Annotated in this window: 62 protein-coding genes (1 of these 62 cut by a window edge); 44 read left to right on the forward strand and 18 right to left on the reverse strand. The window is 67.7% G+C overall.

The genetic code is table 11. The features are described 5' to 3' along the window. Positions 1 to 115 precede the first annotated feature (115 nt). The 13 genes from V3B41_RS06580 to V3B41_RS06640 all read left to right on the forward strand — a co-directional run bounded on the left by V3B41_RS06580 (position 116) and on the right by V3B41_RS06640 (position 13,469). Complete coding sequence (locus V3B41_RS06580) at positions 116 to 655, forward strand: GNAT family N-acetyltransferase (protein ID WP_049429364.1); 540 nt, start codon at positions 116 to 118, stop codon at positions 653 to 655. Next, positions 652 to 984, forward strand: coding sequence for a non-heme iron oxygenase ferredoxin subunit (locus V3B41_RS06585; protein ID WP_049429363.1), 333 nt, complete (start codon positions 652 to 654; stop codon positions 982 to 984). The genes V3B41_RS06580 and V3B41_RS06585 overlap by 4 nt, the downstream gene beginning before the upstream one ends. A gap of 174 nt (positions 985 to 1,158) precedes the next feature. Next, complete coding sequence (locus V3B41_RS06590; RefSeq protein WP_049429362.1) at positions 1,159 to 1,563, forward strand: hypothetical protein; 405 nt, start codon at positions 1,159 to 1,161, stop codon at positions 1,561 to 1,563. Positions 1,564 to 1,710: 147 nt separating this feature from the next. Further along, positions 1,711 to 4,017, forward strand: coding sequence for a TonB-dependent receptor (locus tag V3B41_RS06595; protein WP_049429361.1), 2,307 nt, complete (start codon positions 1,711 to 1,713; stop codon positions 4,015 to 4,017). 68 nt (positions 4,018 to 4,085) lie between these two features. Further along, entirely contained in the window at positions 4,086 to 4,805 is a 720-nt protein-coding gene (locus V3B41_RS06600) for a tetratricopeptide repeat protein (protein WP_049429360.1), read from the forward strand. Positions 4,806 to 4,815: 10 nt separating this feature from the next. After that, the gene (locus V3B41_RS06605; RefSeq protein WP_197633090.1) at positions 4,816 to 5,493 is read left to right on the forward strand and encodes a Fe2+-dependent dioxygenase; all 678 of its coding nucleotides are present in this window, start codon (positions 4,816 to 4,818) and stop codon (positions 5,491 to 5,493) included. A gap of 165 nt (positions 5,494 to 5,658) precedes the next feature. After that, a complete protein-coding gene (locus V3B41_RS06610) occupies positions 5,659 to 6,057 on the forward strand; it encodes a hypothetical protein (protein WP_197633089.1) in 399 nt (132 codons plus the stop codon). A gap of 145 nt (positions 6,058 to 6,202) precedes the next feature. Further along, positions 6,203 to 8,623 (forward strand): TonB-dependent receptor, encoded by a 2,421-nt coding sequence (locus V3B41_RS06615; RefSeq protein WP_295551489.1) that lies wholly within the window; start codon positions 6,203 to 6,205, stop codon positions 8,621 to 8,623. Between the two features lie 163 nt (positions 8,624 to 8,786). Further along, the gene (locus V3B41_RS06620) at positions 8,787 to 9,425 is read left to right on the forward strand and encodes a PepSY-associated TM helix domain-containing protein (protein ID WP_049429356.1); all 639 of its coding nucleotides are present in this window, start codon (positions 8,787 to 8,789) and stop codon (positions 9,423 to 9,425) included. A gap of 26 nt (positions 9,426 to 9,451) precedes the next feature. Then, positions 9,452 to 9,970, forward strand: coding sequence for a DUF2271 domain-containing protein (locus tag V3B41_RS06625; protein ID WP_005408420.1), 519 nt, complete (start codon positions 9,452 to 9,454; stop codon positions 9,968 to 9,970). A 68-nt stretch (positions 9,971 to 10,038) separates the two neighbouring features. Then, a complete protein-coding gene (locus tag V3B41_RS06630) occupies positions 10,039 to 10,842 on the forward strand; it encodes a DUF4198 domain-containing protein (RefSeq protein ID WP_049429355.1) in 804 nt (267 codons plus the stop codon). A gap of 54 nt (positions 10,843 to 10,896) precedes the next feature. Beyond that, positions 10,897 to 11,868 carry an FAD:protein FMN transferase gene (locus V3B41_RS06635; RefSeq protein ID WP_049429354.1) on the forward strand — a complete coding sequence of 324 codons (972 nt, stop codon included), beginning with the start codon at positions 10,897 to 10,899 and terminating at the stop codon, positions 11,866 to 11,868. Then, positions 11,865 to 13,469 carry a sulfite reductase subunit alpha gene (locus tag V3B41_RS06640; protein WP_049429353.1) on the forward strand — a complete coding sequence of 535 codons (1,605 nt, stop codon included), beginning with the start codon at positions 11,865 to 11,867 and terminating at the stop codon, positions 13,467 to 13,469. The genes V3B41_RS06635 and V3B41_RS06640 overlap by 4 nt, the downstream gene beginning before the upstream one ends. A gap of 115 nt (positions 13,470 to 13,584) precedes the next feature. Here the strand turns inward: V3B41_RS06640 and V3B41_RS06645 are convergent, their stop codons facing one another. The 4 genes from V3B41_RS06645 to V3B41_RS06660 all read right to left on the reverse strand — a co-directional run bounded on the left by V3B41_RS06645 (position 13,585) and on the right by V3B41_RS06660 (position 16,732). Beyond that, positions 13,585 to 14,190, reverse strand: coding sequence for a HutD family protein (locus V3B41_RS06645; protein WP_049429352.1), 606 nt, complete (start codon positions 14,188 to 14,190; stop codon positions 13,585 to 13,587). A gap of 34 nt (positions 14,191 to 14,224) precedes the next feature. Next, the gene (locus V3B41_RS06650; RefSeq protein ID WP_004147404.1) at positions 14,225 to 14,950 is read right to left on the reverse strand and encodes a murein L,D-transpeptidase catalytic domain family protein; all 726 of its coding nucleotides are present in this window, start codon (positions 14,948 to 14,950) and stop codon (positions 14,225 to 14,227) included. Positions 14,951 to 14,967: 17 nt separating this feature from the next. After that, positions 14,968 to 16,053 carry a L,D-transpeptidase gene (locus V3B41_RS06655; RefSeq protein WP_329860549.1) on the reverse strand — a complete coding sequence of 362 codons (1,086 nt, stop codon included), beginning with the start codon at positions 16,051 to 16,053 and terminating at the stop codon, positions 14,968 to 14,970. Positions 16,054 to 16,405: 352 nt separating this feature from the next. Beyond that, positions 16,406 to 16,732 (reverse strand): helix-hairpin-helix domain-containing protein, encoded by a 327-nt coding sequence (locus V3B41_RS06660; protein ID WP_049429368.1) that lies wholly within the window; start codon positions 16,730 to 16,732, stop codon positions 16,406 to 16,408. A 200-nt stretch (positions 16,733 to 16,932) separates the two neighbouring features. On the opposite strand from V3B41_RS06660, the gene V3B41_RS06665 reads away from it, so the two are divergent. The 4 genes from V3B41_RS06665 to murU all read left to right on the forward strand — a co-directional run bounded on the left by V3B41_RS06665 (position 16,933) and on the right by murU (position 20,562). Beyond that, the gene (locus tag V3B41_RS06665; protein WP_100443776.1) at positions 16,933 to 18,426 is read left to right on the forward strand and encodes a M20 family metallopeptidase; all 1,494 of its coding nucleotides are present in this window, start codon (positions 16,933 to 16,935) and stop codon (positions 18,424 to 18,426) included. Between the two features lie 69 nt (positions 18,427 to 18,495). After that, positions 18,496 to 18,765, forward strand: coding sequence for a GlsB/YeaQ/YmgE family stress response membrane protein (locus tag V3B41_RS06670; RefSeq protein ID WP_005415577.1), 270 nt, complete (start codon positions 18,496 to 18,498; stop codon positions 18,763 to 18,765). A gap of 64 nt (positions 18,766 to 18,829) precedes the next feature. Continuing rightward, positions 18,830 to 19,855, forward strand: coding sequence for a phosphotransferase (locus V3B41_RS06675; protein WP_197633073.1), 1,026 nt, complete (start codon positions 18,830 to 18,832; stop codon positions 19,853 to 19,855). After that, a complete protein-coding gene (gene murU / locus V3B41_RS06680; RefSeq protein ID WP_049429349.1) occupies positions 19,852 to 20,562 on the forward strand; it encodes an N-acetylmuramate alpha-1-phosphate uridylyltransferase MurU in 711 nt (236 codons plus the stop codon). The genes V3B41_RS06675 and murU overlap by 4 nt, the downstream gene beginning before the upstream one ends. Before the next feature lie 501 nt (positions 20,563 to 21,063). Here the strand turns inward: murU and hda are convergent. Genes hda through V3B41_RS06695 form a run of 3 tightly spaced genes read right to left on the reverse strand, consistent with a single transcriptional unit; the run spans position 21,064 to position 24,076 of the window. Then, positions 21,064 to 21,771 (reverse strand): DnaA regulatory inactivator Hda, encoded by a 708-nt coding sequence (gene hda, locus V3B41_RS06685; RefSeq protein WP_049427455.1) that lies wholly within the window; start codon positions 21,769 to 21,771, stop codon positions 21,064 to 21,066. Next, positions 21,771 to 22,940, reverse strand: a complete 1,170-nt coding sequence (locus tag V3B41_RS06690; RefSeq protein WP_295546662.1) for an AI-2E family transporter — start codon at positions 22,938 to 22,940, stop codon at positions 21,771 to 21,773. The genes hda and V3B41_RS06690 overlap by 1 nt, the downstream gene beginning before the upstream one ends. Beyond that, positions 22,937 to 24,076 (reverse strand): DUF2066 domain-containing protein, encoded by a 1,140-nt coding sequence (locus tag V3B41_RS06695; protein WP_049427460.1) that lies wholly within the window; start codon positions 24,074 to 24,076, stop codon positions 22,937 to 22,939. Before V3B41_RS06695 ends, V3B41_RS06690 begins: the two co-directional genes overlap by 4 nt. A 99-nt stretch (positions 24,077 to 24,175) precedes the next feature. Between V3B41_RS06695 and purM the strand changes: the two genes are divergently transcribed. From purM to V3B41_RS06730, 7 genes are all read left to right on the forward strand, one after another. Next, entirely contained in the window at positions 24,176 to 25,234 is a 1,059-nt protein-coding gene (gene purM, locus V3B41_RS06700; protein ID WP_049427462.1) for a phosphoribosylformylglycinamidine cyclo-ligase, read from the forward strand. A gap of 21 nt (positions 25,235 to 25,255) precedes the next feature. Further along, positions 25,256 to 25,744 (forward strand): hypothetical protein, encoded by a 489-nt coding sequence (locus V3B41_RS06705; RefSeq protein ID WP_295546658.1) that lies wholly within the window; start codon positions 25,256 to 25,258, stop codon positions 25,742 to 25,744. After that, a complete protein-coding gene (locus V3B41_RS06710; protein ID WP_295546655.1) occupies positions 25,741 to 26,163 on the forward strand; it encodes a hypothetical protein in 423 nt (140 codons plus the stop codon). Before V3B41_RS06705 ends, V3B41_RS06710 begins: the two co-directional genes overlap by 4 nt. 40 nt (positions 26,164 to 26,203) lie before the next feature. After that, entirely contained in the window at positions 26,204 to 26,866 is a 663-nt protein-coding gene (locus V3B41_RS06715) for a DUF2238 domain-containing protein (RefSeq protein WP_285310442.1), read from the forward strand. Further along, positions 26,863 to 27,522, forward strand: a complete 660-nt coding sequence (gene purN / locus V3B41_RS06720; protein ID WP_295546651.1) for a phosphoribosylglycinamide formyltransferase — start codon at positions 26,863 to 26,865, stop codon at positions 27,520 to 27,522. The genes V3B41_RS06715 and purN overlap by 4 nt, the downstream gene beginning before the upstream one ends. A gap of 67 nt (positions 27,523 to 27,589) precedes the next feature. Continuing rightward, the gene (locus tag V3B41_RS06725; protein ID WP_049427470.1) at positions 27,590 to 28,417 is read left to right on the forward strand and encodes a DUF3108 domain-containing protein; all 828 of its coding nucleotides are present in this window, start codon (positions 27,590 to 27,592) and stop codon (positions 28,415 to 28,417) included. Positions 28,418 to 28,419: 2 nt separating this feature from the next. Beyond that, entirely contained in the window at positions 28,420 to 29,103 is a 684-nt protein-coding gene (locus V3B41_RS06730) for a DUF3108 domain-containing protein (protein ID WP_049427472.1), read from the forward strand. Positions 29,104 to 29,226: 123 nt separating this feature from the next. Here the strand turns inward: V3B41_RS06730 and V3B41_RS06735 are convergent, their stop codons facing one another. The 3 genes from V3B41_RS06735 to V3B41_RS06745 are packed head-to-tail and all read right to left on the reverse strand — an operon-like array spanning position 29,227 to position 31,064. Beyond that, the gene (locus tag V3B41_RS06735; RefSeq protein WP_049427475.1) at positions 29,227 to 29,544 is read right to left on the reverse strand and encodes a hypothetical protein; all 318 of its coding nucleotides are present in this window, start codon (positions 29,542 to 29,544) and stop codon (positions 29,227 to 29,229) included. Further along, positions 29,541 to 30,812: a UDP-N-acetylglucosamine 1-carboxyvinyltransferase gene (murA, locus tag V3B41_RS06740; protein WP_049427476.1), complete on the reverse strand. Its 1,272-nt coding sequence runs from the start codon at positions 30,810 to 30,812 to the stop codon at positions 29,541 to 29,543. Before murA ends, V3B41_RS06735 begins: the two co-directional genes overlap by 4 nt. A gap of 21 nt (positions 30,813 to 30,833) precedes the next feature. Beyond that, positions 30,834 to 31,064 (reverse strand): BolA family protein, encoded by a 231-nt coding sequence (locus V3B41_RS06745; RefSeq protein ID WP_005408396.1) that lies wholly within the window; start codon positions 31,062 to 31,064, stop codon positions 30,834 to 30,836. Positions 31,065 to 31,118: 54 nt separating this feature from the next. On the opposite strand from V3B41_RS06745, the gene V3B41_RS06750 reads away from it, so the two are divergent. The 17 genes from V3B41_RS06750 to V3B41_RS06830 all read left to right on the forward strand — a co-directional run bounded on the left by V3B41_RS06750 (position 31,119) and on the right by V3B41_RS06830 (position 45,174). Further along, positions 31,119 to 32,120: a KpsF/GutQ family sugar-phosphate isomerase gene (locus V3B41_RS06750; RefSeq protein ID WP_197633064.1), complete on the forward strand. Its 1,002-nt coding sequence runs from the start codon at positions 31,119 to 31,121 to the stop codon at positions 32,118 to 32,120. A 66-nt stretch (positions 32,121 to 32,186) separates the two neighbouring features. Then, positions 32,187 to 32,735, forward strand: a complete 549-nt coding sequence (locus tag V3B41_RS06755; RefSeq protein ID WP_049427480.1) for an HAD hydrolase family protein — start codon at positions 32,187 to 32,189, stop codon at positions 32,733 to 32,735. Then, positions 32,732 to 33,307, forward strand: coding sequence for an LPS export ABC transporter periplasmic protein LptC (lptC, locus tag V3B41_RS06760; RefSeq protein ID WP_049427482.1), 576 nt, complete (start codon positions 32,732 to 32,734; stop codon positions 33,305 to 33,307). Before V3B41_RS06755 ends, lptC begins: the two co-directional genes overlap by 4 nt. Before the next feature lie 104 nt (positions 33,308 to 33,411). After that, positions 33,412 to 33,963 carry a lipopolysaccharide transport periplasmic protein LptA gene (gene lptA, locus V3B41_RS06765; RefSeq protein WP_049427484.1) on the forward strand — a complete coding sequence of 184 codons (552 nt, stop codon included), beginning with the start codon at positions 33,412 to 33,414 and terminating at the stop codon, positions 33,961 to 33,963. Beyond that, positions 33,963 to 34,682, forward strand: coding sequence for an LPS export ABC transporter ATP-binding protein (gene lptB, locus V3B41_RS06770; protein WP_049427486.1), 720 nt, complete (start codon positions 33,963 to 33,965; stop codon positions 34,680 to 34,682). Before lptA ends, lptB begins: the two co-directional genes overlap by 1 nt. Before the next feature lie 40 nt (positions 34,683 to 34,722). Beyond that, a complete protein-coding gene (locus tag V3B41_RS06775) occupies positions 34,723 to 36,144 on the forward strand; it encodes an RNA polymerase factor sigma-54 (protein ID WP_295546642.1) in 1,422 nt (473 codons plus the stop codon). A 58-nt stretch (positions 36,145 to 36,202) separates the two neighbouring features. Further along, the gene (gene raiA, locus V3B41_RS06780; RefSeq protein WP_005415556.1) at positions 36,203 to 36,520 is read left to right on the forward strand and encodes a ribosome-associated translation inhibitor RaiA; all 318 of its coding nucleotides are present in this window, start codon (positions 36,203 to 36,205) and stop codon (positions 36,518 to 36,520) included. Positions 36,521 to 36,541: 21 nt separating this feature from the next. Then, complete coding sequence (locus V3B41_RS06785; RefSeq protein ID WP_295546639.1) at positions 36,542 to 36,994, forward strand: PTS sugar transporter subunit IIA; 453 nt, start codon at positions 36,542 to 36,544, stop codon at positions 36,992 to 36,994. Beyond that, positions 36,991 to 37,941: an HPr(Ser) kinase/phosphatase gene (gene hprK / locus V3B41_RS06790; protein ID WP_005408388.1), complete on the forward strand. Its 951-nt coding sequence runs from the start codon at positions 36,991 to 36,993 to the stop codon at positions 37,939 to 37,941. Before V3B41_RS06785 ends, hprK begins: the two co-directional genes overlap by 4 nt. A gap of 26 nt (positions 37,942 to 37,967) precedes the next feature. After that, positions 37,968 to 38,852, forward strand: a complete 885-nt coding sequence (rapZ, locus tag V3B41_RS06795) for an RNase adapter RapZ (protein ID WP_295546637.1) — start codon at positions 37,968 to 37,970, stop codon at positions 38,850 to 38,852. A gap of 433 nt (positions 38,853 to 39,285) precedes the next feature. Next, positions 39,286 to 39,678: a hypothetical protein gene (locus V3B41_RS06800; protein WP_005408386.1), complete on the forward strand. Its 393-nt coding sequence runs from the start codon at positions 39,286 to 39,288 to the stop codon at positions 39,676 to 39,678. After that, entirely contained in the window at positions 39,671 to 39,940 is a 270-nt protein-coding gene (locus V3B41_RS06805; protein ID WP_164086107.1) for an HPr family phosphocarrier protein, read from the forward strand. Before V3B41_RS06800 ends, V3B41_RS06805 begins: the two co-directional genes overlap by 8 nt. A gap of 2 nt (positions 39,941 to 39,942) precedes the next feature. Next, entirely contained in the window at positions 39,943 to 41,712 is a 1,770-nt protein-coding gene (gene ptsP / locus V3B41_RS06810; RefSeq protein WP_197633056.1) for a phosphoenolpyruvate--protein phosphotransferase, read from the forward strand. A 274-nt stretch (positions 41,713 to 41,986) separates the two neighbouring features. Next, complete coding sequence (mgtE, locus tag V3B41_RS06815; protein WP_005408383.1) at positions 41,987 to 43,348, forward strand: magnesium transporter; 1,362 nt, start codon at positions 41,987 to 41,989, stop codon at positions 43,346 to 43,348. Between the two features lie 61 nt (positions 43,349 to 43,409). Further along, positions 43,410 to 43,676, forward strand: a complete 267-nt coding sequence (locus tag V3B41_RS06820) for a hypothetical protein (protein ID WP_295546632.1) — start codon at positions 43,410 to 43,412, stop codon at positions 43,674 to 43,676. A 71-nt stretch (positions 43,677 to 43,747) separates the two neighbouring features. Beyond that, positions 43,748 to 44,545, forward strand: coding sequence for a prolyl oligopeptidase family serine peptidase (locus V3B41_RS06825; RefSeq protein WP_295546630.1), 798 nt, complete (start codon positions 43,748 to 43,750; stop codon positions 44,543 to 44,545). Positions 44,546 to 44,682: 137 nt separating this feature from the next. Continuing rightward, on the forward strand, positions 44,683 to 45,174 hold the full coding sequence (locus V3B41_RS06830; RefSeq protein ID WP_295546627.1) for a transposase: 492 nt from the start codon (positions 44,683 to 44,685) through the stop codon (positions 45,172 to 45,174). Positions 45,175 to 45,265: 91 nt separating this feature from the next. Here the strand turns inward: V3B41_RS06830 and V3B41_RS06835 are convergent, their stop codons facing one another. From V3B41_RS06835 to V3B41_RS06845, 3 genes are read right to left on the reverse strand one after another with little or no spacing between them, the layout of a single operon-like run. Continuing rightward, a complete protein-coding gene (locus V3B41_RS06835) occupies positions 45,266 to 46,216 on the reverse strand; it encodes an aspartate carbamoyltransferase catalytic subunit (RefSeq protein WP_049427626.1) in 951 nt (316 codons plus the stop codon). Positions 46,217 to 46,231: 15 nt separating this feature from the next. Further along, complete coding sequence (ruvX, locus tag V3B41_RS06840; RefSeq protein ID WP_049427627.1) at positions 46,232 to 46,726, reverse strand: Holliday junction resolvase RuvX; 495 nt, start codon at positions 46,724 to 46,726, stop codon at positions 46,232 to 46,234. Beyond that, positions 46,719 to 47,285 (reverse strand): YqgE/AlgH family protein, encoded by a 567-nt coding sequence (locus V3B41_RS06845; RefSeq protein WP_049427628.1) that lies wholly within the window; start codon positions 47,283 to 47,285, stop codon positions 46,719 to 46,721. The genes ruvX and V3B41_RS06845 overlap by 8 nt, the downstream gene beginning before the upstream one ends. An 88-nt stretch (positions 47,286 to 47,373) precedes the next feature. Between V3B41_RS06845 and V3B41_RS06850 the strand changes: the two genes are divergently transcribed. Next, on the forward strand, positions 47,374 to 47,919 hold the full coding sequence (locus tag V3B41_RS06850; protein ID WP_197633052.1) for a DNA-3-methyladenine glycosylase I: 546 nt from the start codon (positions 47,374 to 47,376) through the stop codon (positions 47,917 to 47,919). Positions 47,920 to 48,002: 83 nt separating this feature from the next. On the opposite strand, the gene V3B41_RS06855 is transcribed toward V3B41_RS06850, so the two are convergent. Together V3B41_RS06855 and V3B41_RS06860 are read right to left on the reverse strand one after the other, a co-directional pair. Next, complete coding sequence (locus V3B41_RS06855; RefSeq protein WP_049427633.1) at positions 48,003 to 48,710, reverse strand: YitT family protein; 708 nt, start codon at positions 48,708 to 48,710, stop codon at positions 48,003 to 48,005. A 110-nt stretch (positions 48,711 to 48,820) separates the two neighbouring features. After that, a complete protein-coding gene (locus V3B41_RS06860; protein WP_014646220.1) occupies positions 48,821 to 49,033 on the reverse strand; it encodes a DUF4287 domain-containing protein in 213 nt (70 codons plus the stop codon). A gap of 371 nt (positions 49,034 to 49,404) precedes the next feature. On the opposite strand from V3B41_RS06860, the gene V3B41_RS06865 reads away from it, so the two are divergent. Then, the gene (locus tag V3B41_RS06865; protein ID WP_049426722.1) at positions 49,405 to 50,304 is read left to right on the forward strand and encodes a LysR family transcriptional regulator; all 900 of its coding nucleotides are present in this window, start codon (positions 49,405 to 49,407) and stop codon (positions 50,302 to 50,304) included. A 71-nt stretch (positions 50,305 to 50,375) separates the two neighbouring features. On the opposite strand, the gene V3B41_RS06870 is transcribed toward V3B41_RS06865, so the two are convergent. The 3 genes from V3B41_RS06870 to V3B41_RS06880 form a co-directional block, all read right to left on the reverse strand. Continuing rightward, a complete protein-coding gene (locus V3B41_RS06870) occupies positions 50,376 to 51,359 on the reverse strand; it encodes an aldo/keto reductase (RefSeq protein WP_295546580.1) in 984 nt (327 codons plus the stop codon). Positions 51,360 to 51,563: 204 nt separating this feature from the next. Then, positions 51,564 to 52,706, reverse strand: coding sequence for a PilT/PilU family type 4a pilus ATPase (locus tag V3B41_RS06875; protein ID WP_080354958.1), 1,143 nt, complete (start codon positions 52,704 to 52,706; stop codon positions 51,564 to 51,566). 98 nt (positions 52,707 to 52,804) lie between these two features. Then, positions 52,805 to 53,842 (reverse strand): type IV pilus twitching motility protein PilT, encoded by a 1,038-nt coding sequence (locus V3B41_RS06880; RefSeq protein ID WP_004147099.1) that lies wholly within the window; start codon positions 53,840 to 53,842, stop codon positions 52,805 to 52,807. Positions 53,843 to 53,929: 87 nt separating this feature from the next. Between V3B41_RS06880 and V3B41_RS06885 the strand changes: the two genes are divergently transcribed. Then, on the forward strand, positions 53,930 to 54,132 hold the 5' end (the start) of the coding sequence (locus V3B41_RS06885) for a YggS family pyridoxal phosphate-dependent enzyme (protein ID WP_295546577.1). 475 nt of this gene lie beyond the right edge of the window; the window shows 203 of its 678 coding nt (coding positions 1-203); it begins with the start codon at positions 53,930 to 53,932; the stop codon falls past the right edge of the window.

Consider the following 54,132-nt stretch of genomic DNA (forward strand, 5'->3'; position numbering starts at 1 on the left):
CCCCCGCGGCCCGGGCGGCCGGCGGGCCCCCCCCCCCCCCCCCCGCCCCCCCCCCCCCCCCCCCCCACGCCGCGCCCCCATTTGCGCCCGCCCCCACCCCACCTAGAATGTGCCCATGAGCACCCTGACCTTCCGCGCCGCGACGTCGGCCGACATCCCCGCCCTGATCACCCTGGTCACCTCGGCCTACCGTGGCGACGCCAGCCGCGTCGGCTGGACCACCGAAGCCGACCTGCTGGATGGCGCCCGCATCGACGCCGAAGGCATCCAGGGCGACCTCGACCGCCCGCGCTCCACCATCCTGCTGGCCGAACGCGAGGGCCAACTGGTGGCCTGCGCCCACGTCGCCGATGTCGACGGCAAGGGCTACTTCGGCATGTTCTCGGTCGACCCGGCCCAGCAGGGCGGTGGCGTCGGCAAGCAGCTGATGGATGCCGCCGAAGCGCACGCCGCGCGCGAATGGAACGTGCCGGTGATGCAGATGACCGTCATCGACGTGCGCGACGAACTGATTGCCTTCTACGAGCGCCGCGGCTACAGCCGCACCGGCATCAAGAAGCCGTTCCCGTATGGCGACGAACGCTTCGGCATTCCCAAGCGCGACGACCTGCGCTTCGAGATCCTGGAAAAGCCGCTGGCCGGAGCCGCCGCGTGAGCGAGGCCTGGACCTTTGTCTGTGCCGGCAACGAGCTGCTGCCGGGTGAAATGAAGAGCGTGTTCGACGAAGTGACCGGCACCCCGATCGTGGTGTTCAACCTCGACGGCGAGCTGTACGCACTGGAAGACCAGTGCACGCATGAAGAGTTCGAGCTGTCCTCGGGTGAGTTCGACACCACCGAAGGCAGTGTGGAGTGCGTGCTGCACGGTGCGCGCTTCGACGTGCGCGATGGCCGCGCCCTGTGCGCCCCGGCCTATACCCCGGTGCCCAAGTTCCCGGTGAAGCGGGAGCACGACGCGGTCTGGACCCGCGACGACCGCGATTGAGGCCGCGCGCCCGCCCCAGGGCACCACCCATGGGGCGGATCTACGGAAGCGCCTTGAGGGCCTTCCCAAGGCGTTTCGGGGACACCCCGGCGGCTGGCCACATTCCGTACATGCGAATCATTATCGTTGATGTTATTCTACGTAACATCTTCGTAACGACTCCGCCCCTGCGCCATGGCTTCGCCCGCGCCCACCGCCACGCTGTGCCAGCTCGCCCGCCACGGGTGGCCGCTGCTTGTGGCCGTGCTGCTGACGCTGCTGCTGGGCTGGTCGGCGTTGCACGAGGGGCGCGGCAGCGATCCGGCCGCACACGGCTGGCAGGCCCACGCGGATGATCTGCTGCAGGCCCTGCCGCTGCCGGAAGCGCCGGCCGACGAATGCCCGCAACACGCCGCCCCTGCCCCCGAGCCACCGCTCGATGGCGAGGGCAGTACACCCTGCACCGGCCTGGCGTCACCGCGCGCCGCGCTTGTCGCACACATCCCGCTGTGGCGCTCCGACGCCCTGCGCTGGCAGCTGCACGATCCCGCACTGCGGTTGAACCCCGGCCACGCACCGCCCGCACCGCACGCCAGCTGAGGCGCCCTGCGGCCTTTGCCGTGCGCCTCATTGCGTTTCGGGCAAGCCGAGCATCGGCTCGGCTCTACAGCACCCGTCTCCTGCCTGCCGCCACGCCTGCGTGCCGGCCCGCGCCCTTTCCTGATCCAAGCCACCGCCACCCAGACCATGACCCACATCAAGACCCGCAAGTACGCCCCGCGCGTTTCCCTGCTCGCCTCGGCCACCCTGGCCGCCGGCTTCGCACCGCTGGCCGCACAGGCCGCCGACGGCGCCGCCTCCGGCACCAACAAGGCCACCGACCTGGACAAGGTGCAGGTGCGCGGCAGCTGGTTCAATCCGTCCTCGCCGAAGTTCACCGCCGAACTGCTGGACACCCCGAAGTCGGTGTCGATCGTCTCGGAGAAGCTGATTGCCGAGACCGGCGCGACCAACCTGCAGGATGCGCTGCGCATGGTGCCGGGCATCACCTTCGGTGCCGGCGAAGGCGGCAACCCGACCGGCGACCGCCCCTTCATCCGCGGCTTCGACTCCCAGAGCAACATCTTCGTCGACGGCCTGCGTGACGTCGGCTCGCAGACCCGCGAGATCTTCGACCTGGAGCAGGTGGAAGTGGTCAAGGGCCCGAGCTCGGCCTACGGCGGCCGTGATTCCGGTGGTGGCAGCCTGAACCTGGTAAGCAAGACGCCGAAGCTGAAGAACGAAACCAGCGCCAGCATGGGCATCGGCACCGACAGCTACGCGCGCGGCACCGTGGACGCCAACTATGTGCTGGGCGATGGCGTCGCCGCCCGCCTGAACCTGATGAAGCACGCGTCGGACATCGCCGGTCGTGATGCGGCCAACGTCAGCCGCTGGGGCATCGCACCGTCGATCGCGTTCGGCCTGAACGGCCCGGCGCAGCTGATCGCCAGCCACTACCACATGCAGAGCGATGACCTGCCCGATGCCGGCGGCTTCCCGTACAACAACCCGTTCACCAGCGGCCCGAACGTGGCCAAGAACGGCGACGGCCGCCCGATGGTGCCGGACCGCAACAACTACTACGGCCTGGTCGACCGTGATTTCCAGCGTACCCGCGCCGATATCAGCACCCTCGACGCCAGCTACGATTTCGGCGGCCACAAGCTGCGCAACATCGCGCGCCTGGGCAACACCAGCAACGACTACCTGTGGACCCAGCCGGACGACAGCAAGGGTAACCCGAACAACTACGGCACCCTGTGGCGCCGCACCAACAGCCGCGCCGTCGACGTCAAGAGCTTCGCCGACCAGCTGGGCCTGACCGGCGCCTTCCAGACCGGCGCGCTCAAGCACAGCTACAGCGCGGGCGTGGAGTACAGCGACGAGAAGATGACCCGCGGCAGCTATCAGATGACGCCGGGCACCGCCAATCCGCTGGAACCTCTCGCGGCCAACAGCTCGGTGTGCCGGGTGTCCGGCGCTGCCACCAACTTCAACTGCACCGACTTCAACAATCCGAACCCGAACGATCCGTGGGCGGCCGGTCAGATCGTCTACCGCAGCAACAAGGCGCTGGACGTTGAACAGCGCACCAAGACCAAGTCCGCCTACCTGTTCGACACCATCGAGCTCAATGCACAGTGGAGCTTCAACGTCGGCCTGCGCTATGACGATTACAGCACCACGCTGACCACGCCGGTGCTCAACGCAGCGCCGACCCGCCTGCGCAACGACAACGATTTCGTGAACTACCAGGCCGGCGTAGTGTTCAAGCCGGTGGCCAACGGCAGCATCTACCTGTCCTGGGGCACCTCCTCGACCCCGCCGGGCATGGACGGTGGCGATGGCTCCGACGGCCTGACCGGGCTGGTGGCCGACCTCAAGCCGCAGGACACCAGGAACCTCGAACTCGGCACCAAGTGGGACCTGCTCGACAACCGCCTGAACCTGACCGCCGCGATCTTCCACACCGTGATGAACAACGCACGCGTGACCGTCGACAACGGCACCAGCCAGAACGCCGGCAAGAAGGAGATCAACGGCTTCGAGCTGGGCTTCAACGGCCAGCTGACCGACGCCTGGAGCCTGTATGGCGGCTACACCTACCTGGATTCGGAGCTGAAGGACAACGGCTTCGTCTGCGCCGTGTCGGGCCGCACCTGCCCGAGCGGTATCTACGTACCGTCGCCGAACAACGGCAACATGTTCCCGAACACCGCCAAGCACAGCGCCAACCTGTGGACCACCTACCGCTTCCCGATCGGCCTGACCATCGGCGCCGGCGCGTTCTACTCGGACAAGCAGTACGGTGATGTCGCCAACACCAAGTGGATCGCCAGCTACACCCGCTTCGATGCGATGGCCAGCTACGCGATCCAGGACAACATCAGCCTGCAGCTGAACGTGCAGAACCTGACCGACAAGACCTACTTCACCAAGGCCTATGCCTCGCACTACGCGAGCATCGCCCCGGGTCGCTCGGCCACCCTGGCACTGAACGTGAAGTTCTGATGTAACTTCGCTCCACCACGGCGGCAGGCTCTCCTGCCGCCGTTTTTGTTTCCGGCGATACTCACCCCATGGCGACCCTTACCCCCATCGACAGCGACGCCCTGGCCGAACTGCTGCAGCACGACCCGGCAGCCGCGTTCGTGCACATCCGCGATGCCGCGCAGGCCGGCCAGGTCGATGCACAACTGCTGCTCGCGCAGATGCACATGGAAGGCAAAGGCACCGCGCAGGACGCCTCGGCCGCGCTGCTCTGGTATGAAACCGCCGCCAACAACGGCGTGCCGATGGCGATGAACATGCTCGGCCGCTGCCATGAGCTGGGCCAGGGCACTGCGCCCGACCCGGCGCTGGCGGCCGTCTGGTACCGCCGCGCGGCCGACACCGGGCTGGACTGGGGCCTGTACAACCTGGCCAACCTGCTGGCCACCGGCCGCGGCGTGCCGCTGGACCGCGCGCAGGCGCTGGCGCTGTACACGCGCGCCGCGCACCTGGGCCACGCCAAATCGATGAACCTGCTGGCCCGCCATCTCGAGGACGGCCTGGAGATCGAGCGCGATCCACAGGCCGCGCTGGACTGGTACCGGCGCGCCGCCGAGACCGGCGATTTCCGCGGCCAGGCCAACTACGCCTCGATCCTGCTGCAGGCCGGCCAGGTCGATCAGGCCGTGCACTGGCTGCGGCTGGCGCTGGCCCACGGCAGCCCGGCGTTCATGGCCCACATCGTGCCGGAGCTGGCAGCGTCCCCGCATCCGCAGGTGCGCGCCCTGGTCGCACCGCCGTCCCACTGAGGAGTTCCGCATGCTGCTGCACATCCCCGACATCCTCAGCGCCGCGCAGGTGGCCGAGTTCCGCCGCCGCCTCGACGTCGCCGACTGGACCGATGGCCGCGAGACGGTTGGCCATCTGGGTGCGCAGGCCAAGCACAACCAGCAGCTGCCCGAGGCCTCGCCGCTGCGCCGCGAGCTGGGCGAGACCGTCCTCGTCGCGCTGGCCCGGCACCCGCTGTTCTTCAGCGCGGCGCTGCCACTGAAGTACCTGCCGCCACGCTTCAACCGCTACAGCGGTGGAGGCACCTACGGTTTCCATGTCGATGGCGCGGTGATGAACCTGGCCAACGGCGAGCAGCTGCGCTCGGACATCTCCTGCACCCTGTTCCTGTCCGATCCGGACGAGTACGAGGGCGGCGAGCTGATCATCAGCGATACCTACGGCGAGCATGAAGTGAAGCTGCCCGCTGGCGACCTGATCGTGTACCCGTCCAGCAGCCTGCACAAGGTCAACCCGGTCACCCGCGGCGCGCGCGTGGCCTCGTTCTTCTGGGTGCAGAGCATGATCCGCGACGACGTGCAGCGGCGCCTGCTGTGGGAGATGGACGGCTCGATCGAACGCCTGCGGCAGACCGGCGGCGACGCCGAGGCGGTGCTGCAGCTGACCGGCGTGTACCACAACCTGCTGCGGCGCTGGAGCGAAGTCTGAGCCCCATCCGGCCAGCCCGCGACATTTTGGCAATCATTCTCATTTGCAACGGCTAACGGCTCTCATTACAATCACGCCCCGTTGATGCTGGCTGCTGCCGGCAGACCACCTGGGGACCCTTGCTTGCTGCGCCCGCTTCGCCCTCGCCCACTGATCCATCGCAAGATGGGCACCGCCATGCGCGGTCAGCGTCCTGCGCTGGCCAGCCTGCTGGCGTGGGTGGCGATGCTGGCGTTGCTGCTGGGCACCCTGCCGCTGCTGCCGCATCCGGCGACAGCGGCGACCGTGCAGATGCCGCTGGAAGAACGCGGCGGCGAAGGCCCGTTGCAGGAAGAAGCCCCGGCCAAGCTGCGCCGCTGTGCCTCCGCCCCGGTGAAAGCGGCCGAGAAGGCGCCGCCGCTGCTGCTGGCCAGCCAGTGGCTGCGCACCGAACGTGAACTCGTACCCGCCACGCCGGCCATGCCCGGCGTGCGCCCGGACTGGCCGCTGGCCGCTCCGGACACGCCCTGGGCCGACGCGCCCGGGCGTCGCCAGCAACGCGGCCAGGCGCCGCCGCTCGCCTGATCCACGGCACGACGTGACCGCCTGCGCGGTCGCGTCCACACGCCGCTGCCTGCTTCATCCCTGCCGCCCCTGACCGGGCTTCCCATGCATGCCGCGCCCTTCGCGCCCGGCATCGCATCTCTCTGCATCTTTCGAGGTAACTGCCATGGCCCAGCGCCATCGTGTCCGTTCGTCCCTGTCCCGCCCCCTGCTGACCAGCGCCGTGCTGGCGGCGATGGCGGCCCCTGCTTTCGCCCATGGAGAGATCGCCGGCGCCCCGCAGACGCTGGACAAGGTGGTGGTCACCGCCTCCGGCTTCGAACAGAAGGTGGTCGATGCACCGGCCAGCATCAGCGTGGTCAGCCGCGAGGAACTGAGCAAGCGCCCGTACACCAACCTGGTCGATGCGCTGCGCGATGTCGAAGGCATCGACGTCGGCCTGGAGGCCACCGACAAGAACGGCCGCGCCACCATCTCGATGCGCGGCCTGCCCTCCGAATACACCCTGGTGCTGATCGACGGACGCCGCCAGAGCAATGTCGGCCAGCTGTACCCGAACAACTTCGGCGGCGGCCAGTTCGCCTACCTGCCGCCGCTGGATGCCATCGAGCGCATCGAAGTGGTGCGCGGCCCGATGTCCACCCTGTACGGCTCGGATGCGATGGGCGGCGTCATCAACATCATCACCCGCCGCAACCAGGACAGCTGGCACGGCGCGCTCACCCAGGGCTTCACCGTGCAGCAGGATGACCAGTTCGGCGATGCACGCACCACCGACCTGTACCTCAGCGGCCCGCTGCTGAAGGATCGCCTCAGCCTCGCCGTGCGCGGCAGCTACTACGATGCCAAGGCATCGAACCCGGAATGGGATGCACTGACCCTGCCCGATGGCACGCTGTGGGAGCGCAGCATCGGCTTCGGTGGCGGTGGCAAGTCGGTGGCCAACACCAACTGGAACACCGGCGTGCGCCTGGACTTCCGCGTCAACGATGACCACGAGCTGTGGCTGGACTACGACGTGTCGCGGCAGAAGTACGACAACAGCGAAGGCCAGACCGGCACCCTCGACAGCCTGGCCAGCCTGTGGCGCGTCGGCAATGCAGTCATTCCCAACCCGAACGGCAGCGGCACGGTCACCCGCCGCGTGGTGCAGCCGCGCGTGGGCTACACCGCCTACCAGCGCTACGAGCGCGACCAGCTGTCGCTGACCCACCAGGGCCGCTACAGCTTCGGCACCTGGCAGACCTCGCTGACCCACAGCAAGAGCAGCAACCTCGGCCGCTCGCTGCCGCTGACCCTGGACGAGCGCGCCAACCTGCAGACGCTGTGGAATGAGGTCTGCCGCCGCACCGGTGCGGCCAACAACTGCGCGGCCGGGCGTGGCAATGCGCTGACCGCACTCAATCCCAGCGAGATGGCGCGCCTGCAGGCGTTCCTGCCGCGTCCGCTGCGCACCATGGAACTGGAAGGCTACGTGCTCGACACGATGCTGGATCTGGACTTCGGCGCGCACAAGCTGACCGTCGGCGGCCAGTACAACGACACCGACATGATCGACGGCGTGTTCGGCATGGACGGCGCCGGCTACCGCAGCAACACCAAGCAGAAGCACCGCATGTGGGCGCTGTTCGCCGAGGACAACTGGGCGCTGACCGACACCCTCACCGCCACCTTCGGCCTGCGCTACGACGACCACAACATCTTCGGCAGCCATCTCAGCCCGCGCGGCTACCTGGTGTGGAACGCCAGCGATGCGTGGACCTTCAAGGGCGGCGTCAGCACCGGCTACAAGACCCCGCGTCCGGACCAGCTGTTCCCGGGCATCACCGGCTTTGGTGGCCAGGGCGTGCTGCCGCTGGTGGGCTCGCCCAACCTGAAGCCGGAAACCAGCACCAACTACGAGCTGGCCGCCTACTACGAAGGCCAGCGCTGGGGCTTCAACGTCACCGGCTTCATCAACAAGTTCGAGGACAAGATCGCCAGCGGCGGCACCTTCCCGAACTGCGAAGTGGCACCGGCCGGCAGCGGCTACTGCGTGGACATCGGCCCGGGCTGGGCGGCGCTGGGCTACAGCACCTTCACCCAGAGCGTGAACATCGACAAGGCCGAAACCCGCGGCGCGGAACTGGCCGGCCACGTCGACCTGCTCGACACCCTGCAGCTGCGCGGCAACTACACCTGGACCAGGAGCGAGCAGACCAGCGGCCCGCAGAAGGGTCTGCCGATCACCGGCACCACCCCGGCCAGGCACATGGCCAATGCCAGCCTGAACTGGCAGCTCAACGAGGCCATCAGCCTGTCGCTGATCGGCGAGGGCCGCTACGACCGCTACCGCGACACCCTGCTCGACGCCAACGGCGTCAGCCAGACCCGTTACTACGAGGACTACACCCTCTTCCACCTGGGTGGCAGCTGGAAGGCCACGCCATGGCTGACGGTGAACGCGCGGGTCAACAACCTGTTCGACAAGAACTTCGTCTCGCAGTCGTGCCTGCTGATCAGCCAGAGCGAGTTCAACTGCGTGGACGACTACGCGACCAAGGACCAGCGCCGCAGCTACTGGATTTCGTTGAACGCGAAGTTCTGATCACCGCGCTCCTCCCTGCTTCGGTGGGTGCCGACCTTGGTCGGCACCGCTTCATCCACGCATGGCGTGGATCTACCGCCTCCGGGATACAGAACGACACGCAATTGCGAGCTATTCTCACCAATGATGTAATGGGCAGTCCCCGTCCGCCTCGAACCGTGCCGTGAGCCGTCCTGCCTCTTCCACCGTGCAGCAGCAACAAAGCCGTGGCTTCTGGCTGCGGACGCTGCACCAGTGGCACTGGATCAGTTCGGCAGTGTGCCTGATCGGCATGCTGCTGTTCGCGGTGACCGGCCTGACCCTCAACCACGCGGCGAAGATCGAGGCCAAGCCCCAGGTGCAGAACCAGCACCTGGAACTGCCAGCCGATCTGCTCGGCCAGCTGGGCACGCGCGAAGACGGCAATGCGCCGATCCCGCGACCTGTCCGGCAATGGCTGGACACGCAGCTGGGCATCGCCATCGGCGGCCGCCCGGCCGAGTGGTCGGCCGAGGAGATCTATCTGTCGCTGCCACGCCCCGGCGGCGACGCCTGGCTGAGCATCGATCGCGAGACCGGCGCGGTGGAGTACGAATCAACCTCGCGCGGCGTGGTGTCCTACCTCAACGACCTGCACAAGGGCCGCAACGCCGGACCGGCATGGGGCTGGTTTCTGGACGTGTTCGCCGTGGCCTGCCTGGTGTTCTGCATCACCGGCCTGTTCCTGCTGCACCTGCATGCGCGGCAGCGGCGCATGACCTGGCCGCTGGTCGGCCTCGGTCTGATGATCCCGCTGCTGATCGCCCTGCTGCTGATCCACTGACTTTCCCTCGTTTCCGGAGCCGCCCCATGCGCGTCACCCTCACCATCGCCCTCAGCGGCCTGCTGGCCACCTCGCCGGCCTATGCCACCACCCTCGACATCAACGTCGAAGTGCCCAAGCTCAACGTGGCCGAATACCACCGCCCGTATGTGGCCGTGTGGCTGGAAGGCGCCGACCAGAAAGTCGCGGCCAACCTGTCGGTCTGGTACCAGCAGACCAGCAACAGTGAAGGCCATGGCACCAAGTGGCTGCCCGACCTGCGCCAGTGGTGGCGCAAGAGCGGCCGCACCCTGCAGGTGCCGGTGGACGGCGTGACCGGCCCGACCCGCCCGGCCGGCAAGCACGCGCTGTCGTTCAACGACAGGCAGCCGGCGCTGAAGCAGCTGGCCCCGGGCAACTACACCCTGGTGGTGGAAGCGGTGCGCGAAGTCGGCGGCCGTGAACTGCTGAAGATTCCCTTCACCTGGCCGGCCACCGCCGCACAGAACGGCAAGGCGCAGGGCGCCACCGAACTGGGCCAGGTCACCCTCGCCGTCAAACCCTGACCGTTTGTTCCGGGGTCAGATCCCTTCCACAGGAAGGGCTCTGACCCCTTCCAACTGGAGTCCTCCGCATGAAGCGCACGCTCGTCCTCGCCGCCGCCCTGGCCGCTGCCCTTCCCTTCTCCGCCCTGGCCCACAAGGCCTGGCTGCTGCCCTCGCAGACCGTGATCGCCGGCAGCGCGCCGTGGATCACTGTCGACGGTGCGGTCTCCAACGACCTGTTCTACTTCAACCACGTGCCGCTGCGCCTGGAGTCGGTGGTGATCACCGCGCCGGACGGCAGCACCGTGCAGCCGCAGAACGCGGCCACCGGCAAGTACCGCAGCGTGTTCGACCTCGAACTGAAGCAGGCGGGCACCTACCGCATCGCCTCAGTCAACGACGGCCTGTTCGCCACCTACGAACAGAACGGCGAGCGCAAGCGCTGGCGCGGTACCGCCGCCACCTTCGGCGAACTGCCCAAGGACGCAAAGAAGCTGGAAGTGAGCCAGTCGGTGGGCCGCGTGGAGACCTTCGTCACCAACGGTGCGCCGAACGACACCGCGCTGAAGCCCACCAACCGTGGCATCGAGCTGGTCGCCGTCGGCCACCCGAACGACCTGTTCGCCGGCGAGGAAGCCACCTTCCGCGTGCTGGTCGACGGCAAGCCGGCCGCCGGCCTGGAATTCGAGATCGTGCGTGGCGCCACCCGCTACCGCAACGCGCAGGACGAACTGAAGGTCACCAGCGATGCCAAGGGCGAGATCAAGGTGACCTGGCCGGAAGCTGGCATGTACTGGCTGGAAACCGGCACCGAGGACAACAAGACCTCGGTGAAGCAAGCCGCCAAGCGCCGCCTGAGCTACGTGGCCACGCTGGAAGTGCTGCCGCAGTAATGACGTGGAACGCGATGCCGGGCAGCCCCGGCATCGCATCTGCAGCACACCACCATGACCGATCCCCAGCTCGACATCGCCCGCCTCGGTGGCACCACCATGGGCACCACCTGGAGCGTGTCGCTGGTCGCGCCGCGCCAGCGCGACCTGCACCCGCTGCATGCCGGCATCCAGGCGCGGCTGGACGAGGTGGTCGCGCAGATGAGCACCTGGGAGCCCGGCTCGGACCTGAGCCGCTACAACCGCGCCAACGCTGGCCAATGGTGCGTGCTGCCGGCCGAGACGCGCCAGGTGCTGGCCTGCGCACAGGCCATCGCCGCCGCCAGCGATGGTGCATTCGATCCCACCGTCGGCCCGTTGGTGGCACTGTGGGGTTTCGGTGCACATGCTGGCGAACGCCGCCAGCCCAACGACGCTACCCTGCAGGCCACGCGTGATCGCTGCGGTTGGCAGCACCTGCAGTGGCAGGACGATGCGCTGCTGCAACCGGGTGGACTGGAACTGGATCTCTCTGCGATCGCCAAGGGCTTCGGCGTCGATCACGTGGCCGCCTGGCTGCGCGATCAGGGCATCGCTGCTGCACTGATCGAGGTCGGTGGCGAACTGGCCGGCTACGGCCGCAAGCCCGACGGCCACCCCTGGCGCGTACTGGTGGAATCCGCACCGGAAGAAGACGCGCACACCGAAACACCACCGCGGGTGCTGGCGCTGGAGGACAAGGCGGTGGCCACCTCCGGTGATCGCTGGCACCAGTACCAGGCCGATGGCGAGGCTTACAGTCACAGCCTGGACCCGCGCTCTGGCAGACCGGTGCGCCAGGTTGCAGCGGCAGTGACGGTGGTCGCCGACGACGCGATGCATGCTGATGCCTGGGCCACCGCACTGACCGTACTAGGCCGCGAGCACGGCATGGCGCTGGCCGAACGCGAAGGACTGGCCGCACGCTACCTGCATCGCGCAGCGGATGGCCCGCACGAATTTCTCAGCAGCGCCTTCCAGCGCCTGCTCGACGAGCAGGACGCATGAGCGCACGGCCGTCGCGCGCGCTGCTCGGCAACGCGCTTGTACTGATCCTGCTGGCGCTGATCGCCTGGGCGCTGTTGCGCCTGCACCTCAGCGAAGCCTGGTGGCAGGGCGCGCCACCTGCACGGCAAACGCAGGTCGCGATCATCGCCACCGCGTTGTATGCGCTGGCCTGTGCCGCACTGTGGTGGCGTGGGCGACCGCGCGACGATGCTGCCTCTGCCGACGTCGCACCGATCCTGCTGGTCTGGTCCAGCCAGACGGGCTTCGCCCGCGAACTGGCCGAACGCAGTGCCGAGGCATTGCGTGGTGCCGGCGTGCCGGTGCGCGTGCGAGGCCTGCATGAGGTCGACGCCACCTTGCTGGCCGGTAGCCAGCGTGCATTGTTCATCGCCAGCACCACTGGCGAAGGCGACCCACCCGATCATGCCCTGCCGTTCCTGCGCGGGGTGATGGCCGCGCCGCCTTCGCTGCAGCACCTGCACTACGGCGTGCTCGCGCTGGGCGACCGCAGCTATGGCCACTTCTGCGGATTCGGCCACCAGCTGGACACTTGGCTGCGCCAGCACGGCGCGCATCCGCTGTTCGACGCGATCGAAGTCGACAACGCCGATCCGGCGGCACTGCGCCATTGGCAGCAGTTGCTGGGACAACTTGCCGGCGGCGCCAGTGAACTGCCCGACTGGAGCCCGGCCGAGTACCAGCCGTGGACGCTGCTGCAACGTGAGCATCTGAATCCGGGCAGCCCCGGCGGCCCCGTGTATTGGCTGCGCCTGCAGCCTCCGGCCGATGCAGATGCGCAGTGGCAGGCCGGTGACATCGCCGAGATCGGGCCACAACACGCCCGCCACATCGCGCGCGCGTGGCTGGACGCGCAACGCTTCGATGCGGATACCGTGCTGGATGATGGGCAGACGTTGCTGGCACGCGTCGCGCGCTCGCACCTGCCCTCATTGGTTCCCCCAGGTGATCTGCCCGCATTGCTGGCGACCCTGCAACCGCTGCCCCATCGCGAGTACTCGATCGCCTCGGTGATGGCCGACGGTGCGGTCGAGCTGCTGCTGCGCCGACAGCTGCGCGCGGACGGCACGCCTGGCATCGGCAGCGGCTGGCTGTGCGACCACGCGGCCATCGGCGAACCGGTGCAGCTGCGGCTGCGTCGCAACGACAACTTCCATGGCGTGGCCGCCAACGTGCCGCTGCTGTTGATCGGCAACGGCACCGGCATTGCCGGCCTGCGCGCGCATCTGCACGAACGTATCCGCAGTGGCGCACGACGGACCTGGCTGCTGTTCGGTGAGCGCACCGCCGCGCATGACTTCCACTTCGGTGAAGAACTGCAGGCAATGCTGGCCGACGGCTCACTGGCGCGGTTGGATGCCGTGTTCAGCCGCGACGGCGGCGCGCATCGCTATGTGCAGGACCGGCTGCTGGCCGAAGCGGCAACGCTGCGGCAGTGGGTGGATGAAGGCGCCACGATCCTGGTCTGCGGCAGCCTGCAGGGCATGGCCCCGGCGGTGGATGCGGTGATCGAGCAGGTGCTGGGTATTTCGGGCAAGGAAGCGCTGCTGCTGGCCGGTCGCTACCGGCGCGATGTGTATTGAACGAACCCTCGGGGTCGGATCCCTTTCCGCAGGAAAGGGCTCTGACCCCAACCACAAATGCTCTCTGGTGGGTGCGAACCTTGGTTCGCACCATGACGCCGGGCATGGTCCGGCGCTACCCGGCGCTCGCCACCCGTATCGCCAACAACTCGCCACCGCCCTGCAACGCGTGCCGCTGACGTTCGCCGGCCGCCAACCACGCGGTATCGCCGGCCCGTAGCGCGGGCAGGCCGCTGTCGGCACCGAACTCCGCCTGACCGGACAGCAGATGCAGCGCCCAGGCCACGCCCGGTTCGCAGAAGAAGAACATCGCGCCCACCAGCGGCCGGTGCAGCAGTTCGGCCTGCAGCAGCTCGCGCTTCCACATCAGGTTGAAGTCGTGGGTGGTGCCATCGACCAGTTCACCGTGCAGGGTTTCCTCGCCGGCAAAACGCACGCGTCCGTGTGGCGGCAACACCTCGGCCACGCGGCCATCGTCGAAGCGCAGGCGCACGCCATTGCCCTGCAGCAGTACCAGTTCGCGCTCCACGCCGGGGAAGGCGGAGAACGCGGCGTCCTGCTCGATCTCGGCCACCGACAGGCGCAGCGCCCAGTCATCGCCCTCCGCAGGCAGGCGCAGGATCTCGCGGGTCCAGCCAAGTCCATTCCGCCAGCGTTCGCGGCGATAGTCCAGGCTGGAAATGACCTGGCTCGGAGTGTGCAGCAGGGAGTCGATGTTCATCGGCGCATTGCATCATGCCGCGCGCCGTCGTGCATCACCGCGTGGCGAGCGTGCCCTGGCCACCACACTCCCCGCCCAGCAGCTGCGAGTGCTTCAGCCAGTCCTGGTCGGGGTAATACGCGAACACCATCGTGCCACCGCGCAACGCGTCGATGAGTGGCTTGGCCACCGACAGGCGCACTGCCGGGCAGCCCAGGCTGCGACCAAGCCGCCCCTGCAGCTGCGCGGTCGCCGGATTCACGTAGGGCGCGCCGTGGATGACGATGGCCCGTTCCCGCGCACGGTCGTTGAAGCCCGGTTCCAACCCCGCCAGGCGCAGCGAGTAACCATTGCCGCCCATGTAGGTTTCCTGCGCGGTGAACGCGCCGAGGCTGGACATGAAACTGCCATCGCGATTGGAGAAGTGCTCGGTGCGGTTCTCACCGCTGTTGCGGCCATGCGCCACCCATTCCTCGAACAGCAGGCGCTGGTGGGCCAGGTCGAACACCCACAGCCGCGGCTCGGTGGACGGCCGCGAGTAGTCGATCACGCTGAGGCGATCACCGTTGATGCCCAACTCCGGCCGTTGCAGTGCACAGCGCATGGCATGCGCGGCCAGTTGCAGCACGTGGCGGTCGGCCTTGGGCGCGCTGCGCGACAGCAGGGCAGCGAGATCATCGGCAGAGGTAGCGAGGGCAGGCGTCTGTGCCAGCGCCGGGGCGCTGGCCGAGGTCGCCAGCAGGCCGAACGCGGCCAGCCGGCACAGGCGGGATGCAGTCATGGGCACAACGAGGGGACTCAGTTGCCCTTGAGGGTGGACCCTGGCGGCTCGGATTCCAAGACCGGCTGCATTCCGGATTCAGCCGGGCTTGGGCGGACCGCCGGCAGCGAGGTGACCAGCAGGGTCGTGCCCGGCACCAGCACCTGGTACAGCTGGCGAGCGAAATCGGTCGGCAGCGCCATCGGCAGCGAGGGCGTGGCCAGCAGGTCCGGCGTGGCCTGGGCACGGTCCTGGCCCAGCAGCGGGTAGGCCGTCCACTGGTGCAGGCGCTGGTTCGCGTCCAGCGGGCTGGGGGTATCACTGTAACCCTGCCCCATCACGAACAGGGTGGTGCCCTGGAACGCCGGCAGCGCGTCGGCCTTCAACGGCGACTCGCCGATCATCACGCCATCGCGCAGCACGTACAGGCGCTGGTCGTGCAGGCTGACCAGGATGCCGACCTGCCCGGCCGGGGCCGCGCTGTCATCCCACCAGGCCTGCGCCGGCGCGCCGCCCTCGGTCTCCGGCAAGGCCTGGCCACGTGCGTTGACCGGCGCCAGCACCGACGGATAGGCCAGAGTCATCGGCGAGCTCTTGGCATCGGCCACGACCACGGTATCGCCGCGCTGGGTTTCGCTGAACAGCTTCTGCGCGAAGGCCTGCGGCAGGCGCACGCAGCCATGCGAGGCCGGATGCCCGGGCAGGCTGCCGCCATGCAGGGCGATGCCGTCCCAAGTCAGCCGCTGCATGTACGGCATCGGCGCGCTGTTGTAGAGGTTGGACTTGTGGTCCTTGTCCTTCTGCAGGATGGTGAACACACCGGTTGGTGTTTCGTGCCCGGCCTTGCCCGAGCTGATCGTGGTCAGGCCGATGGCGATGCCGTTGCGGTACACATAGGCGCGCTGCTCATCGAGGCTGACCACCAGCACGATCGGGCCGGTCGGCGAGATTTCCGGATGCCACAGGTATTCGCCCGGCTTCAGGTCGGTCGGCCCGCGTACCTCGGCGGTGGCCGCAGCGGCAGCCGCGGGTTTGGCGGCCGGCGTCGGTGCAGCGGCCTGGGCCAGCAGCGGCAGGGCCAGTGCAAGGGCGAGCATCAGGGTCGTGGGGCGATGCGGAAACATCCAGCGGGTGTCCTTTCCATGCGGAGCGGCCACCGTACACCATCGCCCCGTGGTGGCCGCGGCAAAACCGGGCGCCGGAAATGAAACTGCCCGGCGACACAGCCATGTGTCGTACCGGGCAATCGTTACGTCCCTGTCGGCCTGCTGCCGCCCCCTCGCATCCTGCGCTGTGGGGGTAGCGTTGCATCCTGCACGCGGCCGCGTCGGTCCTGTTTGTATCTCAGCCCCTTCCACAGGTCTGTGATGCCACCATCCTGGTGATTGGTGCCGCGTCCTGCGGCGGTCGGTGGGCACAGGCGTCCTGCCTGTGTCCGGTGAACCAGCTTCCTGCCGGTTCCGACGATTCCTGCTGTCAGCGCCTGGGTACGGTTCGCACCGGTACCGATCCGGGTACCGGATCCGCCGGCAACAACCTGTTGCCTACGGTGATCCGCTGTCGATTCCGTTCGACGATTGCATTCCCTATTCCCTTCACCTGCGTCAGGTCCTCGACGCGATGAAACGGGCCGTGTCTGCGCCGGTGCTCGACGATCGCCTCGGCCTTGGCGGCTCCGACCATCGTCAATCCCTGCTGCAGCGCCTGGGCATCGGCGCGGTTGATGTCGATCGGTTCGGCGGCATGCGCCCCAGCGATCCCCACTACCAGTACCAGCACCCTCAACACGACAAACCAAGGCACGACGTGTATCTCCTTGTGATTCTGGCCGTCCCGACCGGCAATCCCGTCGGCAGGAACAGTGTCCGTCACCACATGTGCACAGCCTATCGGTTTCCCGTATTTCCGTAAGCCAGCCAAATACCCGACGTGATGTAGGAAAAACCCTACCCCGGCACAGGCGTAGAATGGCGCGATCACAGCCCATGCAACCGGAGTTTCAGATGGACAGCGCCAAGCTCGGCCAATTCGTCAATGACAAGTGGGACAGCGAGATCGTCCCGCAGTTGGTCGACTACATCCGCATTCCCAACAAGTCGCCGATGTTCGACGCCAATTGGGTGCAGAACGGCTACATGGAACAGGCAGTCACCCTGATGGAGAACTGGGCCAAGGCCCAGCAGCTGCCGGGCCTGAAGGTTGAAGTGGTGCGCCTGGAAGGCCGTACCCCGCTGATCTTCCTGGAAATTCCGGCCACCGGCGCCGAAACCGGCGACGACACCATCCTGCTCTATGGCCACCTGGACAAGCAGCCGGAAATGACCGGCTGGGACGACGACCTCGGCCCGTGGACCCCGGTGCTGCGCGGTGACAAGCTGTACGGCCGCGGTGGCGCCGATGACGGCTACGCCATCTTCGGCTCGCTGGCCGCCGTGCTGGCGCTGCAGGCCCAGGGCCTGCCGCACGCGCGTTGCGTGGTGCTGATCGAAGCCTGCGAAGAATCGGGCAGCTACGATCTGCCGGCCTACGTCGACCACCTGGCCGACCGCATCGGCAAGCCCTCGCTGGTGGTCTGCCTGGATTCGGGCTGTGCCAACTACGACCAGCTGTGGTGCACCACCTCGCTGCGCGGCCTGACCGGCGGCAATTTCACCGTGAAGGTGCTCAACGAAGGCGTGCATTCCGGCGATGCCTCCGGCGTGATCCCATCCAGCTTCCGCCTGCTGCGCCAGATCCTTTCGCGCATCGAGGACCAGGACACCGGCCGTATCCTGATCGAGGGCATGAACGTCGAGATCCCGGCCGAGCGCCAGGAGCAGGCCAAGCGTGCCGCCGAAGTGGTCGATACCGAGATCTTCGAGAAGTTCCCGATGGTCGACGGCCTGCGCCCGATGAACGAGGACCTGACCGAGCTGGTGCTCAACCGCACCTGGCGCCCGGCGCTGTCGGTCACCGGCGTCGGCGGCATGCCGCCGCTGGAATCGGCCGGCAACGTGCTGCGCCCGCAGACCTCGGTGAAGCTGTCGCTGCGCCTGCCGCCGACCGCCGATGGCAAGACCTGCGGCGAGCTGCTGAAGGAAGCGCTGCTGCGCGACCCGCCGAACGGCGCACAGGTCACCCTGGACCTTGAAAAGGCCTCCACCGGCTGGAACGCCCCGGCCATGGCGCCGTGGCTGACCCAGGCCATCGACGACGCCAGCCAGGCCTTCTTCGGCAAGCCGGCGATGTACATGGGCGAGGGCGGCTCGATCCCGTTCATGGGCATGCTCGGCGAGAAGTTCCCGGGTGCGCAGTTCATGATCACCGGCGTGCTCGGCCCGCACTCCAACGCGCACGGCCCGAACGAATTCCTGCACATCCCGATGGGCAAGAAGGTCACCGCCTGCGTATCCAAGGTGATCAGCGAGCATTACGCCGCCAGCCTGCGCGGCGAGACCAGCGGTTCGCCGGTGGCCGCCGATAGCGGCACCCGCCACGGCGACCACGGCTGCTGCTGATCCGGCACCCGTGACGGACGCAGCCTGGCCTTGCTAGGCTGCGTCCACACTCAAGCGGAATCCGCGCGCATGAATGGTCTGTTCGGCAGCAGCAGCTGGCTGTACATCCTGCTGGTGGGCTTCTTCGTCGGCCTGCTCGGGCGCTTCTTCATGCCCGGCAACAACCGCATGGGCTGCCTGTTGACCATCGTGCTGGGCATCCTTGGCGCGCTGCTGGCCGGTTGGTTCGGCCAGTACATGGGCTGGTACGCCCCCGGCGAACCGGCCGGTTTCCTCGGTGCGGTGGTGGGCGCGGTGGCCGTGCTGGCCGTCCTGCGCCTGTTCAGCGGCCGCCGCTGAGCCCGCATCCCCTTCCCTTCCTGTTCCCGACGTTGGCGCGCCCGGCGCGCCCGGATATGCCTGCATGACCGAACCCGCCTCCGATCCCCAGCGCAGCGCGCAGCGCCTGCAGTGGGCCCGTACCCAGCTCGAAGATGCCAATGCAGTGGTCGAACGCGCCTCGGTCGATGCCGGCATGCGCAGCTACTGGCGCACCACCAGCACGCGCGGCAGCCACATCGTGATGGACGCCCCGCCGGGGCTGGAAGATCCGCGGCCGTGGCTGCGCATGCGCGGCCTGCTGCACGACAACGGCCTGCGCGTGCCCATGCTGCTCGCCCAGGATCTGGAGGCCGGCTTCCTGCTGCTGGAAGACCTCGGCGGCCCGACCCTGGCGAAGATCCTCGACGAGCGCAATGCCGATGAATGGTTCGACCGTTCGATCGAACAGCTGCTGCGCCTGCAGGCGATCCCGGTGCCGGCCGACTTCGGCCAGTTCGGCGAAGCGCTGCTGCAGCGCGATGCCGGCCTGTTCGACGAATGGTTCCTGCAGCGCCACCTGAACCTGGAACTGGACTGCGGCGAGATTGAAGGGCTGCAGCTGGTGCACCGCCGCCTGATGGACAACGCGCTGGGCCAGGCCCAGCTGATGACCCACCGCGACTACATGCCGCGCAACCTGATGCCAGTCGACGACGGCCCAGCGGTACTGGACTTCCAGGACCTGGTGCGCGGTCCGATCGCCTACGACGCGGTAAGCCTTTTCAAGGACGCCTTCCTGAGCTGGCCGCTGCAGCGCGTGGACGAGTGGCTGGCGCAGTACCACGAGCGTGCGTGCGGTGCCGGCCTGCCGGTGCCCGACCGCGCCACCTTCCTGCGCGATGCCGACTGGATGGGCATCCAGCGCCACGTGAAGATCCTCGGCCTGTTCTGCCGCCTGCGCTACCGCGACAACAAGGGCCATTACCTCGACGACGCGCCGCGCTTCATCACCTATCTGGATGAAGTGCTGCCACGCTATCGCGAACTGGCGCCGCTGCAGCAGTTGCTGGAAGACCGCATCAAGCCGGCGCTGGCCGAGCTGGCCGCACCGATGCGCGTGGCCCGATGAAAGCACTTGTCTTTGCTGCCGGCCTCGGCGAGCGCATGCGCCCGCTGACCCTGCACACGCCCAAGCCGTTGCTGGAAGTGGCCGGAAAGCCGCTGATCGCCTGGCACCTGGAACGCCTCGCCGCACTCGGCGTGCGCGAGGTGGTGGTCAATACCGCGTGGCTGGCCGAGCAGTTCCCGACCACGCTGGGCGATGGCAGCCAGTGGGGCCTGCAGTTGCACTTCGTGCACGAAGGCGAGACCCCGCTGGAAACCGGCGGCGGCATCCTCAACGCACTGCCGGTGCTGGGCGACGCCCCGTTCCTGGTGGTGAACGGCGACATCTGGACTGATTTCGATTTCGCCACGCTGCCACGAGAGCCGCAGGGCCAGGCGCACCTGGTGCTGGTCGACAATCCGGTGCAGCACCCCGACGGCGACTACCGGCTGGACTCGCAAGGCGTGCTGCATCACGACCGCGAGGGCCCGTGCCTGACTTATGCCGGCATCGGCGTCTATCGCCCTTCCGTCGTGGCCGATTGGCGCGCGGTGATCGGTGATGCGCCGGGCAGCGAGCGGGTGCCGCCGAAGTTCTCGGTGGTGCCGCTGCAGAAGCATTTCATGGCGCAGGGGTTGATGACGGGGCAGCACCATCGCGGGCGTTGGACCGATGTGGGTACCGTGGATCGCCTGCGCGCGCTGGATGTTGAGTTGGCGGCGAACGGCTGAGCCCCTCGTGGCTGGACGTTTTGAGAGCAGAAGCCTTGCTTGGCCGGGCGGGGTGGGCCCGCGGGGGACGCCGTGAACCCGTCCCTGGGGGCTTGGCCGCGGCATCCATGCCGCGGACACCCCCGCGAACCCACCCCGCCCGGCCTCTGACAGTTTCCGTGGGCGTCCAGCCACGGAAGAAAGAAAGAAAAGCAGAAGCGGGTCGCTTCGCTGCGCTTGCTCAGGTGTCGACCAAGGTCGACACCCACCAACAGCTGCGGGAACCTGTCGAAGGCGGGGTGGGGGGGGGGGGGGGGGGGGGGGGGGGCGGGGGGGGGGGGGGGGGGGGGGGAGGGGGGGGGGGGGCGGGGGCGCCCCCCCCCCGCCCCCCCCCCCCCCCCCCCCCCCCCCCCCCCCCCCCCCCCCCCCGCCTCCCCTCAGGAAGCCAGCCTTTGACGTTGACGTTGCCTCGGCTTCGGCTTCGGCGGGTGCAGGGCGCAGCCCTGCAAACAAACCCCACCCTCAGTAACGAGGCCGGCCTTCTTCCAGCACCTGGCGCAGGAACGGCACGGTGATCCGCCGCTTCGCCGCCAGCGACTCGCGGTCCAGCCAGTCCAGCAGCGTGATCAACCCACCCAGCTCGCGCCCGGTGTGCGACAACAGCCACTCGATGGCCGCCTCGTCGATCGCCAGCCCACGGCGCAGCGCACGCTCGCGCAGCACCGCCGCACGGCCCTCTTCGTCCAGCGGCTGCAACAGCACGCGCACGCACTGGCCCAGCCGCGAACGCAGGTCCGGCAGCAACAGGCCCAGTTCTTCCGGCGCCTTCTGCGCCGTGTACAACACGGTCACCCCCGCGGCGCGTGCGCGGTTGTGGAAATCGAACAGCGCAATCTCGTCCTCGCGATGGCCGGCAACCTCATCCAGGCCATCCAGCGCCACCAGCTCGCGCACCTCCAGCCCATCCAGCGCCGCACGCACGCGGCCGGCCGCACTGGCCAGCGGCACGTAGGTCGGCAGGCGCCCGGCCTGCTCGGCGCTGGAACACATCGCCAGCGCCTGGTGGGTCTTGCCCGTGCCCGCCGCACCTTCCAGGTAGACCCAGTCGTGGCTGGCACCCACCGCGATCGCGCGCAGCTGCGCCAGCGCGCCATCCGGCGCGCCGATGAAGGTCTCGAGGCGCTGGTCCCGCGGGTAATGCAGGGCCAGCGGCAGTTGCGGCACACCCATCACTTCAGGTCGGGGCCCTTGTCGTTCGGAATGATGATATGGGGGGCATCGACCACGCCATCAAGCACGATCGAAGGCTTCTCGCCCACGTACAGCTCGCTCTGGCGATAACGCTGGTGCGCATAGCGCAGCAGCACGTTGGTCACCGCCGCCACCGGCAGCGCCAGCAGCATGCCGAGGAAGCCGAACAGCTGGCCACCAGCCATCACCGCGAAGATCACCGCCACCGGGTGCAGGCCGATCTTGTCGCCGACGATGCGCGGGGTCAGTACGTAGCTTTCCAGCAGCTGGCCCACGGTGAACACCACGCCGACCAGGATCAGCAGCTTCAGGTCAAAGCCCTGCGCCTGCACCAGTGCGGCGATGATCGCCATCAGGATGCCGGTGGTCGCGCCCAGGTAAGGGATGAAGCTGATCAGGCCGGCAATCAGGCCGATCAGCAGGCCCAGCTTCAGGCCAACCAGCGACAGGCCACCGGCATAGATCACGCCCAGCGCCAGCATCACCAGGAACTGGCCGCGGATGAACGCGCCCAGCACCTCGTTGGATTCACGCGCCAGCGCGCTGATGGTGCCGATCTGGTTGCGCGGAATCACCGACGCGACCCGCTCGACCAGCTTGTCCCAGTCGCGCAGGAAGTAGAACGCCAGGATCGGCAGCAGCAGGATGTTGACCACCCAGGTCACCATCGCAAAGCCCGAGCGCGAGACGTAGCCCATGAACGTAGTGGCGAAGCCGCCGGCCTGCTGCCAGTGGCTGCGCACCCATTCGATCAGGCGGTCCGGGTCCAGCCACTGCATCACTTCCAGGCCGGTCTTCTGCTCGAACCAGGGAATGCCCTTTTCCATCAGCCACGCCTGTGCCTGCGGCGCGACCGCGATCAGGGTGGTGATCTGGCGCTCGATCATCGGCACCAGCACCAGCAGCAGCGCCACGATCACCAGCACCATCGCCGCGAACACCAGCACCACGCCGGTCATGCGCGAGCGGCCGGTGGCCTCGATGTGGTCCACCAGCGGGTCACCCAGCCAGGCCAGCGCCAGCGCCAGCACGAACGGGGTCAGGATCGGCGCCAGCAGCCATACCACCCAGCCGATCAGGCCGGCGAACAGGATGTACTTCAGGCGACGCAGGAACTGCGCGATTTCCGCTTCCGGGGTCAGAGTCATCGCAGGCGGTACTCGTTGCTGACCGGCGGGGCCACCGGAGCCCCGGTGGTGTCATCGATTGGCGTCGGCAGGGCAGGCAGCGGTGCGCTCGGCACCAGTACGCCGTTGTCGCCCAGCATGCGGTTGAAGCCTGCCAGGCCGGTGGTCATCTCCAGGCTCAGCTCCAGCTGGCCGGCCGAAGCGTGCAGCGGGGTGACGTTGCGCACCACCGGTACCTCGCGCAGGCCGGCAGCCAGCCGCAGGTAGTCGTCGGCACTGTTGATGCCGGTGACCACCACGCGGTAGGTCCCGGCCTGGCCGACGGCGGCGCCCGCCTTGGCATAGCGCTTGACCAGCGCATCGGCGGCGCCGTCGGCACCGGCGGCCATCGCACGCATGGCGTTGGCGTCCTTGCTGGTCCACTTGTTCAGTTCGCGGCCGTTGTCGACGAACACCCAATCCGCCTGCCAGCCGCCATTGGCCCGGTACAGCTTGCCGATCAGCTGCATCGGCGGCGAGTAGCGCGAGGAGGCACGGGCCACGGCGGCACTGTCCTGGCGCCAGATGGCCCCGGCCAGCGCCTGTTCGGCAGCCCCCCCAGTGGGCAGCCCCAGCTTGTAGCCACGCTCGATGGCGCGGTTCAGCAACGGCCGAGCGGCGTTGGCCTGCTGCACGCTGACCAGGCGCGGGCCGCTGCCATCGTCGACGGCCAGCCACAGCACCGGCTTCGGTCGCGGCTGCGGCCACAGTGGCAGGCCCAGCGCCGACACCAGCGAATCCACGTCGTCCTCGCGGAAGCGGGCCACCAGCAGGGTACGGAAGCTGGGGGCGCCGTTGGCGCTCACGCTCTGGTCCTGCTTGTAGTCGTAGCTGGCCACGTAGTCCTTGGCGTTGCGCAGCGCCTGCACCACGCCAGGGCGGGACATCACGCTGCGGTCGCCGGACAGCTTGCCCAGTACCACGCTCAGGGCGCGGGCCAGGGCGCCGTTGCGATCGGCCTCGGCTTGGCTGTTGACGGGCACTTCGGCCTCGTACGCGCCACTGGCGGTGGCGACATCACCCTCGGTGCGAAGGCCGCTCTGGGCCATCGTGGCCACCGGCAGGCTCAGCGCAAGGAGCAGGGTCAGAATCAGGCTGCGGCGCATCAGGACATCCATTGGCTCGACGTATCCGGGGGAATTGTTGCCCGAATACGGCCTTTGCGCCAATGCGGCCTGTTAAAATCGCCCGTTCAACCCCTGCCAGCGCCGACGCCCGTGACCAACACCCCGTCTTCCGCCCCCTCCCCCCTCACCTACCGTGACGCGGGTGTCGACATCGACGCCGGCAACGAACTGGTCGAGCGGATCAAGCCCCTGGTCAAGCGCAGCTTCCGCCCGGAAGTGATGGGCGGCCTGGGTGGCTTCGGCGCCCTGTTCGACCTGTCCAACAAGTACCGCGAACCGGTACTGGTGTCGGGCACCGACGGCGTGGGCACCAAGCTGAAGCTGGCCCACCAGCTGAACCGCCACGATACGATCGGCATCGACCTGGTCGCCATGTGCGTAAACGACGTGCTGGTGCAGGGTGCCGAGCCGCTGTTCTTCTTGGACTACTTCGCCACCGGCAAGCTGGACATCGACACCGCGGCGGCGGTCGTGGGCGGCATCGCCAACGGCTGCACCGAGGCCGGCTGCGCGCTGATCGGCGGCGAAACGGCTGAAATGCCCGACATGTATGCCCCGGGCGAGTACGACCTGGCCGGCTTCACGGTCGCTGCGGTAGAGAAGAGCGAGCTGAAGGACGGCGCCAGCGTGGCCGCTGGCGACGTGCTCATCGGCATCGCCTCCTCCGGCCCGCACTCCAACGGCTACTCGCTGGTCCGCCGCATCTACGACCGCGCCGGCCGCCCGGCCGATCTGGAGCTGGAAGGCGGCGTGAAGCTGGTCGATGCGCTGATGGCACCAACCCGCCTGTACGTCAAGCCGATCCTGTCGCTGCTGAAGTCGCATGGCGAGGCCATCCATGGCATGGCCCACATCACCGGTGGCGGCCTGACCGAGAACATCATCCGCGTGGTGCCCGACGGCCTCGGCCTGGACATCCAGGCGTCGTCCTGGACCCTGCCGCCGGTGTTCCAGTGGCTGCAGAAGGAGGGCGCGGTGGCCGACAGCGAGATGTGGCGCACCTTCAACTGCGGCATCGGCTTCGTGCTGATCGTCGCGCCGGACCAGGTGGCTGCGGTGTCCGAGGCGGTCAAGGCGCAGGGCCTGGAGCACTGGACCATCGGCCAGGTGGTCACCGCCGAAGGCGCCGAGCGCGTCCACATCGGCTGAGCCCGGCAACCAGGAGCCCGCATGGACGCATCGCCCCCCTTGTCGCCCGCCCCCGTGCCGCCGCCGCTGGTGACGGTACCGCCGTTCAGCGCGCAGGATGCCGACCACCTGCGCATGCTGGTCATCGCACACTACGTGGTCGGTGGCCTGATCGTGCTGTTCTCGCTGATCTTCATCCTGCACATCGTGATCGGCATCGCTGCGTTGACCGGCAGCCTGCCGATGAAGTCCGGCGGCGAGCCCTCCTCGCCGGAGGAACAGCGCCTGATGGGCTGGGTGTTCACTGTTCTCGGCTGCGGCGTCGTGTTCGGCGGCATCGCGCTGGGCGCGTTCGTGGCCTATGCCGGCCGCTGCCTGGCCCGCCGTCGCCGCCATCTGCTGTGCCTGATCGCGGCTGGCCTGGCCTGCCTGTTCACGCCGGTCGGCACGGTGCTGGGGGTGTTCAGCCTGATCACTCTGCTGCGTCCGCAGGTCAAGGCTGCCTTCGACGCTCCCACCACGACCGCATGACCGCCTCAAGCAATCCACCGCCACTGCCGCATCGGACCCTGGCGCAGCTGCAGCGGGTCAGCCATCTGCAGACACTGAGCGTGCTGTTCTACGCCCTGGCCGGTTTCCACTGGGTCGCCGCAGTGGCGTTCCTTGGCCTCAGTGGATGGGTGGCCCACTCACGCGGGCTGGACGATGCCTGGCTGCTGACCACAGTCTATGCCTCGATCGCCCTGCTGGCTGCGTTGCTGGGCTTCGTGCAGCTGCATACCGCGCGCCTGCTTTCACGCCGCACGGGCCTGGCCTGGTGCCAGCGCGCGGCGTGGCTGGCTGTGCTGGCTGGCCCACTGGGCATGGCGTTGACCGCCTATGCCTGGGTGTTCCTGTGCAAGCCGGAGATGGCTGCGCTGTTCGACCGCGGCGACCATCTCAGTGTCTGAGCCCGTGGGCAGACAGCCGCCCTTCCCTGATCGACCCGACATGTCCTCGCCCGCCTTCTCAACGACCGTCTCACCCACCCGCCACCGCTTCTCGGGCCCGAAGAAGCTGGCCTTCGCCGCCGTACTGGCGGTCTTCGCGATCAGCTGGATCCACCCGCTGTGGCCCACCGAGCAGGCCCTGCACAGCACGTTGACCGTGGTCGGGCTGGTCGCCCTGCTATGGGTCGACCGTCGCGGTGGCTGGCTGGGCGATGGCGCTTTCATCGCCATCTGCGGCTTCATCGCCCTGCACTGCGTGGCGGCGCGCTGGCTGTATTCCAACGTGCCCTACGACGCCTGGGCGCAGGCGCTGACCGGCTGGTCACCCAATGCGGCGTTCGGCTGGCAGCGCAATCACTTCGACCGCCTCATCCACTTCCTGTTCGGTGTCTGCTTCACCCCCGCGCTGCTGCAGCTGGCGCGCCACGCGTGGCCAGCACTGCGGCTGGGCCAGGCCTTCACCCTGGCGGTGATGACGGTGATGTGCGCCAGCCTGGTCTACGAATGGTTCGAATGGGCCATCGCGCTGGCGCTGTCTCCGGATGCCGCCGAGGCCTACAACGGCCAGCAGGGTGACCTGTGGGATGCGCATGCCGACATGCTGATGGCGACCGTCGGCAGCCTGTTGACCTGGCCACTGATCCGCCGGAGTTCCCTGCAATGACCGCCCCAACCCGCATCGCCGTGCTCGCCTCGGGCCGCGGCAGCAACCTGCAGGCCATCCTCGACGCGATCGGCAGCGGCCGCCTGCCGGCCAAGGTGGTCGGCGTGTTCTCCGACCGCCCCGCTGCAGAATCACTACAGCGCGTCGCACCGGCCCTGCGCTGGGCGCATGCGCCGAAGGCGTTCAGCGACCGCGCCGCCTACGAGCAGGCACTGGGCAATGCGCTGGCAGCAGTACAGCCGGACTGGATCGTCTGCGCCGGCTACATGCGTATCCTGGGTCCGGCCTTCGTGCAGCGCTTCGCGGGCCACCTGGTCAACATCCACCCGTCGCTGCTGCCGCTGCACAAGGGCCTGGACACCCACGCGCGGGCGCTGCAGGCCGGCGATGCCGAGCACGGTGCCAGCGTGCACCTGGTAGTGCCGGAGCTGGATGCCGGAGCCGTACTGGCGCAGGCACGGGTTCCCGTGCTGCCGGGCGACGACGCGCGCAGCCTGGCCGAGCGGGTACTGGCGGTGGAGCACCCGCTGCTGATCGCTACGCTGCAGCTGCTGTGCGCGGGTCGCCTGACTGAACGGGAGGGCCAGCCCTGGCTGGACGGTCACCCCCTGTTTAGCCCCCTGGCCCTAGATTCCGCCGGAAACCTGAACCAGTAACGCCCTTGCACACGCCCCGCTGACTGCGGGGCTGGCATCCTGCCCCCTCCTGCGGCCCCTGTCCCCCATGAAGACCACGACGCTGCTGTCCACTTCACTGCTGTTGTCGCTTGCCGTGCTTCCCGGCGTGGGCTGGGGCCAGGCGCAGCCGCCTGCTGCTTCACCGGCACCGCCACCCGCACCCACTGCGCTGCCACCGAACGAGCCCAGCGTGCCGCTGTTGCCGGCACTGGCCTGGGAGCCGCCGCCGCTGCAGCCGTTCACCGCCACCTACCAGGCCTTCTACAAGGGCAAGGAAGCAGGTGATGCCAGCATGCAGGTCACCCACACCGGCGGCAGCCAGTGGCGGGTGGACATGCAGGTGGTCGGCCGCCGCGGCTTTGCCAGCGTGCTCGGCCTGAACATCGAGCAGAGCACGGTGTTCGAAGAGCGCAGTGGCGTCTACGCACCGCTCAGCCAGAGCACGGTGCGCAAGGGCCTGTTCCTCGGCAAGAAGGCCGTGGGCACCTACAACTGGCAGGCCGGTACCGCGCAGTGGACCGGTGACGTCAAGAAGGAACGTGCGCAGCCGATCCCGCTGCAGCCGGGCGACCAGAGCGCACTGCTGATCAACCTGGCGATCATGCGCGACGCCCGCCCGGGCGCCGCCATGCATTACCGCTACGTGGACATGGGCAAGGTCCGCCAGCACGATTACCAGGCCGCGCCGCAGACCGAGAACGTCGAGGTCGGCGACCTGTCCTACAACGCGCTGCGGGTCTACCGGACCAACGGCGGCAACAACGAAACCATCCTCTGGATCGCCAACGGTGTCCCCACCCCGGTGCGCATCCTGCAACGCGAAGACGGCGAAGACCGCGTCGACCTGCGCCTGATCGAATACCAAGGAGTCTGAGCATGAACACCCTGACCCGCCCCCTCACCTGGATCGCAGCCGCTGCCCTGACTGTGGCCAGCCTGCCGGCCATGGCGCTGGAGCCGTTCAAGGCCGACTACCTGGCCAGCTACATGGGCATGCAGGCCAACGGCACCATGACCCTGTCCAGCGAAGGCGCCAACAAGTGGCGCTACAGCCTGCAGGTGAAGAACCAGCTGGCCGACCTCAGCCAGAGCACCGTGTTCGAGGAAGTGCGCGGCCAGCTGCGCCCGCTCAGCAGCCAGGACCGTTCGGCCCTGCTGGTGAAGAAGCGCAACGTGCAGGCCACCTACAACTGGAGCAGCAACCAGGCCACCTGGACCGGCGACATCAAGCCGGACCGCGCCGGACCGATTGCTCTGAAGTCCGGTGACATGGATGCGCTGCTGATCAACCTGGCGATCGCCCGTGACCTGGCGGCCGGCAAGCCGCTGACCTACCGCATGGTGGACGAGGGCCGGATCAAGAACATGACCTACCGCGTGATCGGCAAAGAGTCGATCACCGTGGGCGGCAAGAGCTACGAGGCCACGAAGGTCTCGCGTGCCGATGGCAACAAGGAGCTGATCGCCTGGATCGTACCGGACTTCCCGGTGCCGGCGCGGATGCTGCAGCGTGAGAGCGGCCGCGATGCGCTGGACCTGACCATCAAGGCGATGAACTGAGCGCCCGCGGTCGGATCCCTTTCCAACGGGAAGGGCTCCTGACCCCGACAGCGACCCGGCGCCTTCATCCACGCATGGCGTGGATCTACCGTAAAAAAACGCCCGCTTTCGCGGGCGTTCTGCTTACTTCTTTTCGTCGGCCGCGGCCGGCGTGAACTCGGTGCGGCAGTCCACGCGGATCTGCTCGCCGGTGCTGCGCCAGACAAACGTACGGCAATGGCGGTTGCCGTCCTGGCTGTCGTTCACCGCAACCGCATAGAACGACTCGATGATCTCGTCACGCGTGACCGTGCCGTCGCCGTTCCAGTCCATGTCCTTCTGCTCGATGCCCTGGGTGATGGCGATGTTGGCGTACCAGGCGTAGCCCAGCCACGCCAGCACGATCAGCACCAGGGCCAGCAGCGCCTTGCGGCGCGGGCTGAACTTGCCGCGCAGGATCATGGCACGCGCCGGATGGTGGCGCCGAGCGAAGACAGCTTCTCTTCGATGTTCTCGTAGCCACGATCAAGGTGGTAGATGCGGTCGATGGTGGTGTCGCCGCTGGCCATCAGGCCGGCCAGGATCAGCGACGCCGACGCACGCAGGTCGGTCGCCATCACCGGTGCGCCACTCAGGTGCTCGCTGCCACGCACGATGGCGGTGTGGCCTTCGACCTGGATGTCCGCGCCCAGGCGCAGCAGTTCGTTGACGTGCATGAAACGGTTCTCGAAGATCGTTTCGTTGATCACGCCCACACCGTCGGCCACGCAGTTGAGTGCCATGAACTGCGCCTGCATGTCGGTCGGGAACGCCGGGTACGGAGCGGTGGTCAGGTTGACCGCCTTCGGCCGCTTGCCCTGCATGTCCAGGGTGATGCTGTCGTCGGTGGTGTCGATCTTCGCACCGGCCTCGACCAGCTTGGACAGCACGGCATCCATGGTGCTCGGGCGCGCACGGTTCACCGTGACCTTGCCGCCGGTCATCGCCGCAGCGACCAGGAAGGTGCCGGTCTCGATGCGGTCGGGCAGCACTTCGTGACGGCCACCGGACAGGCGCTCGACGCCTTCGATGACCAGGCGGGCGGTACCCAGGCCTTCGATCTTCGCGCCAAGGGCGATCAGGCAGTGCGCCAGATCGGTCACTTCCGGTTCCATCGCGCAGTTGTCGAGGATGGTGGTGCCTTCAGCCAGCACCGCGCCCATCAGCACATTCTCGGTGCCGGTGACGCTGACCATGTCGAAGGTGAAGTGGCCACCCTTCAGGCGCTTGGCGGTGGCCTTGATGAAGCCGTTCTCGACCACGATCTCGGCGCCCAGCGCCTGCAGGCCCTTGATGTGCTGGTCAACCGGGCGCGAACCGATCGCGCAGCCGCCGGGCAGCGACACTTCCGCCGCGCCGAAGCGCGCCAGCAGCGGGCCCAGCACCAGGATCGAGGCGCGCATGGTCTTGACCAGCTCGTACGGCGCAACATGCTGGTTCACCGAGCGCGGATCGACCACGATCGCACTGCCACGCGACAGCGTGCCCTGGTCGATGGTGACCTTGGCGCCCAGCTCGCCCAGCAGCTTCACCGTGGTGACCACGTCGTGCAGGTGCGGCACGTTGGTGATCTCCACCGGCTCATCGGCCAGCAGGGTCGCGCAGAGAATGGGGAGGACGGCGTTCTTGGCGCCGGAGATGCTCACTTCACCGTGCAGCGCAGCGCCGCCGGTCACAACGATCTTGGCCATGTATTCGGGATCTTCTGCGGTTCAGCCGGCTTCGGCCGGGGTCACGGTTTTCAGCGCCAGCGCGTGGATCGCGCCGCCCATCAGGTCGCCCAGGGTGGCATACACCATGCGGTGGCGGGCCAGCGGCATCTTGCCGGCGAAGGCCTCGCAGACCACGGTCGCTTCGAAATGCACGCCATCGTCGCCCTGCACGTCGGCGCGGGCGCCGGGAAGGCCGGTTTCGATCAGATTGCGGATGGTGTCGGCGTCCAACGGGCTTTCCTAATAAAATGTGCCTCCATTCTACTTCCGCTGCGTGGCGTCCGCATGGCCGAATCCCTGTTGCCCCCCCGTTCCGTCGATCCTGCCGGCCTGGTCGCCAGCGGCCGCCGCGTCTTCGAGATCGAGCGGCAGGCGCTGGATGCGGTGGCCGACCGCCTCGGCGAGGCCTTCCAGCAGGCCTGCCAGGCGATCCTGGCCAGCCGTGGCCGGGTGGTCGCCACCGGCATGGGCAAGTCCGGGCATATCGCCCGCAAGATCGCCGCTACCCTGGCCTCTACCGGAACGCCGGCGTTCTACGTGCACCCCGGCGAAGCCGGCCACGGCGATCTCGGCATGATCACCGAGGACGACGTGGTGCTGGCCCTGTCCTATTCGGGCGAATCGGACGAGGTGCTGATGCTGCTGCCGGTGCTCAAGCGCCAGGGCAACGTACTGATTTCCATGACCGGCCGTGCGCAGTCCAGCCTGGCTACCGCCGCCGACGTCCACCTGGACGTGAGCGTGCCGGCCGAGGCCTGCCCGCTGGCGCTGGCGCCCACCTCCAGCACCACCGCCTCGCTGGCGATGGGCGATGCGCTGGCCGTGGCCCTGCTCGACGCACGTGGCTTCACCGCCGATGACTTCGCCCGTTCTCACCCGGCCGGCAGCCTCGGCCGCCGCCTGCTGCTGCACATCACCGACGTCATGCACACCGGCGACGACCTGCCCAGCGTGGGCGCCGACGCCAGCCTCAGCGAAGCGCTGATGGAGATGAGCCGCAAGCGGCTGGGCATGACCGCCGTGGTCGACGCCGACGGCGTGCTGATCGGCCTGTTCACCGACGGCGACCTGCGCCGTGCGCTGGACAGCGCGCTGGACGTGCGCACCGCGAAGATCGCCGATGTAATGACCCGCAACCCGCGCACCATCGGCGCCGACCAGCTGGCAGTGGAGGCCGCCCGGCAGATGGAAACCCAGAAAATCAATGGCCTGATCGTGGTTGATGGCCAGGGCCGCGCAGTCGGCGCCCTGAACATTCATGACCTGTTGCGGGCCCGGGTGGTTTAACCGACAGTCCATAGACCCCATTCAGTCTGTAACGCCGCACCCGCCCACAACGAGCCTGCCGCCCTGATGCCCTGGTCCCCCCTGCCCGCCTTCCCCGCCCACCTGCATGCCGCTGCGGCCCAGATCCGCCTGGCCTGCTTCGACGTGGACGGCACCCTCACCGACGGTCGGCTGTACTACGACAAGGACGGCAACGAGAGCAAGGCGTACTTCGTGCAGGACGGCCTGGGCCTGAAACTGCTGCAGCAGCACGGCATCCATCCCGTGCTGATCACCGCGCGCAACAGCCAGTCCGCGCTCAAGCGCGGCGCCGACCTCGGCATCGATACCCAGATCGCCGTGGGCGACAAGCTGGCCAGCGTGCAGGCGCTGTGTGCGCAGCACGGCATCGGCCTGGAACAGGTGGCGTTCATGGGCGATGACCTGCCCGACCTGGCGCCGCTGGGTGCGGTCGGCCTGGCCGTGGCCCCGGCCAACGCCCACCCGTGGATCGCCGAGCGCGTGCACTGGCAGACCCGCGCCGATGGCGGCCGTGGCGCAGCCCGTGAGCTGTGCGACATCCTGCTGGCCGCTCAGGGCCGCGTGGATGCGGTGCTGGCGAGGTTCGGCGCATGAACCTGCCCACCTTGAACTGGCGCACCCTGCTCGGCATCGGCCTGCTGCTGGCGGCACTGCTCAGCAGCTGGGCGGCGCTGCGCAACCGCGACAAGGGCCCGGCCAGTGCCGGCCAGGAGGTCGGCGTGGATTACATCCTGCATGACTTCCAGATTGTCGCCCTGGATGAGCACGGCAAGGAATCGACCACCCTGCGCGCACCGCTGCTGGAACGCCAGCGCGGCGACCAGACCATCAACATCGCCACCCCGCTGTTCGAGATGCCGGACAAGGATGGCAAGCACTGGACCCTGCGTGCCGAGACCGGCTGGCTCAGCGCCAAGGGCGACGAGATGAAGCTGCGCGGCAATGTCGCCGGCGACAGCCCGGCGGGCCCGGGCGTGGTGCCGACCACCTTCCGCACCGACCACCTGGACGTGTTCCCGAAGGAGAACCGTGCCCGCACCGATGCGCTGGTCACCATGACCCGCCCGGGCATGGAACAGTCCGGCGTCGGCTTTGAGGTGGATTCGAAGAACAACACGTATCATTTCCTCAGCCAGTCCAAGGGCCGCTACACGCCCAAACGCTGATTCCGCCGCCAGCCCGCGACGTCTCCGGACAGGCGCAGGGCCGGCAGCCCCACCCTCCGCCCCCCGGCCCGCCCGGGAGGCCCTCACCGGTAGAACGGACCCCGATGAAGATTCCCTTTGCCGCCGTACTCGCGCTCGCTCTTCTTGTCCCCAGCGCCGCCTTCGCCAAGTCCACCGACCGCAACGAAGACATGCACATCGATTCCGGCGCCCAGTCCGGCATGCTCACCGGCGACGGCAAGACCGTGCTGTCGCAGGGCGTGATCATCACCCAGGGCACGCTGGACCTGCGCTCGTCCGAGGCCGAGATCTACCTCAAGGACGGCGAGGCCGTGCGCGTGGTGTTCACCGGCAAGCAGGCCAAGATGAAGCAGCAGCTTGATGACGGCACCTGGATGGACGCGCTGGCTGACCGCATCGATTACGACATCAAGACCGAGATCATCACCCTGACCGGCAACTACAAGGTCACCAGCGCGCGCGGCACCAATGCCGGCCAGCGCATGGTCTACAACACCCGTACCGGCGAGATGAACTCCGGTGGTGACGGCAGCCGCGTGCGCACCGTCATCCCGCCGAAGAACAAGACCCCGGCCGCGCCGGCGGCACAACCCAGGGCCGCCACGCCGGCACAGCCGGCCGGGAGCAAGAAGTAATGCTCGTCGCCAAGGGCCTGCGCAAGACGTACAAGCAGCGCGAAGTGGTCAAGGACTTCGGGCTGACCCTCGATGCGGGTGAAGTGGTGGGCCTGCTCGGCCCCAACGGCGCCGGCAAGACCACCTGTTTCTACATGATCGTCGGCCTGGTCGCCGCCGATGCCGGCAGCATCGTGCTCGACGGCAAGGACATCACCGGTGACCCGATGTACACCCGCGCCAAGCAGGGTGTGGGCTACCTGCCGCAGGAACCCTCGGTGTTCCGCAAGTTGACCGTGGCAGACAACATCCGCCTGGTGCTTGAACTGCGCGAGGACCTGGACTCGGCCGGCCGCGAGCGCGAATTGAACGGCCTGCTCGACGAACTGCAGCTGGGCCATGTCGCCGATCAGCTCGGCGCCAGCCTGTCCGGTGGCGAACGCCGCCGCTGCGAGATCGCCCGCGCACTGGCCGCGCAGCCGCGCCTGATCCTGCTCGACGAACCGTTCGCCGGTGTCGACCCGATTTCGGTCGGCGAGATCCAGCGCATCGTCACCCATCTCAAGCAGCGTGGCATCGGCGTGTTGATCACCGACCACAATGTGCGCGAGACCTTGGGTATCTGCGACCGCGCGTATATCCTCGCCGAGGGCAGCGTGCTGGCCCAGGGTTCGCCGGAGGCGATCCTGGACAATGCCGACGTGCGTCGGGTCTACCTTGGGGATTCCTTCAAGCTGTGACTGCGGTCGCCGGGTCCCTTTCCTTCCTTTCGGCACAGGCATGAAGACTCGGCTGCAGACATCGCTGGGACAGCAACTGGTGCTCACGCCCCAGTTGCAGCAGGCGATCAAGCTGCTGCAGATGTCGACCACCGAGCTGGAGCTGGAGATCGCGCAGGCAGTGGAGAGCAACCCACTGCTGGACTGGGCCGACAGCAACGACAGCAGCGCCGCCAATGAAGGCAGCGATGGCAACGACAACGAAGCGCCTGCAGAACGCAGCGATGAAGGCGACGATTGGGCGCCGGCCGAACTGGACTGGACGGCGACCGGCAGCGGTGGCAGCTTCGATGATGACGACGATACCGGCAGCGCCGCCGAACGCGTGGCCGAAACCGAGACACTCGCCGACCACCTGCTGTGGCAGCTGCACCTGTCGCATCTGTCTGCCAGCGATCGCAGCATCGGCGCGGCGCTGATCGATGCACTGGACGATGACGGCTACCTGCGCGAACCGCTGGGCACCATCGCCGAAACCCTGTTGCCGGCGATCCACGCCGACGAGGACGAGATCCTTGCCGTGCTGCATCGCATCCAGCGTTTCGATCCGGTCGGTGTGGCTGCACGCACGCTCGGCGAATGCCTGCAGCTGCAGCTGGACGTGCTGCCCGATGAAACGCCGGGCCTGCTGCTGGCGCGACAGATTGCCGCAGGACCGCTGGAGCGGTTGCCGCGCAGCGGCGTCGCCGGGCTCGCCCACGAACTGAAACAACCCGTGGACGAGGTCGAGACGGCGGTCGCCCTGCTGCGCTCGCTGGACCCGCGCCCGGGCACCCAGATCGCCCCCCTGTCGCAGGACACCTACGTGGTGCCGGACGTGGTGGTGTGGCGGCAGAATGGCGTGTGGCGTGCGGCGCTGGCCGGGCACGCCGGACCGAAGGTGGTGATCCATCGCGGCTACGAACAGCTGATCCGTCGCTGTGGTGACGCCGACGCGGGCTACCTGCGCGCCCAGCTGCAGGAAGCGCGCTGGCTGCTGAAGGGCCTGCAGCAGCGTGGCGAGACCCTGCTGCGGGTGGTGCGCAGCCTGATCCTGCAGCAGGCCGGTTTCCTGGAGTTCGGCGAGCAGGCCCTGCGCCCGCTGACCCTGCGCGAGGTCGCCGCCGAGCTCGGCCTGCACGAATCCACAGTGTCGCGCGCGATCGCGCGCAAGCACGTGCGTACCCCGCGCGGCACCCTGCCGCTGCGCGCCTTCTTCGCCTCGGGCATTGATACCGAGGGCGGCGGCGAAGCATCCAGCACCGCCATCCAGGCGATGATCCGCCGCCTGATCGACGACGAGAACCCGCGCAAGCCACTTTCTGACGCCAAGCTGGCTGACCTGCTCAAATCGTCGGGAATTCCAGTAGCGCGACGCACCGTGGCGAAGTATCGTGAAGCCATGAACATTTCCGCCTCGCACGAAAGGGTCAGAATCGCTTGACGCGCCGCCGCGCCCGGCGGAGAGGTTCATTGGCACATCCGAACACAGGAGAAACCCGATGCGCATCGAAACGTTTGGCAAAGATGTCGAAGTCACCCCGGCCCTGCAGTCCTATGTAGAGGAGAAGCTGGCCCGGATCGGCAAACACTTCGACCAGCACTGCGAAGCGCGGGTGACCCTCAAGCTGCAGAAGACCGAGCACCACGTCGACGCCAGCCTCAATATCCCGGGACAGACCCTGCACGCCGAGGCCGGCGGCCAGACCATGTACGCCGCAATCGACCTGCTTGCGGACAAGCTTGACCGCCTGGTGATCAAGCACAAGGAGAAAAAACAGCAGCACGCACCGCTGCCGGTGGGCGACAATGGTGGCTGATCGCCACCGTTCCCCGCAGACATGCCCCTGACTGACCTCCTGGCGGCCGTGCAGACCCAGCTCTGCACGGCCACCGACCGTGACAGCGTCCTGCAGGCCGCCGCCGGGTTGCTGGCCTGCCGCCAGGCCAACGCCGAACAGATCTATCTGAACCTGTGCCAGCGCGAAGCGCTGGGCAGCACCGCGATCGGCCACGGCATCGCCATTCCCCACGGCCGCGCGCCGACCCTGGACCGCCCGCGTGGCGCCCTGTTGCGCCTGACCAGCCCGGTCGACTTCGGTGGCGACGAGCCGGTGGACCTGGTGTTCGCGATGGCCGTTCCCGCCCACTACACCCACCAGCACCTGATGCTGCTGTCCGAGCTTGCCGAATTGTTCTCGGCGGCGGATATCCGCCAGGCCCTGCGTCAGGCAGGCGACGCGCGGGCCCTGCGCGAGGCGCTGGACATGACCCCACCTGCGAGTGCCGCATGAATACCAGCATCACCGCCCGTGAACTGTTTGAACAGCAGCGCGAGCGGCTGGGGCTGCGCTGGGCTGCCGGCAAATCCGGCGAGAAGCGCGAGCTGGAGGCCGGCAATACGGTCTCGCGTCGCCCCTCGCTGGCCGGTTATCTCAATGCGATCTATCCCAACAAGGTGCAGATCCTCGGTACCGAGGAACTGTCCTGGCTGGACGCGCTGGAACCGCGCCAGCGCTGGGAAACGATCGAAAAAATCATGCAGTCGCACCCGCTGGCACTGGTGCTGACCCGCAACCAGGCGTGCCCGGAAGACCTGCGTGCCGCCGCCGATGAATCCGGCACCCCGTTGTGGCTCTCGCCCAAGCGCGGCCACGAACTGCTCAACCACCTGTCCTACCACCTGGCGCGTACGCTGGCGCCGCGGGTGATCCTGCATGGCGTGTTCATGGAGATCTACTCCATCGGCGTGCTGATCACCGGCGAAGCGGGGTCCGGCAAGAGCGAGCTGGCGCTGGAGCTGCTCAGCCGTGGCCATCGCCTGGTGGCCGACGATGCGCCCGAGTTCACCCAGATCGCACCCGACGTGCTCGACGGCACCTGCCCCGAACTGCTGCAGGACCTACTGGAAGTGCGCGGCCTGGGCGTGTTGAACGTGCGCGAGATGTTCGGCGACACGGCTGTAAAGAAGAACAAGTACCTTCGGCTGATCGTCCACCTGACCAAGCCGATGACCGAACCCACTCCGCATGGCTACGAGCGCCTGACCGGCGATTCGGGCACCCGCCATGTGCTGGACCTGGACGTGCCGCTGATCACGCTGCCGGTGATGCCCGGCCGCAACCTGGCCGTGCTGACCGAGGCGGCCACCCGCCTGCATATCCTGCGGACCAAGGGCATCGACCCGGCGGCGATGTTCATCGCCCGCCACAGCAACCTGCTGGAACGGCGAACGCCCTGACCCCCTGCCCTTCGAAGAGCCTGTCCATGAGCACCGTCCCCTCCTCCGCCCCGACCCTGATCATCGTCAGCGGCCTGTCCGGCTCGGGTAAATCCGTCGCCCTGAAGACCTTCGAGGACCAGGACTACTACTGCTCGGACAACCTGCCGATCAACCTGCTGCCGGACTTCGTACGCAGCCTGCTGGCCAATCGCGGCGGCAGTGCACCGCGCCGGCTGGCCGTAGGCATCGACGTGCGTGGGCAGGCCGACCTGAGCCAGCTGGGCGACTGGCGGCAGCTGGCCGCCGACGCCGGCGTGGAGGTGAAGGTGCTGTTCTTCGAAGCCAGCGACGAGACGCTGCTCAAGCGCTACGCAGACACCCGCCGCCGCCATCCGTTGAGCCAGCTGGGGCTGTCCCTGCCCGAAGCCATCGCCCGCGAACGCGAACTGACCGCGCCGCTGCGGCGCGACGCCGATGCGGTGATCGATACCAGCAGCCTCAATGTGCACCAGCTGCGCCGTCGCATCGTCACCGAGTTCGCGATGGGCCATGCCACCAGCCTGTCGCTGTTGTTCGAATCGTTTGCCTACAAGCGTGGCGTGCCGGCCGAAGCAGACTTCGTGTTCGACGCACGGGTGCTGCCCAACCCGCACTGGGATCCGGACCTGCGGGCGATGAGCGGTCGCGAACCCGGCGTGCGCGATTACCTGGAAGCACAGCCGGATGTGCAGCGCTACGTGGCCCAGCTGATGGACTTCCTCGATACCTGGCTGCCGAAGCTGGGGGATGGCACCCGCAGTTATGTAACCGTGGCGTTCGGCTGCACCGGCGGCAAGCACCGGTCGGTGTTCCTGGCCGAGCGCATGGCCCGGCATGCCCGCGAGATGGGCTGGGAAGACGTGGCGACCTACCACCGCGAACAGGATTGAGGGGGTCGGCCGGGCTGCGCCCGGCACCCGCTGTAGAGTCGAGCCATGCTCGACTGAAGCAACGTCAAAAGCCGGCATTCCCCGGATGGCGGGGCGGGCCAACAAGCGGGGGACGCTGCAAGTACGTCCCTGTAAGCTCGGTCGCCGCATCCATGCGGCTCACGCCCCCGCTTGCTGACCCACCCCGCCTTCGACAGATTCCTGCGATCTGTCGGGACGCCATTGTGTGCTGCTGTTGATGGGTGTCGACCTTGGTCGACACGGTAGATCCACGCCATGCGTGGATGAATCCCGGTCAGGCATCGAAAAAAGGATGGAGTCGGAGCCCTTTTCCAACGAAAAAGGGTTCCCGTGCGAGCAACACTGAATACGGGACACAGTGCCCCTCTCCTGCTGCTATCGCCAATTCACCTTGACCTGTTAACGTGCAGTAATGACCTGTGGCATTCTCCTCGTAACACATCCCGGGGTCGGGACCGCCCTGCTTGACGTGGCGACCCGGCTCCTGCGGCAATTGCCGCTGAAAACCGAAGCTTTCGAAGTACCGTTCGACGCAGACCTGGACGCCCTGCTCCCGCTCGCCTCGGCCGCCCTGCGGCGGGTCGATGGGGGTGACGGTGTGCTGATCCTGACCGACCTGTACGGCGCCAGCCCCGCCAACCTTGCCGGGCAGCTGGCCCGGCTGGGGACCCCGGTTCGCCGGGTGTCGGCGCTGAGCCTGCCGATGTTGCTGCGGGTGATGAATTATCCGGAACAGGGACTGGATCAACTGCCCGCCACAGCCGCGGCGGGTACCCGTAATGGAGCGATAGTCGACGATGCTTGAACGAGAACTCACCGTGAGCAACCGCCTGGGCCTGCACGCCCGGGCCACCGCCAAGCTGGTGCAGACCTTGGCGCCGTTCCGCTGCAACGTGACCATGGCCGCCAAAGGCCGTGAGATCAACGCCAAGAGCATCATGGGCGTGATGCTGCTGGCCGCCGGCCAGGGCACCCCGGTCACCGTGCGCATCAATGGCGAGGACGAAGCCGCCGCGATGGAGGCGGTGGTCAGCCTGTTCGAACGCCGTTTCGACGAGGACAGCTGAGCGTGCCACGCGCACGCGCCGGCCAGCCCCCTTCCGGCCAACGGCCGGTACTGCTGCTGGCGGGCCACGGTGCCGCCCGCGGCACGGCAATGGGCCGCGCCCGCGTGCGCCTGCCGCATGCACTGGAAGTGGCCGAGCAGCGCGTTGCCGCCAACCAGGTCGAGGCCGAGCTGGCCTGCCTGCATCGCGCGGTGGATGCCGCACGCACGGAGATGCACGAGCTGCGCCAGCGCCTGCATGGGGCCCTGAACCAGGAAGTGGGTGAGTTCCTCGACCTGCATGCGCTGCTGCTGGACGATCCCGAGCTGCTCTATGGCCTGGACGAACTGATCCGCAGCGGACCGTACAGCGCCGGCTATGCATTGCGCCTGCAGCGCGACCGCCTGGCCAAGGTCTTCGACGGGATGGACGATGCCTACCTGAAGAGCCGCATGGACGACCTCGACCATGTGATCGGCCGCATCCATGCCTTCCTGCAACCCGAACGCCCACCTGCCGTGAAAGGCCTGGCCGGCGAGATCCTGGTCTGCGACAACATCGCGCCCTCTGAACTGGCACAGCTCCAGGCACAGGGCGTAGTCGGCATCGTCACCGCCGCCGGCAGCGCGCTCTCGCACAGCGCGATCCTTGCGCGCAGCCTGCACCTGCCCTTGATCGTCAACGTGCCGCAGCTTCTCAGCCGCATCGCCGATGGCGACGTGCTGATCATCGATGGCGCCGACGGCAGCATCACCGCCAATCCACAGGCCGATAATCTGCGCGACTATCGCGCACGACTGAAGGAACACGCGCGGGAACAGCGCGAGCTCGGCCGCCTGCGCAGCAAGCCCAGCCGCACCCGCGACCAGGTCGACATCGCCCTGCTGGCCAATGCCGAATCGCTGGAGGACGTGACCCAGGCGCATGCGCTGGGCGCCCACGGCCTGGGCCTGTACCGCACCGAATTCCTGTTCCTGCAGCGCAACGAGCTGCCCGACGAAGAAGAACAGTTCCAGACCTACCGCGATGCCGCCCTGGGCATGAGCGGGCGACCGGTGACCATCCGCACCCTCGACCTGGGCGCGGACAAGGCTGATCGCACCGGCCTGACCCTGAGCAACGAGGAAAACCCGGCGCTCGGCCTGCGTGGCGTACGCCTGTCGCTGGCACGGCCGAAGGTAGCCGACACCCAGCTGCGCGCGATCCTGCGCGCCTCGGCCTACGGCAAGCTGCGGGTGCTGGTGCCGATGGTCAGCACCCGCGAGGAGCTGCTGGCGGTGCGCCGGCGCATGCTCAAGCTGACCGAACAGCTGCGCAGCGAAGGCCACATGGTGTCCGACCACGTGCCACTGGGCGCGATGATCGAAGTCCCGGCCGCTGCACTGGCGCTGGAAAGCTTCATCGACCTGGTCGATTTCCTGTCGATCGGTACCAATGACCTGGTGCAGTACCTGCTGGCGGCCGACCGCAACAATGAAGCGCTGGGCGAGCTGTATTCGCCGTTGCACCCGGCGGTGCTGCGGCTGCTGCAGATGGTGATCGAGACCGGCGCGCGCCACCGCATCCCGGTGGCGGTCTGCGGCGAGATGGCCGGCGATGCGCGGATGACCCCACTGCTGCTGGCACTGGGCCTGACCGAATTCAGTCTGCATCCCGGCACCCTGCTCGAGGTCCGCCGCGCGATCCGCGAGGCCGATCTGGCGACGTTGCGTGCACGCGCGCCCAAGCTGCTGGCCGCGCGCGACCGCCGCGCCATCGAGCGCTGGCTGGCGCTGGTGGCGGACGCGTCCTGATTTCCGCGCCACGCGCTCGCCGGGCATGGCCCGGCGGAATTTGTGGACCCCGCTGGCCGCTGGCCCGACGCAGATTCGATCCGCAGAAACAGCCCCTTGTTGTTCAAGGGGCGCGCCGACAGGCGCGGGGATAAGGTTGAATGCGTGGACCCCGGTGGCCGCAGGCCAGCGGGGTATGCGTTGAAACATCCCCTTGCGATAATGACGCGCTGAACACCCCTGTTGCCGCATCCTTGCCGGGATCGCGGCTTTTCTTATACCCGCGGGAGCTGCGATGGCTGAAGCTGTACGCCACGACAAGACTGCGCGCCAACTGCGGATGTTGTCCGATGCACTGGACAGCGGCCGGCTGGGCCCGGTGCGTCGCCTGGTCAACACCCTGGCCCCGGCCGAGATCGGCAACCTGCTCGAGTCACTGCCACCGGGCAAGCGCGAGGTGGTGTGGGGCCTGGTCGATCCGGAAGATGACGGCGAGGTGCTGGTCCACGTCGGCGACGACGTGCGCGAAAGCCTGCTCGCGGACATGGACCCGGACGAGATCATCGCCGCGGTCGAAGACCTGGACATCGACGACCTGGCCGACCTGGTCGAGGACCTGCCGGATACGGTCATCGACGAAGTCCTCAAGTCGATGGACCGCGAGAACCGTGAGCGCCTGGAACAGGTGCTGTCCTATCCAGAGGACAGTGCCGGCCGCCTGATGAACCCGGACGTGGTGACCGTGCGCGCCGACGTCAATGTCGACGTCGTGCTGCGCTACCTGCGCCTGCGCGGTGAACTGCCCGACCACACCGACCACCTGTTCGTGGTCAGCCGGCGCCATCAGTACCTCGGCCGGGTGTCGCTGGCGGCACTGGTGACCCACGAGGACACCACCCCGATCAACCGCCTGATCGACGACGAGCAGCCAGCCATCGACGTCGGCGAGAGCGACCAGGAAGTCGCCCGCCAGTTCTCCGACCATGACTGGATCTCCGCGCCGGTGGTGGATGACAACAACATCCTGATCGGCCGCATCACCATCGATGACGTGGTCGACATCATCCGCGGCCAGGCCGAGCACCAGGCGCTGGGCGCCGCCGGTCTGGACGAGGACGAGGATCTGTTCAGCCCGGTCTGGCGCGCGATGCGCCGCCGCCTGATGTGGCTGTCGGTGAACCTGTGCACGGCCTTCCTGGCCTCCAGCGTGGTCGGCCATTTCGAAGGCACGATCGACAAGCTGGTGGCGCTGGCGGTGCTGATGCCGATCGTCGCCGGCCTCGGTGGCAACGCCGGTACCCAGGTGCTGGCCCTGATGGTGCGCGGCCTGGCGCTGGGCCAGGTGGGCGCCTCCAACGCCCGCACCCTGCTGTGGAAGGAAGTGCGCGTCGCGCTGCTGAACGGCGTGATGCTGGGTTCGGTGCTGGGCCTGATCGTGCTGGCCTGGTTCCACTCGCCCGGGTTGTCGGCGGTGATCGCCATCGCGCTGACCTGCAACCTCCTGTTCGCTGCATTGGCGGGCGTGCTGGTGCCGTTGACGCTGAAACGCTTCGGCTTCGACCCGGCGCTGGCCAGCGGCATCTTCCTGACCGCGGTGACCGACTCGATGGGCTTCTTCACCTTCCTCGGCCTGGCCACCCTGGTGCTGCTGCACTGACCGTCTCAAGGGTCGGATCCCCGCTGCGCGGGGCTCTGGCCCGATCCCAACTGGATCCCCCATGGCAACGACAATCGAAAACTACTTCCAGCCCGGCTGGCGCGACCAGCAGCACACCTGCCCGGCCTGTGAATGGAAGGGCTGCTCGCGGGCCATGGTGATGGAGCTGGACGAGGACGCCACCGAGTACGACTGCCCGGTCTGCGAAAACCCGCTGCTGGTGGTGCTGCATCCGGACATGGCACAGGTACAGGCCGCCGCTGCCGAAGGCAATGCAGAAGCACAGGAGCAGCTGGACATCATCGCCAGCTTCCCGCGGCCGGAGTGACGCGGCGCATGATGCTGCGTTGACCCACGCCGGACTACGATGCGGGTGACCCTACCGCCTCGGGAACGCCCATGGTCCGTTCGATGTCGCGCTGGCTGCCGCTGCTGGCCTTTCTGATGATGACGGGCTGTGCCTCGCTGCCGGACAGCGCGCGCGGTCGCTTCGAGGCCCGCGCAGTGAAGGTGGATGGCGAAACGGCTTACTACCAGGTGTTCATTCCGGCGGCATCGGCGCGCACGCCGGGCTCGCTGCCGGTCGTGCTGTTCCTGCATGGCTCCGGCGAGCGGGGCGGCGATGGCGTCAAGCAGACCCACGCTGGATTGGGACCGTACCTGCGCGCGCATGCGGCCGATTTCCCGGCGCTGGCCGTATTTCCGCAGGTGCCGGGGCGCGAGGAATGGAGCGGACGCAACAACCGCGTGGCGCTGGCTGCGCTGGACGCCGCCATCGCCGAGTTCGGTGCCGACCCGGCGCGCCAGTACCTGACCGGCATGTCGATGGGCGGCTATGGCAGCTGGAACATCGCGCTGGACGACCCACGCCGCTTCGCGGCGATCGTGCCGGTGTGCGGCGCGGTACTCGCCCCGCGTGCGGTGCGCCCGACCCTGTTCGTCGAGCAGGTCGCGCAGGAGCCCGACCCGTACGCGACCATCGCCCAGCGCCTGCGGCACACCCCGATCTGGATCTTCCACGGCGCACTGGATGACGTGGTCCCACCGGACGACGACCGCCGGCTTCACAGCGCCTTCCTGGCCACCAATGCACGCGACATGCGCTATACCGAGTACCCGGAAGGCAACCACAACGCCTGGGATGCCACCTATGCGGACCCGGCAATGTGGGCGTGGCTGTTCGCGCAGAAGCGCTGAGCCACAGCCCCTGGTAGCTGCCAACCTTGGTTGGCATTGACTGCTCTGGTAGTTGCCAACCTTGGCTGGCACTGGCCTACCTGAAACCAAGCCATTCCCCGATGTTCACTGGAAGCAGGCCCGTCCATGCTTGCTCCATGCAGAACACACGTCTCCTGCTCGGTCGTCGCTCCAGCATCGGCCTCAGCTATATCCTCACCACCGTCGTCCATGACCGCGCACCGCTCTTCACCAACGCCGCAACGGCCGCCTTGGCAATGCGCGAATTCCAGCGACTGGATCAGGAAGGCTTCACCCGCTCGATCGCCTACGTGGTCATGCCCGACCACATCCACTGGCTGGTCGAACTGCGCGCGGGGACGCTGGAAACCGTCATGAAGCGCTTCAAGTCGCGCACAGCCCAGCAGGCTAATCGCTTGCTGGGGCGGATCGGGCGCGTCTGGCAGGCGTGCTATCACGATCATGCAATCCGCTCTGACGAATCGTTGCACCGGCATGCGATGTATCTGATGGGAAATCCGATCAGGGCCGGGCTGACGACGCGGCTGGGGCAATATCCCCACGCATGGTGCGAATGGGAGCTCGGGGCTTCGTGTGATCCGCTCGACAACTTGGGCGCGGATAGATAGTGCCAACCAAGGTTGGCATCTACCAGAGCGGTGCGCGGTCAAGCCGCGCGGTAAGTGTGTCAACCAAGGTTGACACCTACCAGAGCGGGCATCAGCCCAGCAGGGTTTCCAGCACGGCCATGCGCACGGCGACGCCGTTGGCGACCTGGCGCAGTACCCACGACTGCGGGCCGTCGGCCACCTCGTCGGTCACTTCCACGCCGCGGTTGATCGGGCCCGGGTGCAGCACCGCGGCATCCTTGCCGGCGCGTGCCAGGCGCTCATTGGTCAGGCCGTACTGTGCGTGGTACTGCTCCAGCGACGGCACCAGGCCTTCTTCCATGCGCTCGCGCTGCAGGCGCAGCATCATCAGCGCGTCGACGCCTTCCAGCATCGCATCGAAATCATCGCCGACCACACAGCCCTTCAGCGTCTCGTCGTCCGGCAGCAGCGACTGCGGGCCGCACACGCGGATCTCGCCCACGCCAAGCGTGCGCAGCGCGTGCAGATCCGTGCGGGCCACGCGCGAGTGCTTCACGTCGCCGACAATCACCACCTTCAGCTTCGAGAAATCCGGGCCCTTGGCCTGGCGCAGGGTCAGCATGTCCAACAGGCCCTGGGTCGGGTGCGAACTGCGGCCGTCACCGGCGTTGATCAGCGCAGTGCCCTCGCCCGCCGCTTCGGCCAGGGCGGCCACGGCGCCGTCATCGGGATGGCGCACGACGAAGCCACGCACGCCCATCGCTTCCAGGTTGCGCAGCGTGTCGCAGGCGGTTTCGCCCTTGCGCGTGGACGAGGTCGAGGCATCGAAGTTCAGCACGTCGGCGCCCAGGCGCTGCGCGGCCAGCTGGAACGAACTGCGGGTGCGCGTGGACGGTTCGAAGAACAGCGTGCACACCGCCGAACCGCCCAATACGTGGCGCTTGTTGCCGACGCGACCGACCGCAGCATCGCGGATCTGCCCTGCCCGGTCCAGCAGCTGCAACAGGGTTTCGCGCGGCAGGGCCTCCAGGGTCAGCAGGTGGCGCAGGCGTCCGGAGGCATCGATTTGCTGGGCAGTCATGGCGGGTGTCGGTAGTCAGGGAATGGGGGTGGCGTCGTCCGGCGACGACAGCCAGCGGTCGATGATCACCGCCGCGGCCACGGCATCGAGGGCGGCCGCATCGCGGCGGCGCTTGCGCCCTTCGGCGCGCTCGACGGCGAAGCGGCGGGCGGCTTCGACCGAGCTGGAGCGCTCGTCGATCATCACCACGGGCAGCTTGAAGCGTTCCCGCAGCTGGCGGGCAAAGCCCTGCGCGCGCTTGCGGTTGGGCTGGTCCTGGCCGTCCAGGGTCAGCGGGTCGCCGACCACCAGGCCATCGGGCTTCCATTCCTTGAGCAGGCGCTCGATCGCGGTCCAGTCCGGGCCGTTGCCATGCACATCGACCACCGCCACCGCGCGCGCATGCGCCGCGAAGGCACTGCCGATGGCCACGCCGATCCGTCGCGAGCCGACATCGAAACCCAGAACGGTGCCGTCACGGCGGATCGCCGGGGCAGAAGATACCGGTGCGGGCGCGGCCGGCTCAGACATGGCCGCTGTAATCCGTCAGCCGGAACAGGTCCACGCCGATACGCGAGGCCGCACCCTGCCAGCGCTGCTCCAGTGGCAGCTGGAACACCAGCTCGGCGTCGGCCGGCACGGTCAGCCAGCTGTTCTCGGACAGCTCGCTTTCCAGCTGCCCTGCGCCCCAACCGGCACAGCCGAGGGTGACCACGGCGTTGGCCGGGCCTTCGCCTCGCGCCATCGCCTCGAGGATATCGCGCGAGGTGGTCAGGTACAGGCCATTGCCCACGGTCAGGCTGGAATCCCACGCCCGCGCGTCGTCATGGATGACGAAGCCGCGCTCAGGATGCACCGGGCCGCCGTTGAGCACCATGCGCGCCTGCAGGTCGCCATCGCCGGTGGTGATGTCCATCTGTGCAAGCACTTCACCGAGCGTGTACTCGGAAGGCTGGTTGACCAGCACGCCCATCGCCCCGTTCTCGTCGTGCTGGCAGATCAGCGCGACGCTGCGGGCGAAGGTCGCGTCGAGCAGCGACGGCAGCGCGACGAGCAGGTGATCGGCAAGGGAGGTCGGCGTTACAGGCATGGCCCCATTCTAGCGGCTGGGCGCGCCGGGCGCCTCCACTCGACGGTCACGGCGCGCATAATGACGTCCCACCGCGCAGGAGTTCGACGTGTCCGGTTACTGCCTCATCGCCCCGGGCCATCCGGTGCACGACTACTACCACGCCAACGAGTACGGCTTCCCGCAGCGTGACGAGCGCGAGCTGTTCGAACGACTGGTGCTGGAGATCAACCAGGCCGGCCTGAGCTGGGAAACGATCCTGAAGAAGCGCGAGGGCTTTCGCACGGCCTATGACGGTTTCGATGTGGACCGTGTGGCAGCCTATGCCGAGCAGGACATCGAACGCCTGCTGTCGGACGCCGGCATCATCCGCAACCGGCTGAAGGTGCTGGCGGCGATCCACAACGCGCAGGTGATCCAGCAGCTGCGGGCCAGCCACGGCAGCTTCGCGTCGTGGCTGGATGCGCACCACCCGCGCAGCAAGGCCGACTGGGTGAAGCTGTTCAAGAAGACCTTCCGCTTCACCGGCGGCGAGATCACCGGCGAGTTCCTGATGAGCTTGGGCTACCTGCCCGGTGCGCATGCCAAGGACTGCCCGGTGCAGAAGCGGCTGCTGAAGCTGTCGCCGCCGTGGGTGCAGGCCGCCACCCGCTGATGGATATCCGCCGGGCATGGACCGGCGTTACCACGCGTGGGTTCCGGTAGTGCCGGCCGCTGGCCGGCAACCCCGTTGAACGGTCACACGCCCATGTAGCGGCCAGGGCGGTGGTTGAACATCAGCACCAGGCTGAGCACCACCGCGCCGATGGCCGAGTACAGCACCTTCGACGGCGACAGCACGAAGAACGCGGCCACCATCAGGCAGGCGTCGTAGGACATCTGCACCTTGCCCGCGCTCCAGCCGCGGGTGCGCTGCAGGTACACCGCCAGGATGCCGATGCCGCCGAGGCTGGCGCGGTGGCGGATGAAGAACAGGATGCCCAGGCCGGACAGCGCACCACCGACGATCGCCGAATACAGCGGGTGGATGTGCGAGAAGTCGATCCAGCGCGGCAGCAGGTCGGTCAGCACGCCACAGGCGGTGACCGCGGCGAAGGTCTTCAGGGTGAATTCCCAGCCCATGCGCCGCACCGCCACCCAGTAGAACGGCAGGTTGACCAGCACGAACACCACGCCGAAGTTCCAGTCCAGCGCGTAGTGCAGCAGAAAGGCCATGCCGGCCATGCCGCCGATCATCAGCCCGCTCTTGGCGAAGATGGCCAGCCCCAGCGAGGCCACCATGGTGGCCAGCACCATGCCCTGCACGTCCTCGGCGATCGAGTGGCGCAGCGCTTTTCCGTCGGCGGTGGTGCCGGCGCTGTCGGGCGGCGGGGTCAGCGGACCAGCGGTGACCAGGTGGCCGTCAGCGTCGTCGCACGGCGCGGGGCCATGGGAGGGAAGGGACATACGGGTGGGGAACAGCAGGTGGGGAGCGGTATTAGACACGATCTGCATGACAGTTGCAGATGAAATCGTTCAGCTGAATGCGCCCCACCCCGTTCTCTGCCGGCCGCCGATCAGCCTTTTCCGGCCAGGTGATGCGCCACCAGCGCGTTGGCGTGGCCATGGCCCAGGCCATGCTCACTTTTCAGGAAGCTGACCAGTTCCATGTGTTTCAGGCCCTTCTTCCCGGCCAGCAACCCGAACCAGTGCGCCACCGGCTGCCCGTAGGTCTTCTCGATGGAGGGAAAGTACGAGGCCGGGCCTTTCGGCTTGGTGTCAGTGCTCATGTGCAGCTCCCGTTGAAGTCATTCATTCGACGAACCACAGTCCCTGAAATCGACATCCCCACACGTCTACACAGAATGGGATCGGAGCCGTTCCAACAGCTCGCGGGAAACTGTCGAAGGCGGGGGGGGGGGGGGGGGGGGGGGGGGGGGGGGGGGGGGGGGGGGGGGGGGGGCGGGGGGGGGGGGGGGGGGGGGGGGGGGGCGGCCGGGCGCCCCCCCCCCCCCCCCGCCGCCCCCCCCCCCCCCCCCCCCCCCCCCCCCCCCCCCCCCCCCCCCCCCCCCCCCCCCCCCCGCCTCCCACAGGAAGCCAGCTTTTGACGTTGCCGTTGATTCGGCAGGTGCCGGGCGCAGCCCGGCCGTATCATTCCCGCATGCCCCGTGAAAACCTCAACGACCTGCAGGCCTTCGTCCACGTCGCCCGCGAGGGCAGCTTCACCAAGGCCGCCGCCCAGCTGGGTGTCTCCCAGTCTGCGCTCAGCCACGCCATGCGCGGCCTGGAACAGCGCCTTGGAGTGCGCCTGCTGACCCGCACCACCCGCAGCGTGTCCACCACCGAAGCCGGCGCCCACCTTCTGGAAACGCTCGCCCCTCGCCTGGCCGGGATCGAGGATGGGCTGGCCGCGCTGGCCGAGTACCGCGAGCGCCCGGCTGGAACCATCCGCATCAACGCCACCGGCCATGCCGCGGAGTACATTGCCTGGCCGCGGCTGGCACCACTGCTGCAGCAGTATCCGGACCTCAAGGTGGAGCTGACCGCCGACTACGGGCTGGCCGACATCGTCGCCGAGCGCTACGACATCGGCATCCGCCTGGGGGAGCGGCTGGCCCGCGACATGGTCGCCGTGCCGGTCAGCCCGCCGCTGCGCATGCGCGTGGTCGGCGCCCCCACTTACTTCCGCCAGCACGTGGTGCCTCGGCACCCGGACGACCTGGCCGCGCACAACTGCGTGACCCTGCGCCTGCCCACCCATGGCGGGCTGATGCCGTGGGATTTCGGCCAGGACGGCAACGAACTGAGCGTGCGGGTGAGCGGTCAGTGGATCTTCAACAGCATGGGCATGACCCGGGCCGCCGCGCTGGCGGGCAGCGGGCTGGCGTGGCTGCCTGAAGACCAGGTGCAGCCGATGCTGGAGGATGGGCGGCTGCAGTCGGTGCTGGACGACTGGTGCCCGCACTTTGATGGCTATTACGCGTACTACCCGTCGCGCCGGCATGTAACGGTGGCGATGCGCACGGTGCTGGACGCGCTGCGTGGGCCGATGAAGGACTGAGCTGGGGAGTGCGGACCAACGGTCCGCACCCACCACACTCTGCACCCACCCGAGGCAGGATGGCGCGGTGATCAGCCCTTCGCCTGCGCCGCACGCTGTGCGTTGTAGCGCTCGCCGACGATCGACACTTCATCCAGCGCCTGCGCGATGCGCTGCAGTTCCTCCGGCGCCAGCTGCAGGTCAGCCGCGCCCAGGTTCTCTTCCAGGCGGTGGATCTTGGTGGTGCCCGGAATCGGCACGATCCACGGCGCCTGCGCCAGCAGCCAGGCCAGCGCCACCTGCGCCGGGGTCGCGCCGCGTGCTGCAGCAATCGTACTGATGCGATCCACCAGCACCTGGTTGGCGCGGCGTGCTTCCACTTCGAAGCGCGGCACGCTGTTGCGGAAATCGTTGGCGTCGAAGGTGGTGTCGGCGTTGATCGCGCCGGTCAGGAAGCCACGGCCGAGCGGACTGAACGGCACGAAGCCGATGCCCAGTTCCTGCAGGGCCGGCAGCAGTTCGCGCTCCGGTTCACGCCACCACAGCGAATACTCGCTCTGCACGGCAGCCACCGGCTGCACCGCGTGCGCACGGCGCACGGTGGCGGCGCTGGCCTCGGACAGGCCGAAGTGGCCGACCTTGCCCTCGGCGATCAGGTCGCGCACGGTGCCGGCCACGTCCTCGATCGGCACGTTCGGGTCGACACGGTGCTGGTAGAACAGGTCGATATGGTCGGTGCGCAGGCGTTTGAGACTGGCTTCGGCCACGGCGCGGATGTTCTCGGGGCGGCTGTCCAGGCCGGTATCGGTGCGCGCATCCTTGAAGCCGAACTTGGTGGCGATCACCAGCTTGTCGCGGTAAGGCGCCAGGGCCTCGCCGAGCAGGTCTTCATTGGTGTACGGGCCGTACACTTCGGCGGTGTCGAAGAAGGTCACGCCGCGTTCAACGGCAGCGTGCAGCAGGGCGATGCCCTGGCTGCGCTCGACCGGCTGGCCATAGGCATGGGTCAGGCCCATGCAACCCAGGCCCAAGGCGGAAACCTTCAGACCGCTGCGGCCGAGTTCACGTGTCTGCATCGTGGTGCTCCAGAGGGGGAACGCTGACGATACGCCTGCAGGGGCTGCCGATTGAATGGGCAGCGTTGCAGTTGGTCATGACTGGAATTCATCAATCGCCCGCGCGCGGTAGCGCCGACTGTCAGTCGACTGCTTTCCAACGGCCAGGGAGATCCCGCGCTGCGCGCGAGAGTCGACTGGCAGTCGACTCTACAGATCTGCAGGTCACCGGACCTCGGAGATCTCAACGCCATCCAGGCCCTGTGACAACGTGCGTGCGTCGCCGCCCTGGCTGAGCTTGATGCGCAGGCGCACTTCGTTCTGCGAGTCAGCATAGCGCAGCGCGTCCTCGTAGCTGATCTCACCGGCCTGGTACAGCTCGAACAGGCTCTGGTCGAAGGTCTTCATGCCCAGCTGGACCGAGTCCTTCATCACTTCCTTCAGCTTGTGGATCTCGCCGTCGCGGATGTAATCCTGCACCAGCGGCGTGCCGAGCAGGATCTCCATGGCGACCTTGCGCGAACGGCCATCGGGCGACGGCACCAGCTGCTGCGCGACCACGCCCTTGAGGTTCAGCGACAGGTCCATCAGCAGCTGGTTGCGGCGGTCTTCCGGGAAGAAGTTGACGATGCGGTCCATCGCCTGGTTGGCGTTGTTGGCATGCAGGGTGCACAGCACCAGGTGACCGGTCTCGGCGAACGCGATGGCGTGGTCCATGCCTTCGCGGGTACGCACCTCACCGATCATGATCACGTCCGGCGCCTGGCGCAGGGTGTTCTTCAGCGCGGCTTCCCAGCTGTCGGTATCGATGCCGACCTCACGCTGGGTGATGATGCAGCCTTCGTGCTTGTGCACGAACTCGATCGGGTCTTCGATGGTGATGATGTGGCCGGTCGAGTTCTGGTTGCGGTAGCCGATCATCGCCGCAAGCGAAGTCGATTTACCGGTACCGGTGGCACCGACGAACAGGATGATGCCGCGCTTGGTCATCGCCAGCGTCTTGATGATCGGCGGCAGGCTCAGTTCCTCCACGGTCGGAATGCGCGTCTCGATGCGACGCAGCACCATGCCGACCTGGTTGCGCTGGTAGAAGCAGCTGACACGGAAGCGGCCAACACCGGACAGGCCGATGGCGAAGTTGCATTCGTGGGTCTTCTCGAATTCCTCGCGCTGTGCCGGGGTCATCACGTTGAGGACCAGGTCGCGGCTCTGCTGGGGCGTCAGCGGGGTCTGCGTGATCGGCGAGATCTTGCCGTTGACCTTCATCGCCGGCGGCATGCCCGCAGTGATGAACAGGTCAGAGGCGCGCTGGTGCGCCATCAGCTTGAGGAACGAAGTGAAATCGATGGTGGTCGCGGTTGTGTTCACGGCGGGCTCCCGGAAAGCGGTTTACCAGGTAACGGTCGGTGGAGGAAACAACACGGAGCGGCCGCGCCATTGCGCGCGCCGTCCGTTGCTGCCCCGCCTTACTCGAACAGGCGCTTGTCCTTGGCGTACTCGCGGGCCTGGTTGCGGGTGATCAGGCTGCGCTTGACCAGGTCCTGCAGGTGCTGGTCCAGGGTCATCATGCCGTACTGCTGGCCGGTCTGGATGGCCGAATACATCTGCGCCACCTTGTCCTCGCGGATCAGGTTGCGGATGGCCGGAGTGCCGACCATGATTTCCCACGCTGCGGTACGACCGCCGCCAACCTTCTTCAGCAGCGCCTGCGAGATCACCGCACGCAGCGACTCGGACAGCATCGAGCGCACCATCGGCTTTTCGCCGGCGGGGAACACGTCGATGATGCGGTCGATGGTCTTCGCTGCCGAACTGGTGTGCAGGGTGCCGAACACCAGGTGGCCGGTTTCCGCGGCGGTCAGTGCCAGGCGGATGGTTTCCAGGTCACGAAGTTCGCCGACCAGGATGATGTCCGGGTCCTCACGCAGCGCAGAACGGAGCGCTTCATTGAAGCCGTGCGTGTCTCGGTGCACTTCGCGCTGGTTGATCAGGCACTTCTGCGAGGTATGCACGAATTCGATCGGATCCTCGACGGTGAGGATGTGGCCGTATTCGTTCTTGTTGATGTAGTCGATCATCGCCGCCAGCGTGGTCGACTTGCCCGAGCCGGTCGGCCCGGTCACCAGGATCAGGCCCTGCGGCTGCTGGATCACCTCGCGGAACAGCGGTGGGCAGGCCAGGTCCTCGAGGGTGAGCACCTCGGACGGAATGGTACGGAACACCGCACCCGCACCGCGGTTCTGGTTGAACGCATTCACTCGGAAGCGCGCCAGCGATGGAATCTCGAAGGAGAAGTCCACTTCGAGGAATTCCTCGTAATCGCGGCGCTGCTTGTCGGACATGATGTCGTACACCAGCGCGTGGACCTGCTTGTGGTCCAGGGCTGGAATGTTGATCCGGCGAACATCGCCGTCCACGCGGATCATCGGCGGCAGGCCTGCGGACAGGTGCAGGTCGGACGCTTTGTTCTTTACGGAAAACGCCAACAGTTCGGCGATATCCATGAGCGGCTACTCCCCAATAACGGCTTCGACTGGAAGGATCTTTCCCCGGGCGGCAGTATAGCCTCCTGATTCAACGGAACGCGTTACGTGGCCACTCCCCTGCCCCAGATCCTGAGCAACCTGCATGCCGCCGCCGAGGCCGCTGGCAGGCCCGACCCGCGCCTGCTGGCGGTGTCCAAGACCCAGCCGGCTGAGGCCGTGGCCGCGCTGGCCGCACAGGGCCAGCACGCCTTCGGCGAGAACTACGTGCAGGAAGCGCTGGCCAAGATGCAGGCGCTGCAGCACCTGGC

This window comes from Stenotrophomonas sp. SMYL89, assembly GCF_036319985.1.
In the GTDB taxonomy this organism is placed as follows: domain Bacteria; phylum Pseudomonadota; class Gammaproteobacteria; order Xanthomonadales; family Xanthomonadaceae; genus Stenotrophomonas; species Stenotrophomonas maltophilia_Q.

Bases quoted from the DNA above. Each gene is read 5' to 3' on its own strand.
- V3B41_RS06580 (WP_049429364.1), top strand. From the start codon at position 116: ATGAGCACCCTGACCTTCCGCGCCGCGACGTCGGCCGACATCCCCGCC.
- V3B41_RS06590 (WP_049429362.1), top strand. From the start codon at position 1,159: ATGGCTTCGCCCGCGCCCACCGCCACGCTGTGCCAGCTCGCCCGCCAC.
- V3B41_RS06595 (WP_049429361.1), top strand. From the start codon at position 1,711: ATGACCCACATCAAGACCCGCAAGTACGCCCCGCGCGTTTCCCTGCTC.
- V3B41_RS06600 (WP_049429360.1), top strand. From the start codon at position 4,086: ATGGCGACCCTTACCCCCATCGACAGCGACGCCCTGGCCGAACTGCTG.
- V3B41_RS06605 (WP_197633090.1), top strand. From the start codon at position 4,816: ATGCTGCTGCACATCCCCGACATCCTCAGCGCCGCGCAGGTGGCCGAG.
- V3B41_RS06610 (WP_197633089.1), top strand. From the start codon at position 5,659: ATGGGCACCGCCATGCGCGGTCAGCGTCCTGCGCTGGCCAGCCTGCTG.
- V3B41_RS06615 (WP_295551489.1), top strand. From the start codon at position 6,203: ATGGCCCAGCGCCATCGTGTCCGTTCGTCCCTGTCCCGCCCCCTGCTG.
- V3B41_RS06625 (WP_005408420.1), top strand. From the start codon at position 9,452: ATGCGCGTCACCCTCACCATCGCCCTCAGCGGCCTGCTGGCCACCTCG.
- V3B41_RS06630 (WP_049429355.1), top strand. From the start codon at position 10,039: ATGAAGCGCACGCTCGTCCTCGCCGCCGCCCTGGCCGCTGCCCTTCCC.
- V3B41_RS06635 (WP_049429354.1), top strand. From the start codon at position 10,897: ATGACCGATCCCCAGCTCGACATCGCCCGCCTCGGTGGCACCACCATG.
- V3B41_RS06640 (WP_049429353.1), top strand. From the start codon at position 11,865: ATGAGCGCACGGCCGTCGCGCGCGCTGCTCGGCAACGCGCTTGTACTG.
- V3B41_RS06645 (WP_049429352.1), bottom strand. From the start codon at position 14,190: ATGAACATCGACTCCCTGCTGCACACTCCGAGCCAGGTCATTTCCAGC.
- V3B41_RS06650 (WP_004147404.1), bottom strand. From the start codon at position 14,950: ATGACTGCATCCCGCCTGTGCCGGCTGGCCGCGTTCGGCCTGCTGGCG.
- V3B41_RS06655 (WP_329860549.1), bottom strand. From the start codon at position 16,053: ATGTTTCCGCATCGCCCCACGACCCTGATGCTCGCCCTTGCACTGGCC.
- V3B41_RS06665 (WP_100443776.1), top strand. From the start codon at position 16,933: ATGGACAGCGCCAAGCTCGGCCAATTCGTCAATGACAAGTGGGACAGC.
- V3B41_RS06670 (WP_005415577.1), top strand. From the start codon at position 18,496: ATGAATGGTCTGTTCGGCAGCAGCAGCTGGCTGTACATCCTGCTGGTG.
- V3B41_RS06675 (WP_197633073.1), top strand. From the start codon at position 18,830: ATGACCGAACCCGCCTCCGATCCCCAGCGCAGCGCGCAGCGCCTGCAG.
- murU (WP_049429349.1), top strand. From the start codon at position 19,852: ATGAAAGCACTTGTCTTTGCTGCCGGCCTCGGCGAGCGCATGCGCCCG.
- hda (WP_049427455.1), bottom strand. From the start codon at position 21,771: ATGGGTGTGCCGCAACTGCCGCTGGCCCTGCATTACCCGCGGGACCAG.
- V3B41_RS06690 (WP_295546662.1), bottom strand. From the start codon at position 22,940: ATGACTCTGACCCCGGAAGCGGAAATCGCGCAGTTCCTGCGTCGCCTG.
- V3B41_RS06695 (WP_049427460.1), bottom strand. From the start codon at position 24,076: ATGGATGTCCTGATGCGCCGCAGCCTGATTCTGACCCTGCTCCTTGCG.
- V3B41_RS06705 (WP_295546658.1), top strand. From the start codon at position 25,256: ATGGACGCATCGCCCCCCTTGTCGCCCGCCCCCGTGCCGCCGCCGCTG.
- V3B41_RS06710 (WP_295546655.1), top strand. From the start codon at position 25,741: ATGACCGCCTCAAGCAATCCACCGCCACTGCCGCATCGGACCCTGGCG.
- V3B41_RS06715 (WP_285310442.1), top strand. From the start codon at position 26,204: ATGTCCTCGCCCGCCTTCTCAACGACCGTCTCACCCACCCGCCACCGC.
- purN (WP_295546651.1), top strand. From the start codon at position 26,863: ATGACCGCCCCAACCCGCATCGCCGTGCTCGCCTCGGGCCGCGGCAGC.
- V3B41_RS06725 (WP_049427470.1), top strand. From the start codon at position 27,590: ATGAAGACCACGACGCTGCTGTCCACTTCACTGCTGTTGTCGCTTGCC.
- V3B41_RS06730 (WP_049427472.1), top strand. From the start codon at position 28,420: ATGAACACCCTGACCCGCCCCCTCACCTGGATCGCAGCCGCTGCCCTG.
- V3B41_RS06735 (WP_049427475.1), bottom strand. From the start codon at position 29,544: ATGATCCTGCGCGGCAAGTTCAGCCCGCGCCGCAAGGCGCTGCTGGCC.
- murA (WP_049427476.1), bottom strand. From the start codon at position 30,812: ATGGCCAAGATCGTTGTGACCGGCGGCGCTGCGCTGCACGGTGAAGTG.
- V3B41_RS06750 (WP_197633064.1), top strand. From the start codon at position 31,119: ATGGCCGAATCCCTGTTGCCCCCCCGTTCCGTCGATCCTGCCGGCCTG.
- V3B41_RS06755 (WP_049427480.1), top strand. From the start codon at position 32,187: ATGCCCTGGTCCCCCCTGCCCGCCTTCCCCGCCCACCTGCATGCCGCT.
- lptC (WP_049427482.1), top strand. From the start codon at position 32,732: ATGAACCTGCCCACCTTGAACTGGCGCACCCTGCTCGGCATCGGCCTG.
- lptA (WP_049427484.1), top strand. From the start codon at position 33,412: ATGAAGATTCCCTTTGCCGCCGTACTCGCGCTCGCTCTTCTTGTCCCC.
- lptB (WP_049427486.1), top strand. From the start codon at position 33,963: ATGCTCGTCGCCAAGGGCCTGCGCAAGACGTACAAGCAGCGCGAAGTG.
- V3B41_RS06775 (WP_295546642.1), top strand. From the start codon at position 34,723: ATGAAGACTCGGCTGCAGACATCGCTGGGACAGCAACTGGTGCTCACG.
- raiA (WP_005415556.1), top strand. From the start codon at position 36,203: ATGCGCATCGAAACGTTTGGCAAAGATGTCGAAGTCACCCCGGCCCTG.
- V3B41_RS06785 (WP_295546639.1), top strand. From the start codon at position 36,542: ATGCCCCTGACTGACCTCCTGGCGGCCGTGCAGACCCAGCTCTGCACG.
- hprK (WP_005408388.1), top strand. From the start codon at position 36,991: ATGAATACCAGCATCACCGCCCGTGAACTGTTTGAACAGCAGCGCGAG.
- rapZ (WP_295546637.1), top strand. From the start codon at position 37,968: ATGAGCACCGTCCCCTCCTCCGCCCCGACCCTGATCATCGTCAGCGGC.
- V3B41_RS06800 (WP_005408386.1), top strand. From the start codon at position 39,286: ATGACCTGTGGCATTCTCCTCGTAACACATCCCGGGGTCGGGACCGCC.
- V3B41_RS06805 (WP_164086107.1), top strand. From the start codon at position 39,671: ATGCTTGAACGAGAACTCACCGTGAGCAACCGCCTGGGCCTGCACGCC.
- mgtE (WP_005408383.1), top strand. From the start codon at position 41,987: ATGGCTGAAGCTGTACGCCACGACAAGACTGCGCGCCAACTGCGGATG.
- V3B41_RS06820 (WP_295546632.1), top strand. From the start codon at position 43,410: ATGGCAACGACAATCGAAAACTACTTCCAGCCCGGCTGGCGCGACCAG.
- V3B41_RS06825 (WP_295546630.1), top strand. From the start codon at position 43,748: ATGGTCCGTTCGATGTCGCGCTGGCTGCCGCTGCTGGCCTTTCTGATG.
- V3B41_RS06830 (WP_295546627.1), top strand. From the start codon at position 44,683: ATGCAGAACACACGTCTCCTGCTCGGTCGTCGCTCCAGCATCGGCCTC.
- V3B41_RS06835 (WP_049427626.1), bottom strand. From the start codon at position 46,216: ATGACTGCCCAGCAAATCGATGCCTCCGGACGCCTGCGCCACCTGCTG.
- ruvX (WP_049427627.1), bottom strand. From the start codon at position 46,726: ATGTCTGAGCCGGCCGCGCCCGCACCGGTATCTTCTGCCCCGGCGATC.
- V3B41_RS06845 (WP_049427628.1), bottom strand. From the start codon at position 47,285: ATGCCTGTAACGCCGACCTCCCTTGCCGATCACCTGCTCGTCGCGCTG.
- V3B41_RS06855 (WP_049427633.1), bottom strand. From the start codon at position 48,710: ATGTCCCTTCCCTCCCATGGCCCCGCGCCGTGCGACGACGCTGACGGC.
- V3B41_RS06860 (WP_014646220.1), bottom strand. From the start codon at position 49,033: ATGAGCACTGACACCAAGCCGAAAGGCCCGGCCTCGTACTTTCCCTCC.
- V3B41_RS06865 (WP_049426722.1), top strand. From the start codon at position 49,405: ATGCCCCGTGAAAACCTCAACGACCTGCAGGCCTTCGTCCACGTCGCC.
- V3B41_RS06870 (WP_295546580.1), bottom strand. From the start codon at position 51,359: ATGCAGACACGTGAACTCGGCCGCAGCGGTCTGAAGGTTTCCGCCTTG.
- V3B41_RS06880 (WP_004147099.1), bottom strand. From the start codon at position 53,842: ATGGATATCGCCGAACTGTTGGCGTTTTCCGTAAAGAACAAAGCGTCC.